General features: G+C 67.3%; 62 protein-coding genes, 2 pseudogenes and 1 riboswitch (1 of these 65 cut by a window edge). Of the genes and pseudogenes, 41 read left to right on the top strand and 23 right to left on the bottom strand.

Annotation, left to right across the window (positions count from 1 at the left end; genetic code table 11):
- Positions 1-765: the 3' portion of a 4-hydroxy-3-methylbut-2-enyl diphosphate reductase gene (locus BST15_RS09365; RefSeq protein ID WP_046191394.1), read on the top strand. It extends 252 nt beyond the left edge of the window; the window shows 765 of its 1,017 coding nt (coding positions 253-1,017); its start codon lies off the left edge, out of view; the stop codon is at positions 763-765.
- 30 nt (positions 766-795) lie between these two features.
- On the opposite strand, the gene BST15_RS09360 is transcribed toward BST15_RS09365, so the two are convergent.
- The gene (locus BST15_RS09360) at positions 796-2,526 is read right to left on the bottom strand and encodes a SulP family inorganic anion transporter (RefSeq protein WP_046191391.1); all 1,731 of its coding nucleotides are present in this window, start codon (positions 2,524-2,526) and stop codon (positions 796-798) included.
- A gap of 511 nt (positions 2,527-3,037) precedes the next feature.
- Complete coding sequence (locus tag BST15_RS09355) at positions 3,038-4,183, bottom strand: DUF6542 domain-containing protein (protein ID WP_083070905.1); 1,146 nt, start codon at positions 4,181-4,183, stop codon at positions 3,038-3,040.
- A 118-nt stretch (positions 4,184-4,301) separates the two neighbouring features.
- On the opposite strand from BST15_RS09355, the gene ychF reads away from it, so the two are divergent.
- The 7 genes from ychF (at position 4,302) to BST15_RS09320 (ending at position 8,351) form a co-directional block, all read left to right on the top strand.
- The gene (ychF, locus tag BST15_RS09350) at positions 4,302-5,375 is read left to right on the top strand and encodes a redox-regulated ATPase YchF (protein WP_046190146.1); all 1,074 of its coding nucleotides are present in this window, start codon (positions 4,302-4,304) and stop codon (positions 5,373-5,375) included.
- 33 nt (positions 5,376-5,408) lie between these two features.
- Complete coding sequence (locus tag BST15_RS09345; RefSeq protein ID WP_046190147.1) at positions 5,409-5,690, top strand: type II toxin-antitoxin system RelE/ParE family toxin; 282 nt, start codon at positions 5,409-5,411, stop codon at positions 5,688-5,690.
- Entirely contained in the window at positions 5,677-5,979 is a 303-nt protein-coding gene (locus tag BST15_RS09340) for a HigA family addiction module antitoxin (protein WP_046190148.1), read from the top strand. Before BST15_RS09345 ends, BST15_RS09340 begins: the two co-directional genes overlap by 14 nt.
- 214 nt (positions 5,980-6,193) lie before the next feature.
- Complete coding sequence (locus BST15_RS09335) at positions 6,194-6,478, top strand: type II toxin-antitoxin system Phd/YefM family antitoxin (RefSeq protein WP_046190149.1); 285 nt, start codon at positions 6,194-6,196, stop codon at positions 6,476-6,478.
- On the top strand, positions 6,475-6,738 hold the full coding sequence (locus BST15_RS09330; RefSeq protein ID WP_046190150.1) for a type II toxin-antitoxin system RelE family toxin: 264 nt from the start codon (positions 6,475-6,477) through the stop codon (positions 6,736-6,738). Before BST15_RS09335 ends, BST15_RS09330 begins: the two co-directional genes overlap by 4 nt.
- 204 nt (positions 6,739-6,942) lie before the next feature.
- Complete coding sequence (locus BST15_RS09325) at positions 6,943-7,950, top strand: alpha/beta fold hydrolase (RefSeq protein ID WP_046190151.1); 1,008 nt, start codon at positions 6,943-6,945, stop codon at positions 7,948-7,950.
- An 89-nt stretch (positions 7,951-8,039) separates the two neighbouring features.
- Entirely contained in the window at positions 8,040-8,351 is a 312-nt protein-coding gene (locus BST15_RS09320) for a hypothetical protein (protein ID WP_188108866.1), read from the top strand.
- On the opposite strand, the gene arr is transcribed toward BST15_RS09320, so the two are convergent.
- On the bottom strand, positions 8,288-8,698 hold the full coding sequence (arr, locus tag BST15_RS09315) for an NAD(+)--rifampin ADP-ribosyltransferase (RefSeq protein WP_046190152.1): 411 nt from the start codon (positions 8,696-8,698) through the stop codon (positions 8,288-8,290). The two genes, BST15_RS09320 and arr, sit on opposite strands and share 64 nt — an antisense overlap.
- Before the next feature lie 50 nt (positions 8,699-8,748).
- Between arr and BST15_RS09310 the strand changes: the two genes are divergently transcribed.
- Both BST15_RS09310 and BST15_RS09305 read left to right on the top strand, forming a co-directional pair.
- A complete protein-coding gene (locus BST15_RS09310; protein ID WP_308214602.1) occupies positions 8,749-9,210 on the top strand; it encodes an acetyltransferase in 462 nt (153 codons plus the stop codon).
- 104 nt (positions 9,211-9,314) lie between these two features.
- Complete coding sequence (locus BST15_RS09305; RefSeq protein WP_046190154.1) at positions 9,315-9,590, top strand: hypothetical protein; 276 nt, start codon at positions 9,315-9,317, stop codon at positions 9,588-9,590.
- Between the two features lie 45 nt (positions 9,591-9,635).
- Here the strand turns inward: BST15_RS09305 and BST15_RS09300 are convergent, their stop codons facing one another.
- Positions 9,636-9,989, bottom strand: a complete 354-nt coding sequence (locus tag BST15_RS09300) for a hypothetical protein (RefSeq protein WP_046190155.1) — start codon at positions 9,987-9,989, stop codon at positions 9,636-9,638.
- 103 nt (positions 9,990-10,092) lie between these two features.
- On the opposite strand from BST15_RS09300, the gene BST15_RS09295 reads away from it, so the two are divergent.
- A complete protein-coding gene (locus BST15_RS09295) occupies positions 10,093-10,605 on the top strand; it encodes an OsmC family protein (protein ID WP_046190156.1) in 513 nt (170 codons plus the stop codon).
- A gap of 6 nt (positions 10,606-10,611) precedes the next feature.
- On the opposite strand, the gene BST15_RS09290 is transcribed toward BST15_RS09295, so the two are convergent.
- Complete coding sequence (locus tag BST15_RS09290; RefSeq protein WP_198528269.1) at positions 10,612-10,998, bottom strand: nitroreductase/quinone reductase family protein; 387 nt, start codon at positions 10,996-10,998, stop codon at positions 10,612-10,614.
- A 93-nt stretch (positions 10,999-11,091) separates the two neighbouring features.
- Here BST15_RS09290 and BST15_RS09285 point away from each other — a divergent pair, with 93 nt between their 5' ends.
- Positions 11,092-11,424, top strand: a complete 333-nt coding sequence (locus tag BST15_RS09285) for a putative quinol monooxygenase (RefSeq protein WP_046190158.1) — start codon at positions 11,092-11,094, stop codon at positions 11,422-11,424.
- Here the strand turns inward: BST15_RS09285 and BST15_RS09280 are convergent.
- A complete protein-coding gene (locus BST15_RS09280; RefSeq protein WP_046190175.1) occupies positions 11,421-12,113 on the bottom strand; it encodes a guanylate cyclase in 693 nt (230 codons plus the stop codon). The two genes, BST15_RS09285 and BST15_RS09280, sit on opposite strands and share 4 nt — an antisense overlap.
- 23 nt (positions 12,114-12,136) lie before the next feature.
- Between BST15_RS09280 and BST15_RS21280 the strand changes: the two genes are divergently transcribed.
- Positions 12,137-12,298: a hypothetical protein gene (locus tag BST15_RS21280; protein WP_109370651.1), complete on the top strand. Its 162-nt coding sequence runs from the start codon at positions 12,137-12,139 to the stop codon at positions 12,296-12,298.
- Here the strand turns inward: BST15_RS21280 and BST15_RS09275 are convergent, their stop codons facing one another.
- Together BST15_RS09275 and BST15_RS09270 are read right to left on the bottom strand one after the other, a co-directional pair.
- Positions 12,299-13,123, bottom strand: coding sequence for an adenylate/guanylate cyclase domain-containing protein (locus tag BST15_RS09275; protein ID WP_046190159.1), 825 nt, complete (start codon positions 13,121-13,123; stop codon positions 12,299-12,301).
- A complete protein-coding gene (locus BST15_RS09270; protein WP_046190160.1) occupies positions 13,124-13,975 on the bottom strand; it encodes an alpha/beta fold hydrolase in 852 nt (283 codons plus the stop codon).
- A 74-nt stretch (positions 13,976-14,049) separates the two neighbouring features.
- On the opposite strand from BST15_RS09270, the gene BST15_RS09265 reads away from it, so the two are divergent.
- Genes BST15_RS09265 through BST15_RS09255 form a run of 3 tightly spaced genes read left to right on the top strand, consistent with a single transcriptional unit; the run spans position 14,050 to position 16,715 of the window.
- Positions 14,050-14,940: an alpha/beta fold hydrolase gene (locus tag BST15_RS09265; RefSeq protein ID WP_046190161.1), complete on the top strand. Its 891-nt coding sequence runs from the start codon at positions 14,050-14,052 to the stop codon at positions 14,938-14,940.
- A 26-nt stretch (positions 14,941-14,966) separates the two neighbouring features.
- Positions 14,967-16,190 (top strand): WS/DGAT/MGAT family O-acyltransferase, encoded by a 1,224-nt coding sequence (locus BST15_RS09260; RefSeq protein ID WP_046190162.1) that lies wholly within the window; start codon positions 14,967-14,969, stop codon positions 16,188-16,190.
- A gap of 9 nt (positions 16,191-16,199) precedes the next feature.
- Positions 16,200-16,715: a DoxX family protein gene (locus BST15_RS09255; protein ID WP_046190176.1), complete on the top strand. Its 516-nt coding sequence runs from the start codon at positions 16,200-16,202 to the stop codon at positions 16,713-16,715.
- Here the strand turns inward: BST15_RS09255 and BST15_RS09250 are convergent.
- Complete coding sequence (locus BST15_RS09250) at positions 16,682-18,121, bottom strand: short-chain fatty acyl-CoA regulator family protein (protein ID WP_046190163.1); 1,440 nt, start codon at positions 18,119-18,121, stop codon at positions 16,682-16,684. The genes BST15_RS09255 and BST15_RS09250 overlap by 34 nt on opposite strands.
- Before the next feature lie 120 nt (positions 18,122-18,241).
- On the opposite strand from BST15_RS09250, the gene prpD reads away from it, so the two are divergent.
- Genes prpD through BST15_RS09235 form a run of 3 tightly spaced genes read left to right on the top strand, consistent with a single transcriptional unit; the run spans position 18,242 to position 21,779 of the window.
- Complete coding sequence (gene prpD / locus BST15_RS09245; RefSeq protein WP_046190164.1) at positions 18,242-19,747, top strand: 2-methylcitrate dehydratase PrpD; 1,506 nt, start codon at positions 18,242-18,244, stop codon at positions 19,745-19,747.
- Positions 19,744-20,661 (top strand): methylisocitrate lyase, encoded by a 918-nt coding sequence (gene prpB, locus BST15_RS09240; protein ID WP_046190165.1) that lies wholly within the window; start codon positions 19,744-19,746, stop codon positions 20,659-20,661. Before prpD ends, prpB begins: the two co-directional genes overlap by 4 nt.
- The gene (locus BST15_RS09235; RefSeq protein WP_046190166.1) at positions 20,658-21,779 is read left to right on the top strand and encodes a bifunctional 2-methylcitrate synthase/citrate synthase; all 1,122 of its coding nucleotides are present in this window, start codon (positions 20,658-20,660) and stop codon (positions 21,777-21,779) included. The genes prpB and BST15_RS09235 overlap by 4 nt, the downstream gene beginning before the upstream one ends.
- A 24-nt stretch (positions 21,780-21,803) precedes the next feature.
- Here BST15_RS09235 and BST15_RS09230 read toward each other — a convergent pair whose 3' ends face one another.
- Positions 21,804-23,021: a cytochrome P450 gene (locus tag BST15_RS09230; RefSeq protein ID WP_046190167.1), complete on the bottom strand. Its 1,218-nt coding sequence runs from the start codon at positions 23,019-23,021 to the stop codon at positions 21,804-21,806.
- A 181-nt stretch (positions 23,022-23,202) separates the two neighbouring features.
- On the opposite strand from BST15_RS09230, the gene BST15_RS09225 reads away from it, so the two are divergent.
- Both BST15_RS09225 and BST15_RS09220 read left to right on the top strand, forming a co-directional pair.
- Entirely contained in the window at positions 23,203-23,781 is a 579-nt protein-coding gene (locus BST15_RS09225; RefSeq protein WP_046190168.1) for a TetR/AcrR family transcriptional regulator, read from the top strand.
- Between the two features lie 22 nt (positions 23,782-23,803).
- Positions 23,804-25,543, top strand: a complete 1,740-nt coding sequence (locus BST15_RS09220; RefSeq protein WP_046190169.1) for a DUF3556 domain-containing protein — start codon at positions 23,804-23,806, stop codon at positions 25,541-25,543.
- Here the strand turns inward: BST15_RS09220 and BST15_RS09215 are convergent.
- The gene (locus tag BST15_RS09215; RefSeq protein ID WP_046190177.1) at positions 25,540-26,007 is read right to left on the bottom strand and encodes a nuclear transport factor 2 family protein; all 468 of its coding nucleotides are present in this window, start codon (positions 26,005-26,007) and stop codon (positions 25,540-25,542) included. The genes BST15_RS09220 and BST15_RS09215 overlap by 4 nt on opposite strands.
- Positions 26,008-26,045: 38 nt before the next feature.
- The gene (locus BST15_RS09210; RefSeq protein ID WP_046190170.1) at positions 26,046-26,582 is read right to left on the bottom strand and encodes a carboxymuconolactone decarboxylase family protein; all 537 of its coding nucleotides are present in this window, start codon (positions 26,580-26,582) and stop codon (positions 26,046-26,048) included.
- A gap of 116 nt (positions 26,583-26,698) precedes the next feature.
- Here BST15_RS09210 and BST15_RS09205 point away from each other — a divergent pair, with 116 nt between their 5' ends.
- From BST15_RS09205 to BST15_RS09195, 3 genes are all read left to right on the top strand, one after another.
- Positions 26,699-27,283, top strand: a complete 585-nt coding sequence (locus BST15_RS09205; RefSeq protein ID WP_046190171.1) for a CGNR zinc finger domain-containing protein — start codon at positions 26,699-26,701, stop codon at positions 27,281-27,283.
- A 103-nt stretch (positions 27,284-27,386) separates the two neighbouring features.
- Positions 27,387-28,103 (top strand): FadR/GntR family transcriptional regulator, encoded by a 717-nt coding sequence (locus BST15_RS09200; RefSeq protein WP_046686335.1) that lies wholly within the window; start codon positions 27,387-27,389, stop codon positions 28,101-28,103.
- 4 nt (positions 28,104-28,107) lie between these two features.
- The gene (locus BST15_RS09195; protein WP_046191352.1) at positions 28,108-28,944 is read left to right on the top strand and encodes a sterol desaturase family protein; all 837 of its coding nucleotides are present in this window, start codon (positions 28,108-28,110) and stop codon (positions 28,942-28,944) included.
- A 122-nt stretch (positions 28,945-29,066) separates the two neighbouring features.
- On the opposite strand, the gene BST15_RS09190 is transcribed toward BST15_RS09195, so the two are convergent.
- From BST15_RS09190 to BST15_RS09170, 5 genes are all read right to left on the bottom strand, one after another.
- On the bottom strand, positions 29,067-29,945 hold the full coding sequence (locus BST15_RS09190) for a crotonase/enoyl-CoA hydratase family protein (RefSeq protein WP_046191353.1): 879 nt from the start codon (positions 29,943-29,945) through the stop codon (positions 29,067-29,069).
- Between the two features lie 10 nt (positions 29,946-29,955).
- Positions 29,956-33,900: a cation-translocating P-type ATPase gene (locus BST15_RS09185; protein WP_083070904.1), complete on the bottom strand. Its 3,945-nt coding sequence runs from the start codon at positions 33,898-33,900 to the stop codon at positions 29,956-29,958.
- 299 nt (positions 33,901-34,199) lie between these two features.
- Positions 34,200-35,090 (bottom strand): mycobacterial-type methylenetetrahydrofolate reductase, encoded by an 891-nt coding sequence (locus BST15_RS09180; RefSeq protein ID WP_046190415.1) that lies wholly within the window; start codon positions 35,088-35,090, stop codon positions 34,200-34,202.
- Positions 35,091-35,165: 75 nt separating this feature from the next.
- Positions 35,166-37,436 (bottom strand): 5-methyltetrahydropteroyltriglutamate--homocysteine S-methyltransferase, encoded by a 2,271-nt coding sequence (gene metE / locus BST15_RS09175; RefSeq protein WP_046190416.1) that lies wholly within the window; start codon positions 37,434-37,436, stop codon positions 35,166-35,168.
- A 134-nt stretch (positions 37,437-37,570) separates the two neighbouring features.
- Positions 37,571-37,775: riboswitch (cobalamin riboswitch) on the bottom strand.
- 46 nt (positions 37,776-37,821) lie between these two features.
- Entirely contained in the window at positions 37,822-38,493 is a 672-nt protein-coding gene (locus tag BST15_RS09170) for an SDR family oxidoreductase (protein ID WP_046190417.1), read from the bottom strand.
- A 103-nt stretch (positions 38,494-38,596) separates the two neighbouring features.
- Between BST15_RS09170 and BST15_RS09165 the strand changes: the two genes are divergently transcribed.
- The 4 genes from BST15_RS09165 (at position 38,597) to BST15_RS09150 (ending at position 41,849) form a co-directional block, all read left to right on the top strand.
- Entirely contained in the window at positions 38,597-39,742 is a 1,146-nt protein-coding gene (locus BST15_RS09165; RefSeq protein WP_046190418.1) for a thiolase family protein, read from the top strand.
- Complete coding sequence (locus BST15_RS09160; protein ID WP_046190419.1) at positions 39,739-40,527, top strand: crotonase/enoyl-CoA hydratase family protein; 789 nt, start codon at positions 39,739-39,741, stop codon at positions 40,525-40,527. Before BST15_RS09165 ends, BST15_RS09160 begins: the two co-directional genes overlap by 4 nt.
- A 5-nt stretch (positions 40,528-40,532) precedes the next feature.
- Entirely contained in the window at positions 40,533-41,051 is a 519-nt protein-coding gene (locus tag BST15_RS09155) for a gamma carbonic anhydrase family protein (protein ID WP_046190432.1), read from the top strand.
- A 78-nt stretch (positions 41,052-41,129) separates the two neighbouring features.
- On the top strand, positions 41,130-41,849 hold the full coding sequence (locus tag BST15_RS09150) for a CPBP family intramembrane glutamic endopeptidase (protein ID WP_046190420.1): 720 nt from the start codon (positions 41,130-41,132) through the stop codon (positions 41,847-41,849).
- Positions 41,850-41,937: 88 nt separating this feature from the next.
- Here the strand turns inward: BST15_RS09150 and BST15_RS09145 are convergent, their stop codons facing one another.
- Positions 41,938-42,735, bottom strand: a complete 798-nt coding sequence (locus BST15_RS09145) for an enoyl-CoA hydratase (RefSeq protein ID WP_046190421.1) — start codon at positions 42,733-42,735, stop codon at positions 41,938-41,940.
- Between the two features lie 51 nt (positions 42,736-42,786).
- Here BST15_RS09145 and BST15_RS09140 point away from each other — a divergent pair, with 51 nt between their 5' ends.
- The 3 genes from BST15_RS09140 to BST15_RS09130 are packed head-to-tail and all read left to right on the top strand — an operon-like array spanning position 42,787 to position 45,706.
- Positions 42,787-43,872, top strand: a complete 1,086-nt coding sequence (locus BST15_RS09140) for a CaiB/BaiF CoA transferase family protein (protein WP_046190433.1) — start codon at positions 42,787-42,789, stop codon at positions 43,870-43,872.
- Between the two features lie 42 nt (positions 43,873-43,914).
- Positions 43,915-44,667, top strand: coding sequence for a 3-hydroxyacyl-CoA dehydrogenase (locus tag BST15_RS09135; protein ID WP_046190422.1), 753 nt, complete (start codon positions 43,915-43,917; stop codon positions 44,665-44,667).
- A 40-nt stretch (positions 44,668-44,707) separates the two neighbouring features.
- Entirely contained in the window at positions 44,708-45,706 is a 999-nt protein-coding gene (locus tag BST15_RS09130; protein WP_046190423.1) for an NAD(P)H-dependent flavin oxidoreductase, read from the top strand.
- A gap of 232 nt (positions 45,707-45,938) precedes the next feature.
- Here BST15_RS09130 and BST15_RS23040 read toward each other — a convergent pair whose 3' ends face one another.
- Positions 45,939-46,064, bottom strand: a complete 126-nt coding sequence (locus BST15_RS23040) for a hypothetical protein (protein WP_109370879.1) — start codon at positions 46,062-46,064, stop codon at positions 45,939-45,941.
- A 143-nt stretch (positions 46,065-46,207) separates the two neighbouring features.
- On the opposite strand from BST15_RS23040, the gene BST15_RS09125 reads away from it, so the two are divergent.
- Positions 46,208-46,846: a class I SAM-dependent methyltransferase gene (locus BST15_RS09125; RefSeq protein WP_046190424.1), complete on the top strand. Its 639-nt coding sequence runs from the start codon at positions 46,208-46,210 to the stop codon at positions 46,844-46,846.
- Between the two features lie 4 nt (positions 46,847-46,850).
- Here BST15_RS09125 and BST15_RS09120 read toward each other — a convergent pair whose 3' ends face one another.
- Positions 46,851-47,567: an SIR2 family NAD-dependent protein deacylase gene (locus BST15_RS09120; protein ID WP_046190425.1), complete on the bottom strand. Its 717-nt coding sequence runs from the start codon at positions 47,565-47,567 to the stop codon at positions 46,851-46,853.
- Between the two features lie 28 nt (positions 47,568-47,595).
- Between BST15_RS09120 and BST15_RS09115 the strand changes: the two genes are divergently transcribed.
- Positions 47,596-47,970, top strand: a complete 375-nt coding sequence (locus BST15_RS09115; protein ID WP_046190426.1) for an Rv1152 family transcriptional regulator — start codon at positions 47,596-47,598, stop codon at positions 47,968-47,970.
- Here the strand turns inward: BST15_RS09115 and BST15_RS09110 are convergent.
- Both BST15_RS09110 and BST15_RS09105 read right to left on the bottom strand, forming a co-directional pair.
- Complete coding sequence (locus BST15_RS09110; RefSeq protein WP_046190427.1) at positions 47,967-48,788, bottom strand: class I SAM-dependent methyltransferase; 822 nt, start codon at positions 48,786-48,788, stop codon at positions 47,967-47,969. The two genes, BST15_RS09115 and BST15_RS09110, sit on opposite strands and share 4 nt — an antisense overlap.
- A 10-nt stretch (positions 48,789-48,798) precedes the next feature.
- Entirely contained in the window at positions 48,799-49,329 is a 531-nt protein-coding gene (locus tag BST15_RS09105) for a DUF1697 domain-containing protein (RefSeq protein ID WP_046190428.1), read from the bottom strand.
- Between the two features lie 63 nt (positions 49,330-49,392).
- Between BST15_RS09105 and BST15_RS09100 the strand changes: the two genes are divergently transcribed.
- Both BST15_RS09100 and BST15_RS21270 read left to right on the top strand, forming a co-directional pair.
- Positions 49,393-49,836 (top strand): PPOX class F420-dependent oxidoreductase, encoded by a 444-nt coding sequence (locus tag BST15_RS09100; protein ID WP_046190429.1) that lies wholly within the window; start codon positions 49,393-49,395, stop codon positions 49,834-49,836.
- A gap of 44 nt (positions 49,837-49,880) precedes the next feature.
- Positions 49,881-50,054 (top strand): DUF5302 domain-containing protein, encoded by a 174-nt coding sequence (locus tag BST15_RS21270; RefSeq protein ID WP_109370878.1) that lies wholly within the window; start codon positions 49,881-49,883, stop codon positions 50,052-50,054.
- Here BST15_RS21270 and BST15_RS09095 read toward each other — a convergent pair whose 3' ends face one another.
- Positions 50,055-50,351, bottom strand: coding sequence for a hypothetical protein (locus tag BST15_RS09095; protein ID WP_046190430.1), 297 nt, complete (start codon positions 50,349-50,351; stop codon positions 50,055-50,057).
- Between the two features lie 299 nt (positions 50,352-50,650).
- On the opposite strand from BST15_RS09095, the pseudogene BST15_RS22625 reads away from it, so the two are divergent.
- The 6 genes and pseudogenes from BST15_RS22625 to BST15_RS09075 form a co-directional block, all read left to right on the top strand.
- Positions 50,651-50,752, top strand: a pseudogene (locus BST15_RS22625) (DUF2510 domain-containing protein); the annotation flags it as partial.
- 249 nt (positions 50,753-51,001) lie between these two features.
- Positions 51,002-51,352, top strand: coding sequence for a DUF4352 domain-containing protein (locus BST15_RS22620; RefSeq protein ID WP_234708341.1), 351 nt, complete (start codon positions 51,002-51,004; stop codon positions 51,350-51,352).
- Positions 51,353-51,662: 310 nt separating this feature from the next.
- Positions 51,663-52,391 (top strand): hypothetical protein, encoded by a 729-nt coding sequence (locus BST15_RS09085; RefSeq protein ID WP_052751512.1) that lies wholly within the window; start codon positions 51,663-51,665, stop codon positions 52,389-52,391.
- Positions 52,392-52,447: 56 nt separating this feature from the next.
- Positions 52,448-52,568, top strand: a pseudogene (locus tag BST15_RS23165) (HhH-GPD-type base excision DNA repair protein); the annotation flags it as partial.
- Between the two features lie 173 nt (positions 52,569-52,741).
- On the top strand, positions 52,742-53,044 hold the full coding sequence (locus BST15_RS23245; RefSeq protein ID WP_052751513.1) for a DUF732 domain-containing protein: 303 nt from the start codon (positions 52,742-52,744) through the stop codon (positions 53,042-53,044).
- A 62-nt stretch (positions 53,045-53,106) separates the two neighbouring features.
- Complete coding sequence (locus tag BST15_RS09075) at positions 53,107-53,343, top strand: DUF732 domain-containing protein (RefSeq protein ID WP_046190431.1); 237 nt, start codon at positions 53,107-53,109, stop codon at positions 53,341-53,343.
- Positions 53,344-53,932 lie beyond the last annotated feature (589 nt).

Genomic DNA, 53,932 nt, shown 5'->3' with positions numbered 1-53,932 from the left:
GAGGTCCCCGAAGGCGCGATGGTGGTGTTCTCCGCACACGGAGTGGCTCCCACGGTGCATGAGACCGCTGCCGAACGTGGTCTGCGGGTGATCGACGCGACCTGCCCGCTGGTGACCAAGGTGCACAACGAGGCCAAACGCTTCGCCCGGGACGGCTACGACATCCTGCTGATCGGCCACGCCGGCCACGAAGAGGTGGTCGGGATCATCGGCGAGGCACCCAACAACGTGCAGTTGGTCGACGGCTTAGATGCGGTAGCCGCGGTGACCGTCCGCGACGAGAACAAGGTGGTGTGGCTGTCGCAGACCACCCTCAGTGTCGACGAGACCATGCAGACGGTGGTCAAGCTGCGCCAGCGGTTCCCGAACCTGCAGGATCCGCCCTCGGACGACATCTGCTACGCCACCCAGAACCGTCAGACCGCGGTTAAGGCGATGGCGCCGGAGTGCGAGCTGGTGATCGTGGTGGGGTCACGCAACTCGTCGAACTCGTGCCGGCTGGTTGAGGTGGCCCTCGGTGCCGGTGCCCGCGCCGCGCACCTGGTCGACTACGCCGAAGACATCGACCCGGCGTGGCTGGCGCCCGAGGACGGCCCCGTGCAGACCATCGGCGTCACCTCGGGTGCGTCGGTACCGGAGATCCTGGTGCGCGGCGTGCTGGAGCGGCTCGGCGAGTACGGCTACGGGACGGTGTTCCCGGTGGCCACGGCCAACGAGACCTTGGTGTTCGCCCTGCCCCGCGAGATCCGCCCGAGCCGGCGCTAGCTGCACGCGGCGCCCGGGGCGCCACAGCGGTCAGTCCGTTCTCTGGGGGAGCCCTAACTCCGCGACGTCGGCCAGGGCGATCCGCGGGCTCGTCTCGTGCCTCGACAGGGGCCGCATGTAGTGCCAACCCTCGATCGTCAGCTTCGGCCGCTGGTCCTGGCCGCTGAACTCCTCCAGGAAATAGCGCAGGGTCTCACTGGTGGTGTGATCGACGAGGGGCACGCGCGAGCTCAGATGCAGCTGCACCGTCCGGGCATCCGGGGGAAGCTGCCCCAATTCCCGAATGACGTGGAACAGGTTGAAACAGACCAGGGAACCATCCAGGTACAGGTGGTAGGCGCCCTCGGTGAATTCCCGCTGTGTCACCGGGTTGCGGAAGAGACTGAGGAATCGACCGGAAAGGCTCGGCTCGGGGGAATCGGAGCCGGTGCGCGACGTGTGCCACAGGCTCTCCAACCACAGATTCAGGACCAATTTCACGGCGGTGCCGGCGAGCAGACCGATGAGCAGGTCCGTCGTGAGCGTCACGAGCAAGGTGATCACGAAGATGACGGCCTGCTCCGTTCCGACTCGTGCGACGTTGAGCCACACCGCCGGCCGACACAGTTTGTAGCCGATGAAGACCAGGACGGCGGCCAACACCGTCAGTGGGACCTTGTTGATCAGGTGGCTGAACAGCAGCACGAACATCAACAGGAAGCAGGCGTTGTAGAAGTTGGCCCACTGCGTGCGGCCCCCGCCCAGAATGTTGGCCGTGCTCTTGACCATGCCGGGGATGATGGTCAGCCCACCGAGCACGCTGGAGGCGACGTTGGAGGCTCCCATGGCCTGCAGCGTCCGATCCGGGTCGGAGCGGCGCCGAAAAGGATCGATTCTGTCGACGGCCGCGATGGTCGCCAGGGACTCGACACCGTCGATCAAGACCAGGGTGAGCACCACGTATCCCAGGGCCAGCCAGAGTCCGGGATGGGCGAACACCGTTCCGAACTGGGGCAGGACGATCCCGTCCATGATCGAACTGGGGACTTCGATCAGGTAGCGCTTGTCCAGTTTGAGGATGAAGACGCTGGCGAGCGTGCCCGCGAAGAAGACCCAGACCGGAGGCGGCAGCACCTTCAGCAGCCGCCCGGGCAGCGCAGTCAGGACGAAAAGTCCCGCCAGACAACCGACCCCCAGGATGAAGACCGGACGATTCATCGACCCGAGGTGGCGGGGAACTTCGGCCAGGATCGTCCAGAATTCGCGGCCCTCGAACTTCTCGCCCATGAACAGCGGGATCTGCTTGGCGATGATCATCAGGCCGATCGCGGCCAGCATGCCCTGAATCGCCGCGGCCGGGAAGATGGCGCTCAGCCGGGCCACCTTCAACTTGGCAAGGATCACCTGAACCACGCCCGCAAGGGCGATGGCGACCAGAACCAGGGGGTATCCGGCCGCGAGCAATTCGGATTCCGGGGCGCCCTTGCCGAGGTGGATCTGTCCCAGCGTGATCATGCTGGCGAACAGGACGGGTGCCAGTCCCGCCGCCGGGCCGCTGATGGTCACGTACGAGCCGCCCAGGAACGGCAGGACAAAACCGGCGATGATCGCCGACACGAGCCCGCAGATCGGCGGGGCGCCGGAGGTGATCGCAATTCCCATCGAGAACGGCAGCGAGATCAGGGCCACCGTGAAGCCCGACCGCAGGTCGTAGCGCCAATGCTTCAGGCCGGCCAGGCCATTGCGGGGCTTTTCGGTCGGAACGGTCGGGGTGTGTTGCATGAATCAGCTTTCTCGGCAGCGGCTAAAAGCATTTTCGGTAAAGAGCTGCCGGAATTCGCGCAGCGTCAATCCGCCTTCATAAGGGGAGGGCGCAAATTCGTGGGGGCCGGAAATAGCGCATTGTCGCCGTTAATGCTGAATGAGCCACGTGAACCCACAGTCTCCGTAATCCGCGCTGCGGGGTTCGCCAATCTGCCGGTCTGGTACGACGATTGACCCCGAACCGGCTGGTGCCGGTATCAGCAAGTACCACTCGTTGGCGCTGCGCCAACATCGGGATCATAGGCCGACGCGGCCCGGAAATTCCAAGCCTGGAGCCGCCATTGGCGCATCCACAGCAAGTTGGCAGCGGAATTTACGCAGAGGCCCAGCTTCGATTTTTTGGGGGCGGAAAAAAGGGGGGGCGTGCGACAGCGGTTTAACTGCACTGGCCGGTTTCGGCTGGTGGCGATGGTTGATTCCAGCTCGGACCGAGACTGTCGGCCCGCGTCTCCTCGGCGGAGGGCCCTGGCTAGATGTCGAATTCCCAGGAGTCGGCTTGCCCACGCTGCGGGCGGGGCCGGGCGCGACGCTGCGCCTCGTCAGCCTCGGCGTCGGTCCCGCGGTAACGCACCTGGGACACCGGGTGGCGGTTGCCGTTGCCGTTTGCGCGGCCGTCGGCGGCCGGTCGCCGGCCGGGGGCCTCGGTGGGGCGGTAGCTGCGCGGATACGGCTCCCGGGTGGACCTGGAGAGCGGGTCGCCGGCGCGGGGCCCTTCTTGGGGTGGACGCGGCCGCCGACGCGGCTCGTCGTGCCGGTCTGCGGCCGGACGCCGGCGGGGCTGCCGCTCGTCGCGGGGGTCGGTCCCTGGGCGTCGCCGCCGCGCGGCTTCCTCGCGCGGATCGCCCGCCGGGCGCCGGCGGGGCCGCGGGTGTTCTGCCGCAGCGGCGTCCATCGGCGGCCGGACGTGCCGGGAGCGGGTGGGTGCCTCGCCGTTGGCACGTCGCTCGGGGGAGCGAGTGCGGGCGCGGGTCCCCGAGGCCTCCCGCGCGGCCCGACGGGATTCCGCACTGGCACGGCGGGGGCGCTGGCCGGAGCGCTGTTCGCGGGGCGCCGGCTGGTCGATGGCGTGCGCGGGGTTGCGGGTCAGGGCCGAGGAGATCATGGCGCCGAGCCGATCGCTGAACGTGAGGCGCTGCGGGGTGCCGTGCTCTTCGGCGGTGCGGCGCTTGGCGGCGGCACCGTCGAGCATCCCGAGATACCAGCGGACCATCCCGATCAGCAGCACGGTCGCGGCCGTGAACAGCATCAGCGGAAAACGCTCGATCAGCGGATATCCGCAGTTGATGACGATGGCTTTGAGGCCGGGGAATCCGCCGCCGCGGAACAGCCAGTAGGCGCCGGGCACGATCACGAACAGGATCAACGGCGGCTGGATCACCGTGGTGAAGACGCCCGACTGCTGCACCATCAGCACCGCCGCAATGCAGCCCATGACGTAGAGCGCTGAGAAGACGAAGGTCAGCTCTTTATCGCCGGAACCGGCGTCAAATGCCACTCCGATAGCGGTCGCCACCACCGCGACCGCCACCGCGCTCCACCATGGCAATCCGGCGATGCTCGGCAAGATCGAACGGTGGTCAGCGGCCACTGCCGACTTCTCCCGCGCTGCTGCCACACACTGACGGTACCGGCTGGCGGTGGCGGGAGCGCACCGCGGCACGCGCGGCGGCGATCGCAGGCGCGGCGACTCCGGCCGACGCGAGCCGCCGCCGTACTCCTAGAATTGGCTTCCCGTGAGCCTGAGCCTGGGAATCGTGGGGTTGCCCAACGTCGGTAAGTCGACCCTGTTCAACGCGCTGACACACAACGATGTGTTGGCCGCCAACTACCCGTTCGCGACCATCGAGCCGAACGAGGGTGTGGTGCCGCTGCCCGACCCACGGCTGGTCAAACTGGCGGAGATCTTCGGTTCCGAGCGGATCCTGCCCGCGCCGGTGACGTTCGTCGACATCGCCGGGATCGTCAAGGGCGCCTCGGAGGGGGCCGGGCTGGGCAACAAGTTCCTGGCCAACATCCGCGAATGCGACGCCATCTGCCAGGTGGTGCGGGTGTTCGCCGACGACGACGTGGTGCACGTGGACGGCAAGGTGGACCCCGAGGCCGACATCGAGGTGATCGCCACCGAACTGATCCTGGCCGACATGCAGACCCTGGAGAAGGCGGTCCCGCGGCTGGAGAAGGAAGCCCGCAACAACAAGGACCGCAAGCCCATGCACGAGGCCGCGGTGGCCGCCGCCGCGATCCTCGACACCGGCAAGACGCTGTTCGCCGCCGGGGTGGACACCGCCCCGTTGCGCGAGCTGAACCTGCTGACCACCAAGCCGTTCCTGTACGTCTTCAACGCCGACGAGTCGGTGCTCACCGACGCCGCGCGGGTGGCCGCGCTGCGCGAGCTGGTGGCCCCGGCCGACGCGGTGTTCCTGGACGCCAAGATCGAAGCCGAGCTGGCCGAGCTGGACGACGAGTCCGCGATGGAGCTGCTGGAGTCCATCGGCCAGAGCGAGCGTGGCCTGGATGCGTTGGCGCGGGCGGGTTTTCACACCCTGAAACTGCAGACCTACCTCACCGCCGGGCCCAAGGAGGCACGGGCCTGGACCATCCACCAGGGCGACACCGCCCCCAAGGCGGCCGGGGTGATTCATACCGACTTCGAGAAGGGCTTCATCAAGGCCGAGGTGGTCTCCTACGACGACTTGGTCGAGGCCGGCTCGATGGCCGCGGCCAAGGCCGCCGGCAAGGTGCGCATGGAGGGCAAGGACTACGTCATGGCCGATGGGGATGTGGTGGAGTTTAGGTTTAACGTCTAGCGTTAATAACGGCAGTCGTTATACACTCCGCATGTGATCAGGTCCTTCGGGAGCAAGGACACTGAGCGGCTCTGGCGTCGTGAACGTGTTCGTTCGTTGGACCCACAGATCCAACGCACAGCGCTACGGAAGCTGCGTCAAGTCGGCTCGGCGGTCACGCTCGACGACCTCCGGCTGCCGCCGGGCAATCGGCTTGAGCGACTCAAAGGCGATCGAGCTGGTCAGCACAGCATCAGAATCAACGACCAGTGGCGGATCTGCTTCACGTGGACCGACGCTGGACCGGAGGAGGTGGAGATCGTTGACGACCACTGACAAGCACCTGCCGATCCACCCCGGAGAGATCCTTCACGAGGACTTCCTGGACGGCTTCGGCATCACCCAGAACAAGCTCGCGGTGTCGATCGGAGTTCCGCCCCGGCGCATCAACGAGATCGTGCACGGTAAGCGCGGCATCACCGCCGACACCGCATTGCGGCTTGCGAAGTACTTCGGTACCTCGGCCCAGTTCTGGCTCAATCTGCAGTCGCACTACGACCTTGACCTGGCCGAGGATCGGGTGGCCGATCAGATCGCCGCGATCACCCCGCTGAAGAGCGCGTGACCCCAGAGGGCTTGAGCGCCGATGGGATGCGGTCCGCGATGTGGTGCGACGCTCCAACGGTCCGCTAGCGATTGCGTCGGTCGATGCGGACTGCGCGCCGACGATCGTGGCGTTCACCCGCTGGCAGTTGAGCTGAGATCCGAGGGTCGCCCAACCTGGATCGTCACTCCGATCGCAACCGCCCGAATCCTGCCATCACGCTAGAATTCTGTACATGACGACGCTGCCGTTGGCCGAAGTTCGGGCGAATCTGTCCAAGCTCGTCGATGAAGCTGTCCGTACGCACGCGCGTGTCGAGGTCACACGTCAGGGCCGTCGTGCGGCGGTGATCCTCAGCGCCGAGGACTACGACTCGATCATGGAGACGCTGGCGATCCTCAGCGACCAGGAGTTGATGCGCGAAGTTCGGGCAGCCGAAGTGGAGGCTGAGCGTGGCGAGATCTTCACGATCGACGAGGTGACCGAGGAGATGCGCGCCGCCGGGCGGCTGCCGCGGTGACCTATCGCGTCGAGCTCACCGGTGCCGCGAAGAGGGCGCTGACCGACGAACTTCCGGAGGCCGTCGCGGTCGCGTGTTGGGAGTTCATCCGGGGTCCATTGGCGGACAATCCGTGCCTGGTAGGCAAGCCGCTGCGCGGCCAACTGGAAGGCCGCTACTCCGCGCGACGCGGTGAATTTCGGGTCATCTACCAGGTTTTCGACGATCGGGTGGTCGTGCGCGTCATCCATATCGGCCACCGTCGCGATGTGTATCGGTGACGCAATCGGAGGGAGTTCCCATTCGCGCGTAGGGCCTGCGGCGAAGTCGCTGTCACCAAGTGGGTGATGCTGGCTACTTCGATTGGGGCGGTGATCAGGCCCAACGGTGTGAACAGGTCGCGCGTTAAATCCTCGAAACATAGGGTGCGCAACGGGCCGGTAGGCGGTTAGCTGTGGGGTAACTGCGGATAGAGGGAGCGCCGGATGGCTGCGGATAAGCCGCGATTGCGGACGGTCTCGGATGATCCGTTCCGAGTCGAATACCGAACCGTGCACGGCTATCGCCGGGCGTATCGGGTGGCCGGTGACGGGCCGCCGCTGCTGTTGATTCACGGGATCGGTGACAATTCCTCGACCTGGGAGCCGTTGATCCCGCTGCTGGCGCAGAAATACACGGTGATCGCCCCGGATTTGCTCGGTCACGGGCTCTCGGATCAGCCGCGTGCCGACTATTCCGTCGCCGCGTTTGCCAACGGCATGCGAGATCTGCTGTCGGTCTTGAGTTTTGACCGGGTAACGGTGATCGGGCACTCCTTGGGTGGCGGGGTGGCGATGCAGTTCTGCTACCAGTACCCGCAGATGGTCGAGCGGCTGGTGCTGGTGGCCGCGGGCGGTGTGACGCGCGAGGTGAACCCCGCGCTGCGGCTGGCGTCGCTGCCGGCGGCACCGCAGGCGCTGGCCGCACTGTCGGTGCCCGGATTCGAGACAGCGCTTCGGATGGTTCGGGGGCGCATCGACAAGGTGAGCCTGCCGCCGATGCTGGTCGATCTGCCCGAGATGCTGCGGGTGCTCGGTGATTTGAGGTCGCCGAACAAGCGGGCCGCGTTCGTGCGGACGCTGCGCGCCGTGGTGGATTGGCGCGGGCAGGTGGTCACCATGCTCGACCGCAGCTATCTCACCGAACGTCTGCCCATCATGATCGTCTGGGGCACCCACGATCTCGTGCTGCCGTACTCGCACGCCAAGCTCGCACACGCCGCCATGCCGCATTCGCGGCTGGAAACCTTTGTCGATTCCGGCCATTTCCCGTTCCGCGACGACCCGCTACGGTTCGCCGACCTCGTCGACGACTTCGTCACCACCACGGTGCCGCTGGATTTCGACCTGGAGAGGTGGCGCCGGCTGCTCACCGACGGAGCGGTCGAACCCGCGGCGGCGGAACAGGATGAGGAGCTGCTGCGCGCGTTGACCGACGGCCGCAGCGCCACCTGACCCGCGGATTCTGGCCTGCGGCCGCAAAGTCGCCGACGTGTGTCTCAGCGGTGACCTCACCGCGATGGCGATAGTGCAGGCTCATCCTCATGTCGGTGGTTGAGGCGATCTATCTGGTCGCGGCTGTGCTGTGGATCCTGGTGGTGGTGGCCGCAGCATGCGTCGGAGGCCACTACCTGGTCAAGCTTCGTGCCAGGCGGCGCCAGGTGACCGGGCTTCTCGACACGGTGCGGCTGTTGATCGAGCGTGCCATCGACCCATACCGCGCGGTGGCCGCCGGTGGTGCCGCCGTTTTTCAGCGGGTGCTCGCCGGCAGCAACGTTGTGGCGAGCGTCGCTCAGTTGATGATCTCGTCGAGCCCGTCAGCGCGCAGCGCGGCCAGCCGATCACGCCACTCCTGAAGGGCCTCGGGCGTTAGGCGCGGCCAATCGAGGATCTCCTCGACGACGCGCAGCGCCTCGCTGCTGCGGTAGGAGCGGGTCGGGTTGCCGGGAAACTTCTTATCGGTGACGTTCGGGTCGTTCTCGAAGTCCCCGGTCGGCTCCACGCGATACACCCGCGGCTGCCCGTCGCCGGCGGCGAGCTCGGCCGCCAGTCCGGCACCGCTGAGCAGCGCGGTGAAGTAGATGTGGTTCATCACGATCTCGGGCCGGTAGTTGGACCGGAAGCCCGCGGTCAGCAGGTCACCCACCGCCAGGGGAGCCTTGGTGCCGTGAAAGAAGGGGCCCGCTTCGTCGATCGCGTCCATCGGTTCAAGGGTATCGACCTGTCGCGGCCCCGATCGGTAATCTGACCGCGGTGCGGATTCGTGATTGCGCCGGCCCAGCCGAATACCCGCAGCTGGTGGCGATCTGGCGCAGCGCGGTCGAGGCGACACATCACTTTCTGGCCGAAACCGACCGCGCGGACATCGAGGGTCGACTGGCGGATGCTTATTTTCCGAACGTTCGCCTCGCCGTCGCCGAGATCGATGGTGAGCCGGTGGGTTTCGCGGGCACAGCGGGGGAGCACCTGGAGATGCTGTTCGTCCACGCCGACGCGCACGGCCACGGCATCGGAAGTGCGCTTCTCGAACACGCCGTGACGAGGCAACGCGTTCGTGAGGTGGACGTCAACGAGCAGAACGAACAGGCCCTCGGCTTCTACCGCCGGCGCGGCTTCGTGGTCACGGGGCGCCGCGAGCTCGACGAGGTTGGGCGCCCCTATCCCATCCTCGGCTTGATTCGTCAGTCCGAAGACGACACCGGCGACCGCTGTTAGGCTCCGACAAGGTGGGCCGCGGAAGTGGCCCAAACCGAATTGGGGGGAACAAAATGCGAGGTCAAAGAATTGCAGTCGCGGCAGCGGTGTTAGCTGGATCGGCGATGGTGCTGGCCGTTCCGGCCTGTGCCGACCCTGCCAGCGGCAGATACCACGTCACCGGCCAAGGACTGCAGGACGATTTCTACTGGGAGCTCAGCTCGTGCGGTCCGGATTGTCTGACGATTGCGCCGTCGGGTCAGCTGCACAGAGCCGGCAACGGCTGGGCGGGCACCACGGTCGGTGGCTGTAAGACCACGCTGGCCGAGCCATCACTTACCGGCACCTATCAGTGCCCGATGCTGCCGCCGATCGACATCGCATTGGTCAGCGCGGGCTGAAACCGGCGGACCCGATCACGCTGATCGAAATCGGTCCGCACCCGGCTACCAGATGACGGCGAGCCCCGCGGCGGTCAGCGCCAGGGCGCCCGCGGCATAGAACAGCGGGCGAGGAGCTTCCCCGCCGGAGCGGCGTTGGCGAGCCCGGCCGATGCCCAGCACGGCGCCCAGCGCCAGCAGGATCACCAGCTTGATGCTGATCTTGGGGTAGTTGAGCACGATGCCGGCGGGCCAGGGTGCGGCCAGCGCAAGCCCGGTCAGCAGCGACAGCAGCACGCCGTAATCCATCACCTTGGTGAGCTGGAAGCGCCGTGCCGCGGCTTCGGTGACCAACGCCCCGAACGTCACCGCGAATCCGACGATGTGCAGCAGAACTATTACGTGCCGTAGTACCTCCACGTCGCTCAGGCTAGCCCCTGGCGGCGGCAAATGGTATTCGATCCGATCACCGGAGGGTCGCGTCGTTGACCGACCCTGGCGCGGGATCTCTACCCTTACCGCCATGACCACCTCGACATCTCGCCTGGCCGCCGTCGTCGCCGCCACCAGTGACCCCGCCGCCGCCGACCCCGCCGGATCCCAGGTCGTCTTCCGCGCCTCGGCCGTCGCCCACGATGCGGTGGCCAGCACCATCACCCTGGGCAAGTACCAGGTCGAGGTCGACGAGCCGCCCGCCCTCGGCGGCGAGAACACCGCCCCCAACCCGGTCGAGTACTACCTGGGCGCACTGCTGTCCTGCCAGGTGGTCACCTGGCGCTACTGGGCCGAGAAACTGGGCATCACGGTCGATGAGATCACCGGCCGCGCCGAAGGCGACCTGGACGTCCGCGGCTTCTTCGGTCTGGACGACGACGTGCGCCCCGGGTTCAAGGAGGTGCGGGTGGTGGTCACCGTCACCGGCCCCGAAACCGAGGAGCGTTACCGGGAACTGCACGAGGTGGTCGAAAAGCACTGCCCCGTACTGGACCTGACCACCAACGTCACCCCGGTGCGCAGCACCCTGGAAATCGGCTAGCCGAAGTCAGCTCAGGTCGATCCGCACGGTCAACAAGTCGGTGCCGAACGCCCGGACCAGGGCGCTGTTGGCGCGCGGCAGTGTCTCCAGTCGCGCCCGCGCATCGTCCTCGGGCATCAGGTGGGCGGTTCCACTGTGCCAGCGGCCACCGATACGAACCCGAACGGCATTGTTGGCCTTGATGTTACGGATATAGTTCGCCGTCTCGCCGTGCTCGGCGACCAGCCAGAACTGGCCGCCGTCACGCCGGCCGCCGATCGGGGTGGTGCGGGGTTGCCCGCTGATGCGGCCGGTGGTCTCCAACAGCACCTGCGTCGGCAGGCGCCGGGTGATCGGGTTGGCGATATGCCGCTGGAAGAAATCGATCACGTTGCGCTTGTGCACCGGTGCCATGGACATGTAGACCGATTCTGGTCGGCTTCGGCCACCATGTCATCCGATCCCGACGTAGTCACAGCATCAACGCATAACCAACGAGGAGCAGCGGTGATCTTCATCGTCGTCAAGTTTGCGGTCAAGCCCGAATGGTCCGATCGCTGGCCGCAGCTGGTGGCCGGTTTCACCGAGGCCACCCGCGCCGAACCGGGCAACCTCTGGTTCGACTGGTCACGCAGCCTGGACGATCCGAACGAATACGTGCTCGTCGAAGCCTTCCGTGACGGCGAGGCGGGCGGCGCGCACGTCAACAGTGACCACTTCAAGCAGGCCATGGCCGACATGCCGCAGGCGCTGGTGTCCACCCCGAAGATCATCAGCCAGCAGATCGACGCCACCGGCTGGTCGCAGATGGGTGAGCTGAGCGTCGAGGAGCAGGCCTAGCGGATGACGGAGATCTCCCGGCCCAGCTGATATCCGGGAGCCAGCGGCAAGATGTCGCCACTCCAAAACGACCCGGGGTCAAACCAATTGGAGTTCTTGTCCGTCGAGAGCAGGCCCATCTCCTCATAGGTGATGGCCACCGTCTCGGCGCAGTACGCGGTCTGCAGGGCGACCCGATTGTGGCGGGCCTTGCGGCGCTGGGTGATCTCATGGGCCTTGCGGTCCAGAAACGGGATGCCGCGGGTCCAGTCGGCCAGGGTGGGCATCCGGCCCCGTAACCATCGGCCCGTCAGCCGTGCCGTGGTGGGAAACGCGGTGCCGTCCATCCGGGCGATCGCCTGCAGCAGGTGGTTCTCCTGTTTGCGGGTCACGGTGCCGCTGAGCTGACGAAACCAGCAGCGCTGCTCGTAGCGGCCCATCCACTGTTCGACGGCGGCTCGGGCGTCGTTGAGCTGCACACCACGGTGGTTGGTGCCGGTCCAGAAATCATGCAACTTGTCACCGAGCTCGGCATGCCAGATCAGCGGCGGCAGATCATCGAGCGCCACCGTCATCCCGACGTGGTTCACCGGTGAGTTCGACAGTGTCTGGATGGCGCGGTCCGGGCCGGAGCGGCCCCGGAAGAGCCAGATGTCGCCGGTGCGGGTCTCGGCCAGCGCGCGCTCCAAAGTCACTGTGTGTTCATCCACGCTCAGCACCCTAAAGTGTGAGCGTGCGCAGCATCTGGAAATGGATCGGCCTGGCGGGTGTGGTCGGCGTGGCCGCCGGCGGCGTGCTGGTGGCGCGAGACCAGCGGCGGCGGCGGGCCTACACGCCCGAGGAGATCCGCGCCCGGCTGCATGAGCGGCTGGCCGAGGTCGGCGGCGAGGACTGATCAGTCGCTGAGCTCGACGGCATAAAGACGGTGCGTGCCGGCGAAACCCTTCAGCTCGGCGTCGCGCCCCGGGCCTACCGAGATGTCTTCGCATTCCTTCACCGCGTCGCGCACCGGTCCGCTGATCAGGATCTGGCCGCCCTCGGCGGCCGCGGCCACCCGGGCGGCCATCGCCACGTTGCGGCCGAACAGGTCCTCGCCGCGGCGCACCGAACGACCCATGTGCACCCCGATGCGGACCCGGATGGGGTGCTGCGGTTTACGGCCGCGCCGTGATGCCAGCGCGCGCTGAATATCGACGGCACAGCGCACCGCCTGCTCGGGCTCTGCGAACGCGATCATGAAACCGTCGCCCTGACTTTTGACCACGTGACCGCGGTGCTGCTCCACCAGGCGCTGCACCATGGCGTCGTGCTGGGCGATCAGCTTCACCCAGGCGCGGTCCCCGATCCGCTCGTTGAGCGCGGTGGAACCCTCGATGTCGGTGAACAGCACCACCACGTGGCCGTCGGGGGCCAGCCGGGCCAGATCGGGTCGCTCCACGGCCGCCCAGTCGGCCAGGTCTTCGATGGAGCTGCGCACCGCAGCGCCGAATCCCTTCGTGCGCACCAGATTCGCCGTCTGCCACACGGTCTTGACGGCCTCACGCCCACCGCTGAGCAGCAGGTTGCGGGTGTCGACCTGGCTGCGCAGTAGCTCGACTTCGGCCTGCGTCTGCCGCAGTTGTCGGGTCAACACCGCCAGCACGACGGCTTCGGCGACCGCTACCGCGCCCAGCACACCGGCCGCCAGCAGCGTCGGGGTCAGCCATCCGATCCCGAACATCTAGCCGGACACGAACTCGACGACGGCCGCGCTGAAGGCGTCGTTGTCGTCGCCGGCCGCGGTGTGACCGGCCTCGGACAACTCGACCAGGTGCGCACCCGGAACCTTGGACAGGAAATCTGCCACGCCCTCGGCGCTGACCACATCCGACAGCTTGCCGCGGATCAACAGGATCGGGATCTGCAGGGCGATGGCGGCCGCCTCGATCTTCTCCGTGCGCAGCGCGGGGTCGTCTCCGGGTTTGGTCATCAATGCCGGATCCCAGTGCCAATACCACCGGCCGTCACGGGATCGAAGATTCTTCTTCAGCCCCTCCGGGCTGCGCGGCTTGGTCCGGTGCGGCAGGTAGGCGGCCACCGCATCGGCGGCCTGCTCCAGGGAATCGAAACCGTCGATGTGGCTGGCCATGAAGTCGCGGATTCGGGCGCTGCCGTCCTTCTCATAGCGCGGCACCACATCGACCAGAACCAGTTTGGTCACCCGCTGCGGCCCGGCCTCATCGGCCACCAAGATGCCGGTCAGGCCACCCATGCTGGCCCCGATCAATGCCACCGGCCGGCCGATCGCCTCGATGACGGCCAGCGCGTCGGCGGTCAGGGTCTCGATGGCGTAGTCGGCGTTCGGCGCGCGGTCGCTGTCGCCGTGACCACGGGTGTCGATCGCGATGACGTGATAGCCGCGCTCCGCCAGGATCTGGCCGGTCTTGTGCCAGGAGTGCCGATTCTGCCCGCCGCCGTGCAGCATCAGGATCGTCGGATGTGCGGCCGCGTCGACGGCGTCCCGGTTCCACTCGTCGGCGACCAGCGTGACTCCGTCGACACCGCCGTATTCGACGGTCTGGGCTGTGCGCATTTCAAGATGGTAGATAGGTTGGACGACAGGGTGGACAGAAACGCCTGCCAGGCCGGGGTCTGAGGGGTTATGTGATGACTGAACCGCGGTGGATCGACGTGCCGACGCCCGGTATCGCGCTCAAGGCACTGAGTTGGGGGACACCGGGTGACCCGGTGGCGTTGTGCCTGCACGGCTTTCCCGACACCGCCTACGGGTGGCGCCGGTTGGCGCCGCGACTGGCCGCCGCCGGCTGGTATGTGGTGGCGCCGTTCATGCGGGGCTACGCGCCGTCTTCGATACCCGAGGACGGCAGCTACCACATCGGCGCCCTGATGGATGACGCGCTGCGGGTGCTGGCCGCCGTCGGCGGGACCGGCCGCGACGTGGTGATCGGTCATGACTGGGGGGCGATGACGGCCACCGGCCTGGCTGCCCTGCCCGACAGTCCGTTCACCCGGGCCGTGATCATGTCGGTGCCGCCACCGGCGGCCCTGCGCGCGGTCCGCGGGGCAGGACGGCTCAGCCTGGCCGCCCAGCTGCCGGCGCAAATGCTGCGCAGCTGGTACATCAGCTACTTCCAGCTGCCGTGGCTGCCGGAACGCTCGGCGTCCTGGGTGCTGCCGCTGCTGTGGCGGCGATGGTCACCGGGCTATCCCGCCGAGGAAGATCTGCGGCACGTCGACGCGGCCATCGGCACCCCGGAGGGCTGGCGGGCCGCGCTGGGCCCCTACCGAGCACTGCGCAGCGTGCGGGTGCCCGATCGCTACGCCGAGTTGCACCGGCACTGGCTGCAACTACCGCTGCTGCCAAGCCTGTACCTGCACGGGCGCACCGACGGTTGCATGTCGGCAGAGTTCACCCGGTGGGTGCAGCCGGCGTTGCCGACGGGCAGCGCTGTGGCAGTGATCGAGAACGCCGGCCACTTCCTGCAACTCGAGCAACCCGATGAGATCGCCGCGCGGGTGCTGCAATTCCTGAGTTGACCCCGGCGCCGCCCCGCGATCGGCCGATGGCCGCGATCGACGCACAGTTCTACTGGATGTCGGCGAAGATCCCCAGCGACCAGTTCCTGCTGTACGCCTTCGCCGGAGTCCCGGCCGACGTCGACTCCGCGATCGCGCAGGTGCTCGACCGGGCGCGGGAGTGCCCGGATCTGACCATCCGGGTGGCCGACGCCGGTGCGCTGCGCTACCCGCGGTGGGTCGCCTCCCACGAACACCCGAGCGCGATCCGGCACCAGGCACCGGCCGACACCTGGAACGGCTGCTTGGATGCTGTTGTGGCACTGGCCGATGACCAGCTTGATGTCCGGGTGGCGCCGTGGCGGCTGCACGTGTTCGCGCCGGTCCACGACATTCCCGGTCACGCGGGCGCCGGCACCGTGGCGGTGCTGCAGGTGGCCCACGCACTGGCCGACGGGGGACGCGCCTCGGCGCTGGCCGCGTGGCTGTTCGGCCGCGACGCTCCGGTAGCTCAGGTGCCGACACCGGGGCGTGGCTTCCTGCCGTGGCGGGCCGCGCTCGCGGCGCGAACCCACCGCAAGCGGGTGCAGGACACCGAGGCCGGGCTGCTGCCGCCCCCCGTCGGCGACCGTCCACTGGCGGCCACCAATAATCGGCCCGCCGGGGGCCGGGCGGTGCGCACGCTGGTGCGGCGCCGGGCGGAATTGGGTGGGCCGACGGTGACCGTGGCCGTACTGGCGGCGGTGTCTGCGGCGCTGCCGGAACACCTCGGCGCGCCCTGTGATGATTTGGGTGCAGAGGTGCCGATGGCTAAAACCGATGTCCGCCAAGCGCATAATCACTTCGGCAATGTTGCGGTGGGGCTTTACCCGCACCTGGGGCATGATGAGCGCTGCATGCGGATCGCCGCCGACCTTGAGCGTGGGCGGGCTCGTGGCAGCCACCCCGCCTCGGCCGCCGCCGACCGGGCCTTCGCCGCGACGCCCGCGGCGCTGCTGCGCTGGGGCATCGACCATTTCGATCCCGACGCCCGCCCCCAGCGGGTGACCGGCAACACCGTGGTCTCCAGCGTTCACCGCGGCGCCGCGGATCTGCGATTCGGGGCGGCGCCGGTGCTGCTGACCGCCGGGTTTCCGGCGCTGTCACCGGCGATGGGGCTCACCCACGGGGTGCACGGGATCGGCGACACCGTCGTGATCAGCGTGCACGCCGCCGAGTCGGCGATCGGTGATATCGACCGATACTTACGCTTGCTGGACGCCGCGTTGTAGTTTGTGCAGATGGTCACTGCTGCTGATGTCGCGCTCCTGTTCTTGCGCCTGGTTCTGGGTCTGACCATGGCGGCGCACGGATTCAACAAGTTCTTCGGAGGCGGCGGAATCGCCGGCACCGCGGGCTGGTTTGAGAGCATCGGGATGAAGTACGGAAAGTTCCAGGCCGTGACGGCGGCAACGGCCGAGATCGCGGCCGGGCTGGGGCTGGCGGTGGGCCTGCTCACGCCGATCGCCGCCGCTGGTTTCGTGGCCCTGATGGCGGTGGCGGTGGTGACCGCACACGCATCGAACGGCTTCTTCGTGATGAACAACGGGTGGGAATACAACCTGGTGCTGGCTTCCGGTGCCGTCACGATCGCGATGCTGGGTCCGGGTTACCTCAGTGCCGACCACCAGATCTTCTGCCACTGCTGGAAGAACGGCTGGCCGGGCCTGTGGATCTCGCTGGGCCTGGGGCTGGCCGGCGCGATCGGGCAGCTGGCACTGTTCTACCGACCCGGATCCACGACCACCGGCGAGTAGGGCAAACCGCTTCCGGCGTTCTCGTCGACCACCACCCGGCGCCCCAAAAAGGGGAACGCACGCTGCGGGCACGCCTCACGTTCGCAGATCTTGCAGCCCGCCCCGATCGGCACCACGGTGGCAGCATCGTTGAGCGCGACACCGGTGGAGTACACCAACTTGTCGGCGTGCGCCAAGTCGCAACCCAAGCCGACCGCGAAAATCTTGTGCTGGCCCAGATACCCGCGCCCCTCGGGCGGGGTGGTGGTGGCGATCCAGAAATACTTGCGCCCGTCGGGCATCTGCGCCACCTGGGTGACGATCCGGCCCGGCTGGCTGAACGCATCATGTACCACCCACAGCGGGCAACTGCCGCCCACGCGGCTGAAGTGAAACGCGGTGGCGGACTGCCGCTTGGAGATGTTTCCGGCCTTGTCGGTGCGCACGAAGATGAACGGCACCCCGCGGCGTCCGGGCTGCTGCAGTGTCGAGAGGCGATGGCACACCGTCTCGAATCCGACCTCGAAACGGCGGCCCAACAGGTCGATGTCGTAGCGCAGGTCCATGGCTGAGCGCTGGAACTGGCGGTAGGGCAAGAGGAATGCCCCGGCGAAGTAGTTGGCCAAACCGACTTTGGCCACGCCGCGCGACTCCGGGCTCAGCGACTGATCCTGGGCCACGATGTCCGACATCAGCTCCTGCTGAGTCAGCAGGGCCAGTTGGGTGGCGATCTGGAAGGCACGCTGGCCTGCCAGCAGCCAATGCGCGATCCGCAGCACTCGGGTGGCCGGGTCGAAGACGCGCTTGATGCCCGCCGGCAAGTCATCGACGATAGCCACGGTGATGCCGAATCGCTCGGTCAACAGCGTTGCCAGCTGAATGTCCAAGCCGCCGAAGCGCATTCCGGTGTCGATGAACAGCCGCTCGGCGGCGTTGTCGAGCTCGCCGATGTAGTTGTTACGGTCGTAGAAGAAGTCGCGGACCTCCTCGAACGGCATGGGGCGGGCCACCGACTGCGCCGAGTCGACCGAGATCTGTGACCGGTAGGACTCCAATTCCTCGGTGGCGCCGCGGAGCTGGCGGTGCATGGTCAGCAGACTGTTGCCGATGTCGGGCATCCGCGCGACCAGCTCCTCGATCTGACTGTCGCTGGCCGCGTGTTCGCCTGCGGTTGCGGTGAACATGTCGCGCAGCTCTGCCACCAGCCGGGCATCGGTGTCCCCGGAGAAGTACTGCGCGGGCAGGCTGAACCGATCGGTGAGCGCCAGCAGCACCGGCACGGTGATGGGCCGCTGATCGTTCTCCAGCTGGTTGACGTAGCTGGTCGACAGGTTCAACGCGCGTGCCAGCGCCACCTGGGTCAGGCCGCGCTCCTCACGAAGCCGTCGCAGCCGGGGCCCGGCGAAGGTCCGGTTGGTAGGTGCCATGCCACGGAGCGTAACCCGCGAATGCATTCGCAACGTTTGCAAAATTGGGGAAAGTAGGACGCAGTAATACGCATTTCCCGTGCGTATCGGGGGTGATCTGGCGTGCGTAGGGTGTGGAATATGCAGCTACATGACGTGAAGACCCGCCGCAGTGCCGATGAATTCCCCCGGGAAGAACACCTCGCTTGGAAGATCGCTCAGGTGGCCGCCGACCCGGTGGCCGTGCCGGAGGACACCGCGGCCATGGTGATCAACCGGATCATCGACAACGCGTCGGTCAGTGCCGCGTCGGTGCTGCGCCGGCCGGTGACGGTGGCCCGCCGCCAGGCGCAGGCACACCCCTCCACGCCGGGCGCCCAGGTCTTCGGCATCGAAGGCAGCTACTCGGCCGAGTGGGCCGCCTGGGCCAACGGCACCGCGGTACGCGAGCTGGACTTCCACGACACCTTCCTGGCTGCGGAGTACTCGCACCCCGGCGACAACATCCCGCCGCTGGTGGCCGTCGCCCAGCAGCTCGGACTCTCCGGTGACGACCTGATCCGCGGCCTGGCCACCGCCTACGAGGTCCAGGTGGACCTGGTCAAGGGAATCTGCCTGCACGAGCACAAGATCGACCACGTCGCCCACCTTGGGCCGTCGGTGGCCGCCGGCATCGGCACCATGCTCAAGCTCGACCCCGAGGTGATCTACCAGGCCGTCGGTCAGGCGTTGCACCTGACCACCGCCACCCGCCAGTCCCGCAAGGGCTCGATCTCCAGCTGGAAGGCCTACGCACCGGCGTGGGCCGGCAAGGTCGGTATCGAGGCCGTCGACCGGGCGATGCGCGGTGAGGGTGCACCGGCTCCCATCTGGGAGGGCGAAGACGGTGTCATCGCCTGGATGCTCTCGGGCAAGGACCACACCTACCAGGTGCCGCTGCCCGGCCCCGGTGAGGCCAAGCGCGCCATCCTGGACACCTACACCAAGGAGTACTCCGCGGAGTACCAGAGCCAGGCCCTGATCGACCTGGCGAAGCGCCTGCGTGAGCGGATCGGCGACCTGAGCCAGGTGGCCACCATCGTGCTGCACACCAGCCACCACACCCACTACGTGATCGGCACCGGGTCCAACGACCCGCAGAAGTTCGACCCGGACGCCTCGCGCGAGACCCTCGACCACTCGCTGATGTACATCTTCGCCGTAGCTCTGGAGGACGGCAGCTGGCACCACGTGCGGTCCTACAGCCCCGAGCGTGCGCACCGGCCCGAGACCATCGCGTTGTGGCGCAAGATCTCCACCGTCGAGGACCCGGAGTGGACCCGGCGCTACCACTCGATCGACCCGAACGAGAAGGCCTTCGGTGCGCGCGCCGAAGTGACCCTGGCCAGCGGCGAAGTGATCACCGACGAGCTGGCGATCGCCGACGCCCACCCGCTGGGAGCACGGCCGTTCGAGCGCAAGCAGTACATCGGCAAGTTCGTCGAGCTCGCCGAGGGCGTGGTGAGCACCGCGGAGCAGGAGCGCTTCCTGGCTGCCGCCGAGGGTCTGGCGGGGCTCAGCGGCGCTGAGCTGAACGGCCTGAACATCGTCGTCGCGCAGTCGGTGCTGGACCAGGCGCCCGCGACCCCGGAAGGGATCTTCCGGTGAGTAGCGGTCTGATCGGGGCCACCGCGGCCCCGTCAGAAAAGCGGGCGGCGCTTCGGGCCGGCCTGGAGTCCGGTCAGTTACAACGGATTCCCGGCGCGTTCTCGCCGCTGGTCGCCAAGCTGATCGCCGAGATCGGCTTCGAGGGGGTCTACGTCTCCGGTGCGGTGCTCTCGGCCGACCTGGGGCTGCCCGACATCGGGCTGACCACGCTGACTGAGGTGGCTGGTCGCGGCGCGCAGATTGCCGCCGCAATCAACCTGCCGACGTTCATCGATGCCGACACCGGCTTTGGTGAGCCGATGAGCGCCGCGCGCACCATCACGGTGCTCGAAGACGCCGGGCTGGCCGGATGCCACCTCGAAGACCAGGTCAACCCCAAACGCTGCGGTCACCTCGACGGCAAAGCCGTCGTGCCGACCAGCGAGATGATCAAGCGCCTGCGCGCCGCCGTAGCCGCGCGCCGCGACCCGAACTTCATCATCTGCGCCCGCACCGATGCGGCCGGCATCGAAGGATTGGACTCTGCGATCGATCGAGCCAAGGCCTACGCCGACGCCGGGGCGGACCTGATCTTCACCGAGGCGCTGTACACCCCGGCCGACTTCGAAAAGTTCCGTGCCGCAGTCACTACCCCGCTGCTGGCCAACATGACCGAGTTCGGCAAGTCCGAACTGTTGACTGCCGCGCAACTGGGCGACCTGGGCTACAACGCGGTCATCTATCCCGTCACCACCTTGCGGCTGGCGATGCGCGCCGTCGAGGTCGGTCTGCGGGAAATCGACAGCGCGGGAACGCAATCCGGACTTCTGGACCAGATGCAGCACCGCAGTCGGCTCTACGAGCTGCTGCGTTACGCCGAATACAACCAGTTCGACGACGACATCTTCAACTTCACGTTAGGAGCGTCCCAATGACCGTCGCCCCCGCAGAACCGGAGATCCGCAAGGGCCTGGCCGGTGTCGTCGTGGACACCACCTCGATCTCCAAGGTGGTTCCCGAGACCAACTCCCTGACCTACCGCGGATACCCGGTGCAGGACCTGGCCGCGCACTGCAGCTTCGAGCAGGTCGCCTACCTGCTCTGGCACGGTGAGCTGCCCACCGACGCCGAGCTGGCGTTGTTCTGTCAGCGCGAGCGTGCCGCTCGGCGCGCCGACCGGTCGCTGCTGTCGCTGGTGGACAAGCTCCCCGAGAACTGCCACCCGATGGACGTGGTGCGCACCGCGATCAGCTACCTGGGTGCCGAAGACGCAGAGGAGGACGACCCCTCCGAGTCGGCGAACTTCGCCAAGGCGCTGCGGATGTTCGCGGTGCTGCCCACCATCGTGGCCGCCGACATGCGTCGCCGCCGTGGCCTGGCCCCGATCGCCCCGCACAGCCACCTGGGCTATGCGGAGAACTTCCTGCGGATGTGCTTCGGCGAGGTGCCCGACCCGGTGATCGTGTCGGCCTTCGAGCAGTCCATGACGCTGTATGCCGAGCACAGCTTCAACGCCTCCACCTTCGCGGCGCGGGTGGTCACCTCCACCCAGTCCGACATCTACAGTGCCGTCACGGCGGCCATCGGTGCGCTCAAGGGCTCGTTGCACGGCGGGGCCAACGAGGCGGTCATGCACGACATGATCGAGATCGGTGAGCCCGGCAAGGCCGCGGAGTGGTTGCACGGCAAGCTGTCCCGCAAGGACAAGGTGATGGGCTTCGGTCACCGGGTGTACAAGCACGGTGACTCGCGGGTGCCCACCATGAAGGCGGCCCTGGAGCGGATCGCGGCGGCCAAGGACGGTCAGCGCTGGTTGGATATCTATCGGATCCTGGAGACCGAGATGTTCGCCGCCACCGGGATCAAGCCCAACCTGGACTTCCCGACCGGGCCGGCCTATTACCTGATGGGCTTTGACATCCCGATGTTCACGCCGCTGTTCGTGATGAGCCGCATCACCGGATGGACCGCGCACATCATCGAGCAGACCGCGTCCAACGCGCTGATCCGCCCGTTGAGCGCCTACTCGGGAAGCCCGCAGCGCGCACTCTGAGGGGCGCAGTGGGCGAGGGGCCCATCAGTCGACGGTGAGCCCCAGGCGCTCGAGTCGCCGAACCAGCAGGCTGGGCAACCACCGGCCGGCCTCGGAGAGCCCGAGGTGCGAGGTGCGTTCCAGCAGTTGGCCGATCACGATTCGGGCCTCCATCCGGGCCAGGGTTGCGCCGACGCAGAAGTGCGCGCCCCGGCCGAAGGCCAGATGGCCCACGCCGCCGCGGTCCAGCCGAAACTCGTTGGGTTGGGCGAAGCGGGCGGGGTCCCGGTTGGCGGCGCCCCACAGCAGCAGGAGCCGCTCCCCGGCGCGTAGCTGCACCCCGGAGAGAACGGTGTCGTGCCGAACGTGCCGGTAGTGACCCCGAAACGGCGGTTCGTAGCGCAATACCTCCTCCAGGAACGTTCCCAGCAGCTCGGGGGAGTCGCGGACCCGGCGCTGGATCTCCGGTCTGGTCGCCAGAATCCAGGCCGCCGAACCGATCAGCGACGCGGTCGACTCGCCGCCGGCGCTGAACAAGGTGATCATCATGACCTGCGCGGCGACGGTGTCGAGGGCACCGGTGGCGCAGGCGGTGGCCACGTCGCCGAGCAGGTTGTCGCCCGGATCACGGGCGGCCCGCCCGAAGTGGTCGCCGATGTAACCCGAGAGCTCCATCACCGCGACACCGGCGGCCGCCAAGTCTTCGGTGGTGCCCAGACCCTCCAACAGCTGGGTGCCCGCGTAGGCCCAGCGCATCAGCTGGTCGACGTCCTCCTCGGGCACACCGATCAGGCGCGCGACGATCAGCATCGGCAGCCGGTTGGCGACGGAACTCATCCACTCGATGCCCCCGTCGTGCAGGCCCTCGTGCCACAACCGATCCATGGTGTCGGCGACCACCGTCTCCAGGGTGCGGATGCGCTTGGCCGCCAGCCGCCCCACCAGCATCTTGCGGTGCGCCGCGTGCGCCGGATCATCGGCGGTGGCCAGCACCTGGGTGGGCCCGCCCAGCCCGTCCATTGCGAACGTGCCCACCGTGCCGTCGGGCTGATACAGCATGGTCCCGGTCAGATTCGACGAGAAGTCGTCGGGACGTGCGACGGCGTCGGCCACCGTGTCCCAGCCGCACACCGCGGAGAAACCGGATTCCCCGATCCGATGCACCGGGCCTGCGGCCAGCATGCGGTCATACAGCGGGTACGGCTGCTGCAGGTAAGCGTCATCGAACAGGCTCACGCCCAGCTGCTGTGTTCCCACCGTCATCGCACCAGGTTGTGCGGGGTGAGCCGGCGGCGTCAATGGGGCTGGGCAAAGTTGACAGCCCCGTGCGTGGCCGCTGGTGGGCGGTTGTCTCACGGGGGAGGTGGTACCTGCCCACTTGGTGAGAATTGGTGCGAGTTCTGTCTCAGGCTGAGATAGTCGTTTCAAGGGAAGGGGGCGTCACGTGGTGGGCCATGACTGGCTGGTGGGGGCCGATCGTCGCACCGCGGGAGCGGAGCGCATCTATGCCGCCGCGACCGATCTGGTGATGCGCGACGGACTCGAGGCACTCGACATCGATGTCCTGGGCGACCGGGTGCACTGCTCGCGCGCCACCATCTACCGGCATGCCGGCGGCAAGGCCGAGATTCGCGACGCCGTATTGGCGCGGGCCGCCGCCCGCATCGTGGACACCGTGCGTGAAGCGGTGGCCGGGCGCAGCGGAGCCGACCGGGTGGTGGCCGCGATCGCGGTGGCGCTGCAGCGCATCCGCGCGGATCCGCTCGGGCAACTGATGGTCGGTTCGGTGCGCGGCACGCAGGAGCTGACCCGGCTGGCCGGCTCACCGCTGCTCGCTGATTTCGCCCGCGATCTCAGTGGCCTGGGTGACGACGACCACGATGCCGCCCAGTGGGTGGTTCGGGTGGTGCTATCGCTGCTGTGCTGGCCGATCGGCGATGCCCGGACCGAGCAACAGATTCTGGAACGCTTCGTGGCTCCGGCGTTTTCGAACGAGGGAGATGGTTTCCGCGCAGAGATCTAGAACACGTTCTAGTCTATCGGCCATGGGATTTCTCAAGCCTGAACTGCCCGTTGTCGACTTCGCGGAATGGAGCAAGGGCACCCGTAGCGAGAAGATCCGGCCGATGGCTCGGCACTGGGCCGAGGTGGGCTTCGGCACGCCGGTGGTGCTGCATCTGTTCTACGTGTTCAAGATCGGCCTCTACATTCTGGGCGCCTGGCTGTTCGCACTGGCCACCGCGGGCATCGACGGTTTCACCGAGGTGCGGCAGTGGTGGAGCGAACCGATCGTGTTCGAGAAGGTCGTGCTCTACACGATGTTGTTCGAGGTGATCGGTCTGGGCTGTGGCTTCGGCCCGCTCAACAACCGGTTCTTCCCGCCCATGGGGTCGATCCTGTACTGGCTGCGGCCCGGCACCATTCGGCTTCCACCGTGGCCGCGGCGTATCCCGCTGACCTCCGGCACCGCCCGCACCCCGCTGGACGCCGCACTGTATGCGGCGCTGCTGGTGGCGCTGCTGGTGGCGCTGGTCTCCGATGGGACCGGTCCCATCGCGGCGCTGCACACCGACGTCGGGGTGTTGCCGCACTGGCAGATCCTGACGATTCTGGGGATCCTGGCGGTGATCGGCCTGCGGGACAAGGTGATCTTCTTGGCTGCCCGCGGTGAGGTGTACGCGCCGCTGGCCACCGCGTTCCTGTTCAGCGGCGTCGACATGATCATCGCGGCCAAGGCCATCTTCATGGTGATCTGGATGGGCGCGGCGACCTCGAAGCTCAACCGGCACTTCCCGTTCGTGATCTCGACGATGATGAGTAACAATCCGCTGATCCGCCCGAAGGCGCTCAAGCGCCGGTTCTTCAAGGACTTCCCCGAAGACCTGCGACCCGGCTGGCCGTCCAAGACGCTGGCGCACGTGAGCACGGCGATCGAGATGCTGGTTCCCCTGGCCCTGTTCTTCAGCCATGGCGGTCTGCCCACCGCGATCGCGGCGTTCGTGATGGTCTGCTTCCACCTGGGCATCCTGGCGGCCATTCCGATGGGGGTGCCGTTGGAGTGGAACGTCTTCATGATCTTCGGCGTGCTGTCCCTGTTCGTCGGACACGCCGAACTGGGGCTGTCCGACGTGAACAATCCGCTGGCGGTGGCACTGCTGTTCGCGGTCAGCGCGGGCACGGTGGTGCTGGGCAATCTCTTCCCGAACAAGGTGTCGTTCCTGCCCGGGATGCGCTACTACGCCGGCAACTGGGACACCACGCTGTGGTGCGTCAAGCCCTCGGCCGAAGAGAAGATCGCCCGGGGAATCGTCGCGATCGCCAGCATGCCCGCCGCACAGCTGGAGCGCTTCTACGGCAGCGCCGAGGCCGCCCAGATCCCGATCTATATGGGTTATGCGTTCCGCGGCTTCAACACTCACGGCAAGGCGTTGTTCAGCCTGGCGCACCGGGCCATGGCCGACGGCGACGAGAGCGACTACACCCTGACCGACGGGGAACGGATCTGTTCCACCGCGATCGGCTGGAACTTCGGCGACGGCCATATGACCAACGAGCAGCTGATCGAGGCGTTGCAGCAGCGTTGCGGATTCGAGCCGGGGGAGGTGCGGGTGGTGATCCTCGACGCGCAGCCGATCCACCGTCAGACCCAGGCCTACCGGCTGGTGGACGCCGCCACCGGAGAGTTCGAACGCGGGCACGTCAAGGTGGCCGACATGGTGGCACGCCAGCCTTGGCAGGACGACCTGCCGGCCTATGTCGACACGGCCGGCAGGCCGTCCCCCTAGGCGACCGGGATGTCGTGCCCCGGGCCGCGTTCGCCCTCGGGCCGCGGACCGAAGTAGCGGCGTGCAGATTCGGCGATCGCGACGTCGTTGATGCTGGCCTCGCGGCGGCGCATCAGGCCGTTCTCGTCGAACTCCCACAGCTCATTTCCATAGCTACGGAACCACTGGCCGGACGCGTCGTGCCATTCGTACTGAAACCGCACCGCGATCCGGTTGTCGTGGAAATCCCACAGGCTCTTGCGCAGGACGTAGTCCAGTTCGCGTTCCCACTTGGCGGTGAGGAAGGCGACGATCTCGGTGCGGCCGGTGAGGAAATGGTCGCGGTTGCGCCACACCGAGTCTGGGCTGTAGGCCAGGCTGACGTGGTGGGGATCGCGGGTGTTCCAGGCATCCTCGGCGGCTTGCACTTTGGCCAGCGCACTGGCGGTGTCGAACGGTGGCACGGGCGGGCGTTGTTCGGACATGGTGTCCCTTTCTTTGGGGCTCACAGCTTCTTTGGGGCTCACAGCGCGACCGCGGGCCAATCATTGTCGACTCGCGCCAGCACATTGAAGTAGTTGGTCAAGGTGTTCAGTGCCAGGTGGGCGACCAGTTCGCCGATCTCCTCATCGGTGACTCCCGCCGCACGCGCGGCATCGAGTTCGGCGACGTCGACGTCCCCGGCGTTGGCCGCGATCGTGGCCGACAGGGCCAGCAGTGCGGCGATATGACTGTCAGCGGACTCGGCCCGGCGTGCCGCGTCGAGTTCGCCTGCGTCGATCTTGGCCACACTGCCGCCGACGAAGGTGTGCGCCGACAGGCAGTATTCGCAGCCGTTGAGCTGGGCGGTGGAGATCGCCAGACGCTCGCGCACCTCGGGCCGCAGCGTGCCACCGGCCACCGCTCCGGACAGGGCCAGATAACTGCGCAGCAGGGTGGGGCTGTTGGCCATCGCCTTGGTCATGTTGGGGGCCCGGCCCATGGACTTGGTGACCTGGGTCAGCAATGTGGCCGCCTCCCCGGTGGCGGTGTCGGGTTCGACGGGGGTGAAGTGCGTCATGACGGGATCCTTTCGGGAAACGATTCTCTAATGGGTAAAGCTGATTGCATCCGTTAGAAGATTTAGCACGAAGTTCTAACGGATGCAAGGCCATCTATCCGTGATAACGTGGTGAAGTGACGACCGCAACACCTGCGTGGCTGCTGCCCGATGAGCCGGCGCCGGTTCGCCTGATGAACACCATCTGGGCTGACTCCGGCGCGATTCACGACGCGTTGACCGGTCCGGACGCATTGCGCGAGTGGATCGCCGCGGTCACCGGCCGCGACGACGGCGAGCTGGGCGATCCCGATGCCGGGGAGTTCAACGATGCGCGGCTGCTGCGCGACGCCCTGCGTTGCCTTGCAGCGCTGGTCACTGCGGGCGCTCCGGACGCCGGGACTGAGGTGGCCGAGGCGATCGCCGTGGTGAACCGGCTGCTCGCCGACCGGCCCCGGGGCGAACTCGCCCTCGTCGACGGAGGGCTTCGCGCCGTCGACGTGCGACATGCGTCGCCCATCCGAAGCGTGCTTGCCGAGCTGGCGCAGCAGGCGGTGGAGCTGTTCACCGGGCCTATGGCGGCCAACTTGCGGTCCTGCAATGCCCCTGGCTGTGTGCTGTTTTTCGTCAAGTCGCACCCGAGGCGGGAGTGGTGCTCGCCGGGGTGCGGCAATCGTGTCCGTGCGGCGTGCCACTACCGGCGAATCCGGGAGAATCGCTGACTCGCCGGACCTGACCCGGGCGGCCAGGGGCCCGGCGAATCGTGACTCAGATCACTGGTCCAACCAGTTGACCAGTGTGGCGGGATGGCCCAGCATGGAGCGCATGGACTTGGCGCCCATCTCCCGCACCGCGATCTCCGACACGATCTTCGTGCGGCTGGTCGAAGAGATCCTGACCGGACGCCTGCCCGCCGGCGAGGCGTTGCCCTCGGAGCGCGAACTCGCCCTGACTCTGCAGGTCAACCGGCACGCCGTCCGGGAAGCGCTCAAGCGCCTGCAGCAAGCCGGCCTGATCCGGATCAGCCACGGCGGCAAGACCCGGGTGTTGGACTGGCGGGAAAGCGCCGGCCTGGATGCCCTGACCGGCCTGGCCGTCGCCGGGGCGATCCCGACTCGCCAGATCATCGGCGACGTCGCGGTCATGCGGCGCTCGATCGCCGCGGATGCCGCGCGGTTGTGCGCGCGGCACGCCACCCCCGAGCAGCGGGCGGCGATCACCGCCGCGGCCGCGGCCTACCCGGTGGCCGGTGACCTCGCGGCGGTCAGCGATGCCGATCTGACGTTCTGGACCGCCATAATTGACGGCTCCGTAAATATTGCTTACCGGCTAGCGCTCAACACCCTGGTGGCCGCCTACGACGAGATGGGTCGCGAGGCCATCTACGCCCTGGGGGCCGCCGAATTCGCCGACCGCGACGCCCACATCGCCCTCGCCGCCGCGATCGCCGCCGCCGACGAGGACGCCGCCTATCGGCTGGCCGATGATTTGCTGACCCGGTTCGTCACGGCCTGCCAGGCCGGCGCCGAGGGAGAGGACTAGTCCCGTGTTCGACCTGATCGCCCACGCCATTCCCGTCTTCGTGCTCTGCCTGCTCCTGGAAGCCGTGTCGTTCGCGGTGCGTCCCGACGATCAGGAGCGCGGCTACGAGATGCGCGACACCAGCACCAGCCTCACGATGGGAATCGGCAACGTCGTCATCAACATCGGCTGGAAGCTCGTGGTGCTGGCGGCCTATAGCGCCGTCTACCTGGTGGCGCCGGTACACCTGTCGGCCACCAACCCGCTGACCTGGATCGCGCTGTTCCTCGCCGACGACTTCGCCTACTACTGGTATCACCGCACGCACCACACCATCCGGGTGTTCTGGGCCAGCCACGTGGTGCACCACTCCAGTCAGCACTACAACCTGTCCACGGCCCTGCGTCAGACCTGGACGCCGTTCACCGCGGTGCCGTTCTGGATCCTGTTGGCGTTCGCCGGATTCGCCCCGTGGATGATCCTGCTGCAGCAGTCCATCAGCCTGCTCTACCAGTTCTTCATCCACACCGAACGGGTGGGCAAGCTGTGGCGGCCAATCGAATTCGTCTTCAACACCCCGTCGCACCACCGCGTGCACCACGGCTCCAACGCCGAGTACCTCGACAAGAACTACGGCGGCATCCTCATCGTGTGGGACCGCCTGTTCGGCACCTTCGAACCCGAGGATGAGCGTGTGATCTACGGGCTGACCAAGAACATCGACACGTTCAACCCGGTGCGGGTGGCCACCCACGAGTACGTGGCCATCTGGCGCGACATCCGCGCGGCGCGCAGTTGGCGTGCGGTGTGGGGCCACCTGTTCCGCGGCCCCGGCTGGCAGCCCGCCCCTGGCCGACCGTGAAGCCCGCCCCTGGCCCAGCGTGAAGTTAGCTGCACACTCGACTACTCAGAGTGAAGCTAACTTCACGCTCGGCGGTGGGGTGAGCCGGCGGTGGGGTGAGCCGGCGGTGGGGTGAGCCGGGGTTAGACGGGCGTGACCCACTCGTTGTAGAACGGCGGCATCTGCGAGGCCCGGCCGGTGAACTGGGCGTCGCGCTTCTCCAAAAACGCCCGCACCCCGTCGGCCCCGTCGCCGATGCTGGTGTAGAACATCGCCAGTGAATCGACCCGGTGCGCCTCCACCGGGTCCGGTTGCGCGGAGTTGCGGTAGAGCATCTGACGGATCAGCGCGAACGACACCGGCGAGCGGCCCTTGGTCCAGGCATCGGCCAGCGCCCGCGCGTCAGCCAACAGTGCTTCGGGCTCGTGCAGCGACCCCGCGATCCCGCAGCCGAGTGCCCCCTCGGCATCGAGGATGTCGGCGCGGTAGAGCAGATCCAGGGCGGTCGGCATGCCGACGATCCGGGGCAGAAACCACGTCGAGCACGCCTCGGGAGTGATGCCCAGCTTGCCGAAGACCAGACCGAAACGCGCCTTGGTGGAGAACAGCCGGGCGTCCATGGCCAGCATCATGGTGGCCCCGATCCCGACCGCGGGCCCGTTGACCGCGGCGATCACCGGTTTACGGCAGTTGTAGATCGCCAAGGTCACCCGCCCGCCGGTGTCGCGCACCCGGGCAAGCTCGGGGTCATCGAGGTCGGCCATGTCGGCCAGCGACGGCGACTTGGACTCATCCAGGCCGAACACATTGCCGGAACTGGACAGGTCCATGCCCGCGCAGAAGGCGCGCCCCGAGCCGGTGACGATCACCGCGCGGACAGCGTCGTCGTTATTGACGTCGACGAAAGTTCGCTCCAGCTCTTCGGCCATCTCGACGGTGAAGGCGTTGAGATTGTCCGGCCGGTCCAGGTGCACGGTCAGGATGCCGTCGACGACCTCATGGCGCAGCGTGGTGAACTCCATCGCCCCGAGGCTAGTGGGCCTCGGCGGGGGACAAGAAGCGGGGCACGATGGCCGCCCCGGCGATGGCGGCCGCAGTCGACGCCAGCGCCTGGCCCCAGCCGATCGGGCCCAGCGGCGTGCAGCCCATGAACTGGCTGATTCCCGGGATGCTGATCAGCAGGGCCAGCGCCGCGAACGACCCGCCGGCGGTGGCCAGCACCATCGGCGAGCGTGACTCCAGCAGGGTCTGCGCCAACTGGGTGCTCACCAAGGCGACCAGTGCCACCGTGGAGGCGCGCCGGGGAAATCCGGTCAGGCGGCCCATGAACCACGCCGCGAGGGTTGCGCTGGCCGTCGTGGTGCCCCGTAGTGTCACCGCGCGCAACAGCGCCTTCTCATCGGGCCCGCGTCCCCCGAAAGGCATGGGACGCCGAGGCTGGCTGATCGCCAGCGCGGTGGCCGGGAACGCGTCGGTCACGATGTTGACCAGCAGCAGCTGCCGGGTGGTCAACGGCGCCTGACCGGTCAGCGCGCTGCCGATGATCGCGAACAACGCGCCGCTGGCGTTGCCGCCCAGCAGCACCGCCACCGCGGCCTGAACCCGCTGCCACAATTGGCTGCCCTCGTTGAGGGCGTCCAGCAGGGTCTCGATCTTGCCGTCGAGCAGCACCACGTCGGCGGCCGTGTGGGCGGCGTCGCTGCCCTGCGCGACGATCCCGATCCCGACCGTGGCGGCCCGGATGGCGGCGGCGTCATTGGCGCCGTCACCGACCATGGCCGAGACCTTGCCGCTGCGTTCCAGCGCCTGCACCACCTGCACCTTGTTCGCCGGCGACATGCGGGCGAACACCACCCGCTCGGCCACCGCGCGTTCCTGCTCCGTGCCCGACAGCGCCTCCCACTCCGTGCCGGTGATCACCTGATCGGCGGACAGCCGCACGCCCATCTTGCGGGCGATCGCGCGGCCGGTGGTCGGGTGATCGCCGGTGATCATCCGAATGGGCACCTGCCGGCGCTCCAGCTCGGCCAGCAGCCCCGCTGACCCGGCGCGCGGCGTGTCGGCGATACCGACGAACCCGACCAGCGTCAAACCGTCGGCGCACTGCTGCGCCAGCGTCGCGAGCTGGGCCTCGGGATCGTCGGGATCGGCCGAAAGTGACTGCACCTGAGCGGGACTGAGCTCACGACGTGCCACCGCGAGCACCCGCAGACCCTCGTCGGCCAGTTGCTCCACCACATCGTGGATGTCGGCCGCGACGTGGTCGCAGGCGGCCAACACCACCTCGGGTGCGCCCTTGATAGTCAACTCGGCTCCGAACACCGACGCCGCGAACGGCCGCCCGGAGCGGAACGGCAGATGGGCATCGGCTGTCCCCGAAGCGACGGCTCCGGGCACTTGGGCCGCCGCCGCCACGATCGCCGCGTCGGTCGCGTCGATATGGCTCTGCCCCTTGGCCGACGCCGTCGCGCGTTCCGCGCACCGCAGCACCTCGTCACGGGAATGATCGGCCGCCGTGCGCACCTCGGTGACCCGCAAGCGGTTCTCGCTCAGGGTGCCGGTCTTGTCGAAGCACACCACGTCGACGCGGCCCAGGGCCTCCACGGAGCGGGGGACCCGCACCAGCACACCGGATTTGGTGAGACGTTGAGCCGAGGCGTGCTGAGCCAGTGTGGCAACCACCGGCATGCCCTCGGGGACAGCGGCCACAGCCACCGACACTCCGTTGGCCACCGCCTGCTGCAGCCGGGTGGCCCGCAACACCCCCAGCACGCTGACCAGGCCGCCGGCCATCAGGCTCAGCGGCCAGGTCCGGGTGGTGATCTGTCCGAGTTGATGGGTCAGCCCGATATCCCCGTGCCGGCTGGTGACCAGGTCAGCGGCGCGCCGCACCTCGGTGTCGGGCCCCACGGCGGTCACCAGCGCCAGACCGTTCCCGGAGGCCACGGTGGTGCCCGCGAACAGCATGCAGCGACGCTCAGCCAGCTCGGCGCCCGGGGTGGCGTCGAGCTGCTTGGTCACCGGCAACGACTCACCGGTGAGCGAGGATTCGTCGACCTCCAGTTTCTCCAGCTCGACCAATCGGGCGTCGGCGGGCACCACATCGTCGGGACCCACCTCGATCAGGTCGCCACGCTCCAGCTGCTCGGGAAGTACTTGGACGCGGTCGCGAGTGCCATCGGGCCGGATCGTCACCTTCCAGGCCGGCGGGATCTGCTCGGCCAGGAGCCGATCCAGCCGCAGTTCGGCGCTCAACCGTTGACCGGCCGCCAGGACCGCATTGCTGACCAGGACAGAGCCGACCATGAGCGCGTCGAGGGGTGCGCCCAGCAGCGCGGTGGCAGCGGCGCCCAGTCCCAGGACGGGTGTCAGTGGATCGGACAGTTCGTCACGCACCGCGTCCAGGAACTGCCAGACCACGTGCCGCCCGGCGGTGCCGGTGTCCGGCGCGACGTCGGGCCGCGACAGCGAGCTCAGGGCGGCGCGCGCCTGCTCGACCGACATGGCATGCCACTCCTCGACGGGGACCGGCCGGGGCAGCGGCGCCGTGATCACCCGGCGGGCCGTCCAGTAGCCCGACACCAGACCCACGGCCGCGCCCAGCGCCACCGGCTCGGGACCGCGACCGCGCACCGTGGGAATGAGCAGCATCGAACCCAATGCCGAAGCGCCGGTGGACAAGGCGATACCCAGACGGGTGGCCTCCTGGGCCGCGGGCAGGGCATGCAATACCCGCCAGACCCCGGACAGGTCATCGACGATCAGGTCCGCCACCGGCGGCTCGCCGTCGTCGGGCAGGATGCCGATCCCCAGGTCGGCCGCCGACAGCGCCTGGGCGGCCGCAGAGGAGACCACCGCCACGGTGTGGCCGTCCTGCTGGTAGTCGCGCACCGCATGAAGCAGCGTGACGTCGATCGAATCGCCCGTCAGGGGAGCGATTTCGTCGAATGCGGGCCGCAGCACTCCCAGGCCGGCGGAGTCATCCACGGTCACCGTGCGCACCTGGGCGCGCTGTGTCTCGGCGAGGGTCGCGGCCGCCAGGGGATGCGGCGCCGGAGCAACCAGCGCCTCGGTGCCGGGGCGGCCGGGGACGGGATGCCACCCTGGCCGCAGGTCACCCGTCGCGAGCATCTCCCGGGCGCTTTCCCAGGCGGTCAGATCCTTCTCGTCGGTGCCGCGCAGTCCCGCCAGGCGCAACGCTGCGGTCCGCAGCACGCGCGGATCGAGGATCACCACGTCGATGCGGTCCAGTCGACGCAGGCTGTCCGGGTCGACCTGCAGTGCCTCGTCCCGGTTGGCCAGCCCGCGGCCCAACGTGGCGGCGAACGATTCGTGCGTGGCCCGGGTGGCTTTGGGCACCGCGACCAACGCGGCATTGCCGGCCAGTTCCGGGTCGCGGCTGGTCGCGGCGACGACGGCGGCGCCGATCGCCTGAATCCAGGTCCCGCGCTGGAGGTTGTGGTCGACCGGGCTCTCCGGGGATTCCGTCGTGCGCTGGGCCGACGGGGCAGCCGGGCGGGCCAGCTCCGGCTCGCGCCGCGCCCAGGCCCGGGTGTCCGCGCGCGCTTCGGCGGCTCTGATCGTGTTGATCGCCAGGTCCACCGCCAGCATCGACGGCGCCGCGGCCAGGGCGTTGACGGCGGTGGTCGCCATCCCCAACGCGGTGGCGGTGGCGCGCTTGCCGATTCGTTCCTCCAGCAGGCGACGCAGCTGTGGCTGGTGGTCCAGGGTGATCACCGCGCCCTGGAGACTGGAGGGCAACCGGCGAAACCGCAGCACGCGACTGGCAACTGCCAGACCCAGGCCGACGGCATTGATGCCGGCCATCGCGGCGCTGCTGACCGCGATCAGACCATCGCCGGGTTCGGGGGCCGGGCGAAGATGCCGCCGTGGGCGGTCGACCTCCGCCGGTGGGTCGGCAACCACGTCATAGTCCGGCTCGACATCGTCGGCCAAGGCAGCTATCGAGGGGGGCATCGGTCTCCTTCGCTCGGCGACCGAAGCCGTGGAGACAGCCCGCGGAACCTTCGGTCGACATGATCGATCGTCCGAAGGTCTCGCTCGCGAAAGTCCAGGTCCGCTGAATGACCGGGCGGGTGCAACCGCCGTATTGACGACCATTCACATCCACCACCGGTGTGGCGGGTAGGAACTACTCCCCTTCGCGTCCGAGGCTAGGGCCGGTAAGCAGCTGTCGGCTGAACGCCGCCGAGACTCGACCTGAAGTGTCGGTGAATTACTGCCCCTTCCAATCGATCTGGGCCGCCTCCTCGGGTTTATGCCGGCGGCGACCAGTAGGCGAGCATCTCGGCGAAGGTGTCGAAGGCCGGCTTCGAAATACCGTAGGGAGCCTCGAAGTGCAGGCTCAACGGGAACCCCAATTCGGCCACGCCATCGATCACCCGCTTGTAGAGATCGAGCAACTGGCGGCGTTTGGCGTCGGGTTCGCCCGCGGCCAGGGTCCGCACGAAGTCCTGTTCGGCGGCGACGGCCTCATTGCCCGGGTCCTGGATCAGCCAGTCGATCAGCCCGACCTTGGACTCCATCTTGGGCACGAAGCCGAACGACAACAGGACCTCGGGCCGGTGGTCGCTGACCTGGGTGAAGTTGCGCAGGAATCCCACGATGGCATCCGAGTAGAGCAGCTGCGTCATCCCGAACGTGGCGCCCCGCTCGCATTTGAAGGCGAAGCGATCCTGCTCGGCGTCTCGGGTCGGGATGAGGATGACTCCCCGGTTGTCCACGAGATCGTCGAACTTGGACAGGGCGTCGGTGGGTGCGACGCCGCCGCCCTCTCCGTCGTTGAGCGTGCGGGGGACACCGACGAAGATGATTCCGTCGAATCCGGCCTGGCGCAGCCCCGAAAGGCGTGTCCGCAGCGCGGACTCGTCGAGGAATGCGGTGACCTGTGTGCACAGTCCGCGCACTCCGGGCAGTTCGGGACCGATGACCGACCAGAAGTCGCTCACGTCGAGTTTGGGGTGCATCTCGACCGGCCGATCGTCGTCTTCGGGGATCAACCCGGGGATCATGACGTGACCGATCCGGCCCGCGATGCCCGCTTGGGCGGATAACTGCAGGACCTTGTGGGCCTCTTCGCGGGCCTGCTTGGCCCCGCGGTCGGTGTTGGGCGGCACCAATTCCAGTGCAATGGTGTTCAGCGGCATCAGGGAACTCCGTATCTGATGGGGAACGGACATGTTGCGCCCCAGAAAAGCTCTGGGGCGCAACATGTCAGACGGTCACAGGCCGGCGCGGGCTTCCTTCGCGGCAGCGACCAGGTTGGCCAGGGATGCGGTGACCTCGTCGGTCTTGCGGGTCTTCAGGCCGCAATCCGGGTTGACCCAGAGGCGTTGCGCGGGAACGGCACTCAGTGCCTCGCGTAGCGACGACGCCATCTCGTCAGTGCTGGGAACACGCGGCGAGTGGATGTCGTAGACGCCCGGCCCGACACCGTTGGAGAACCCGATCGCGTTGAGGTCGTCGAGCACCTCCATGTGCGAGCGGGCCGCCTCGATCGAGGTGACGTCGGCGTCCAGGTCCGCGATCGCACCGATCACCTCACCGAACTCCGAGTAGCACAGGTGCGTGTGGATCTGCGTCGCGTTGGACACGCCCGAGGTGGACAGCCGGAACGAGCCGACCGCCCACTCCAGGTAGGCCGCCTTGTCGGCGTCGCGCACCGGCAACAGCTCACGCAGGGCCGGCTCGTCGACCTGGATCACCGCGATGCCGGCAGACTCCAGGTCCACCGTCTCCTCACGGATCGCCAGCGCCACCTGATAGGCGGTGTCGGCCAGCGGCTGGTCGTCACGGACGAACGACCAGGCCAAGATGGTGACCGGCCCGGTGAGCATGCCCTTGACCGGCTTGTCGGTCAGCGACTGGGCGTAGGTGGCCCACTCGACCGTCATCGGCGTGGGGCGTGTGACGTCACCGAACAGCACCGGCGGACGTACGCAGCGGCTGCCGTAGGACTGCACCCAACCGTTGCTGGTGGCAAAGAAGCCCTCCAGCTGCTCGGCGAAGTACTGCACCATGTCGTTGCGTTCGGGCTCGCCGTGCACCAGCACGTCCAGGCCGAGCTCCTCCTGCAGCTTGATGACGGCGGCCACTTCGGCCTTCATCCGGTTGGTGTACTCGGCGTCGTCGATCTCCCCGGCGACCAGGGCGGCGCGCGCCTTGCGGATCTCCACGGTCTGCGGGAACGAACCGATGGTGGTGGTCGGCAGCGGCGGCAGGTGCAGCCGCTCGTCCTGGGCGGCGCGACGCTCCTGAGCCGAGCCGCGCTGGACACCGGCCGAGGTGATCTCGGCGATCTGCGCGCGCAGTGCCGCGTTGTTCAGTCGCGGGTCGGTCGTGCGGGAGGCGACCGCGGCGTTGGATGCGGCGATCTGTTCGGCGACGGCTTCGCGGCCGTCGCGCAGGGCACGGGCCAGCGTGGCGACTTCGGTCACCTTCTCGGCGCCGAACGCCAGCCAGCTGCGCAGCGCGTCGTCCAGGCCGGTCTCGGGCTCCAGCGAGTAGGGCACGTGCAACGTCGAGCACGACGTCGAGACGGCAACGCTCTCCGCCGAGCCCAGCAGGCTCGCCAGCTTGGCCAGCGCGGCCTGCAAGTCGGTGCGCCAGATGTTGCGGCCGTCGACCACACCGGCGACCAGGGTCTTGGACGCCAACTGCGGAACGGCGGCGATCGCGGTGTCGGCGCCGTAGACCAGGTCGACACCGATCGCCTCGACCGGGGTACGGGCCAGCGCAGGCAAACCGGCGCCGGGGTCACCGAAGTAGGTGGCCACGAAGATCGACGGACGGTTGGTCAGTGCACCCAAGCGGTTGTAGACCCGCTCGGCCAGCGCCGGGGCGTCGGCGGAGATGTCGATCACCAGCACCGGCTCGTCGATCTGCACCCATTGGGCACCGGCCTGTGCCAACTGGCCCAGCAGATCGGCGTAGATCTCGGTTAGCTCATCCAGGCGCGAAATCGGCGCTGCCGCACCGTCAACCGCCTTGCTCAGCAACAGGAAGGTGACCGGTCCGATGATCACCGGCCGGGCATTGACGCCCTGCTCGGTGGCCTCGGCGAGCTCGGAAAGCACCTTGGCGGGGTTCAAGGCGAAGGTGGTGTCGGGACCGATCTCGGGAACGATGTAGTGGTAGTTCGTGTCGAACCACTTCGTCATCTCCAGCGGGGCGATGTCGGCATTGCCCCGCGCCGCGGCGAAGTAGCGGTCCAGCTCATCGGCGACGCCGGCCACCCGGGCCGGGAGCGCCCCCAGCAGTACCGCGGTGTCGAGCATCTGGTCGTAGTAAGAGAACGTGTTCACCGGTACCGAGTCCAGTCCGGCAGCAGCCAGTTGGGCCCAGGTGTCGCGGCGCAGGCCGGCGGCCACCTTCTTCAGTTCGTCTTGGCCGATCCGGCCGGCCCAGTAGCTCTCGGTGGCTCGCTTGAGTTCGCGGCGGGGTCCGATGCGCGGTGTGCCGAGAACGGTGGCGGTGAAAGGTTGAACGGTCACGATGTGGTCCTTCGATTGACGAGGGTGGGTCAACGCCAGCAGTCGCCCAGCTGATCCGGTCCCGTGCCTATATAAAGCACCACAACCCTCAAAACCAGACGCCTATTCCGCGAGGCGTTGATCCGCCGGGCGCGGCGCGCCCAGCACAACAGGCAGGTATTCGGACTCGCAGGCGCGCACCGAGGTGCTCCTAATGGCCGTCGCTTCCCAGTCGGTGGGCGAACCCTGTGACCAGTGCTTATGACGGCGGTCGTTCCTGCATACCGCTGCGGGACAGTCCCGGATTCTCACCGGGTTCCCTCTCGCGCTCCACAAAAACCGTGGTGCGCTCGATGCCGAGACCGCGACTACGTGCGGCAACGGCAGACCAGTTGCGTGATCGAGATTACTCGGCCGGACCCTCGGCAAGGGCCTCCGGGATCGGGTTGGGGCCGTCGTTGAAGTCGATGGTGCGGCCGATGGTCGCGTCGTCGGCCAGGCAGGCCGCGATCACCAACGCGACGTTGCCGCGGGAGACCTCGCCTTTGACGGTGCCTTTTCCGCTGCCCGGGCCGACGGCGATCCGGCCGGTCGCAGGCTCGAGGGTGAGCCGGCTCGGACCCAGCACCGTCCACTCCAGGTCGCTGGAGCGTAGATGGGCGTCGGCGGCGGCTTTGGCCTGCGCGTACGGATAGAAGGAATCACCCTCGGGAACGCCGTGATCAGGTCCGGCGCCGAAGTAGGAGACCATCACAAACCGCCGGACACCGGCCTGTGCCGCGGCGTCGATGGTGCGGATGGCGGCGTCGCGGTCCACGGCGTAGGTCCGGGCGGGGTCACCGCCGCCGGCACCGGCGGAGAACACCACCGCATCGTGGGCGGCCAGCAGGCGGCTCAGCCCGTCGGTGTCGAGCCGCTCGATGTCGGCCACCACCGGGACCGCACCGGTGGCCGCGACCTCCTGGGCGTGCTCGGGATTGCGGAACACCGAAGCGACCTGGTGATGGGCTTGAGTCAGGAGCGGGGCGAGCAGCAGGGCGACCTTGCCGTGGCCGCCGATGATCACGATGCGTGCCATGGATCCGACGGTACGCGAGCCCCGGAGTGACCCCCGCTGACGAGCGTCGAGCGGCCCGGTTGACAATCGAGGCAACAAACCGCGAACAAACTAAGGAGCACCCATGGCTGAAGCCGTCATCGTCGAAGCGGTGCGCGCGCCTGTCGGCAAGCGCAACGGCGGACTGTCCGGGGTGCACCCGGCCGAGCTGTCCGCCCAGGTGCTCAACGGCCTGGTAACCCGGGCCGGCGTGGACCCGGCGCTGGTCGACGACGTGATCTGGGGCTGTGTGATGCAGGCCGGTGAGCAGGCCCTCGACATCGGCCGCACCGCCGTGCTGAGCGCCGGCTGGCCGGAGACGGTGCCCGCGGTGACGGTGGACCGCCAGTGTGGTTCCAGCCAGCAGTCGGTGCACTTTGCCGCCGCCGGCGTGATCGCCGGACACTACGACGTCGTGGTCGCCGGTGGGGTCGAGTCGATGTCGCGGACCCCGATGGGCTCCTCGCTGGCCAACGGTGGCCGGCCCTACGGTGACTCCTTCAAGGCGCGCTACACCCAGACCCCCAACCAGGGCATCGGTGCGGAGATGATGGCCACCAAGTGGGGCCTGACCCGCACCGCGCTGGACGAGTTCGCGCTGGCGTCCCACGACAAGGCCGGCGCGGCCCAGGACGCGGGTGCTTTCAAGGACGAGATCGTCTCGATCACCGACCCCGAGGGCAACGTCGTCAGCGAGGACGAGGGCATCCGCCGCGGCACCACGCTGGAGAAGATGGCCCAGCTCAAGCCCGCCTTCAAGGAGGACGGCGTGATCCACGCCGGTAACTCCAGCCAGATCTCGGACGGCTCGGCCGCGTTGCTGTTCATGTCGGCGGAGAAGGCCAAGGAACTGGGGCTGACCCCGCTGGCGCGGGTGCACACCGCGACCCTGGCTGGTGCCGACCCGGTGATGATGCTGTCCGCGCCGATCCCGGCCACCCAGAAGGCGCTGCAGCGCTCGGGGCTCAGTGTCGACGACATCGGGGTGTTCGAGGTCAACGAGGCGTTCGCCCCGGTGCCCATGGCCTGGCTCGCCGAGATCGGTGCCGACCCCAAGAAGCTCAACCCCAACGGTGGGGCCATCGCACTGGGCCACCCGCTCGGCGGCTCCGGCGCCCGGATCATGACCACCATGCTGTACCACATGCGCGCCAACGGGATTCGCTACGGCCTGCAGACCATGTGTGAGGGCGGCGGCCAGGCCAACGCCACCATTTTGGAGCTGCTGTGAGTGACGCCGCCGTTCTGGTAGAGCGGCGCGGCAATGTCCTGCTGATCACGATCAACCGGCCCGACGCCCGCAACGCCATCAACGGCGCTGTGAGCGCCGGGATCGGCGATGCCCTGGCACAGGCGCAAGCCGACGACGAGGTGCGCGCGGTGGTGCTCACCGGCGCCGGCGACAAGTCGTTCAGCGCCGGAGCCGACCTCAAGGCGATCGCCAACCGGGAGAACATCTTTCACCCCGAACACCCGGAGTGGGGCTTCGCCGGCTACGTGCAGCACTTCATCGACAAGCCCACCATCGCCGCGGTCAACGGCACCGCGCTCGGTGGCGGCACCGAACTGGCGCTGGCCAGCGACCTGGTGATCGCCGAGCAGCGGGCCCAGTTCGGGCTGCCCGAGGTCAAGCGGGGTCTGGTTGCCGGGGCGGGCGGCGTGTTCCGCATCGTCGACCAGCTGCCCCGCAAGGTCGCCCTCGAACTGCTCTACACCGGGGACCCGATCTCCGCGGCAGACGCGGCCCAGTGGGGATTGGTCAACCGGGTGGTCGAGGACGGCAAGGCCCTGGAAGCAGCGCTGGAGCTGGCCGAACGCATCACCGGCAACGCGCCGCTGTCGGTGCAGGCCAGCAAGCGGATCGCCTACGGGGTCGATGACGGCGTCATCACCGACGAGGTGTCGGGCTGGGCCAGGACCGGGCGCGAGTTCTCCACCCTGCTTCGGTCCGAGGACGCCAAGGAGGGCCCGCGGGCGTTCGCCGAGAAGCGCGCCCCGGTGTGGAAGGCCCGTTGACCGGCGTGCCGGAGCCGTTGATCATCCCGATTGGAGGCCACGCCCCGCAGCTGGACGCGGAGGCGTGGGTGGCACCCAACGCGACCCTGATCGGCCAGGTCAGCCTGGCCGCCGGGGCCAGCGTGTGGTACTCGGCGACGCTGCGCGCCGAGGTCGAACCGATCGAGATCGGTGCCGAGTCCAACATCCAAGACGGGGTCACCATCCACGTCGACAAGGACTTTCCCTGCCGAGTCGGGCAGCACGTCAGCGTCGGGCACAACGCGGTGCTGCATGGCTGCACCATCGGTGATGGCTGTCTGATCGGCATGGGGGCGATCGTGCTCAACGGTGCCGTGGTGGGCGAGGGGTCGCTCGTGGCCGCCGGCGCGGTGATCCCGCAGGGCATGGTGGTTCCGCCCCGATCCCTGGTGGCGGGGGTGCCGGGCAAGGTGCGCCGTGAACTCAGCGATGCCGAGGTCGACAACAATCGGTACAACGCGGTGGGCTACGGGCTCTTGAGGGAAGTCCATCGGGCGAACTAGCGCATTCGGGCCAACGGCCGCCGATTCGCCGCTACGTTAGGGACGTTGCTCAACCCGCCGCTGAGGGGACGCCGCCCGATGACCCAGATCAGTCCAACCCGCCCCGGCCTGCTGCGCGAGATCACCGACATCATCACCCGAGTCGCCCTGCCCTATCACGAGCCGCGGGCAGTGGTGCAGCGACGCCGCGTCGTGGTCGGGATCGTGGTGGTGATCGGTGCCGCCGTGCTCAGTCTGATGCACAGCAAGCTGCCCGGCGATCCGGCGTTCTACTGGTTGTCGCTGGTGTTGGCCGCGGTCTGGACGGTGGGGGCGGTCGCGGCCGGGCCGTTGCACCTGGGCGTGCTGCGGTTCCGGGGGCGTAACGAGCGGCCGGTGTTCACCGGAACCGGTGTGGGCCTGGTTCTCGGTTGCCTGTTCATACTGGGCGGGCTTGCGGTTCAGGACATTCCGCTGCTGGCCAATCAGGTGGTGGCGATCCTGGCCTACACCACCGAGGTGTCCTGGCGGCTGGTGGTGCTGATCGCCCTGCTCAACGCGATCGCCGAGGAGTTGTTCTTCCGCGGCGCCCTGTTCAGTGCCTTCGGCCGCCACTCACCGCTGGTGTTCTCCACTGTGCTCTATGTCGCGGCGATGATGACCGCCGGCAACATCATGGTGGGGCTGGCCGCGCTGGTGCTCGGCAGCGTCTGCGCCATGGAGCGCCGCGCCACCGGTGGCATCCTGGCGCCGGTGCTGACCCACCTGGTGTGGGGCCTGATGATGGTGCTGGCGTTGCCGCCCCTGTTCGGGCTGTAAGCCCGCGCCCCATTTCTTTGGGCGAGCGTGCGTGTCTGCGCAGCGACACACCGTCGAGCGTGGCATTCTGCGCACGCTCGGCACCGGGTTAGGAGTCGGTGAAGGTGGGGGAGCGTCGCTCCTGAAACGCCCGGGTGCCCTCGCGGAAGTCGTGGGAGTTCAACAGGATTGACTGCCCGACGTATTCGCGGTCCAGCGTCGCATCGAGCTCGGTCAGGGTCGCGGTGTTGATGGCGTGCTTGGTCTTGGCCAACGCTGCGGCGGGCCCAGCCAGCAGGCCGGCCAGCAGCTTGTCCACCTCGGCGTCGAACTCCTCGGCGGGGTGCACCGCGCTGATCAGACCCCACTCCAATGCGTCCGCGGCAGAGAGCCGTTCGGCCAGCAGGGCCAGCCGCATGGCGCGCGTCCGGCCGATCGCCGCGGCGACCAGTGCCGAAGCCCCGCCGTCGGGCATCAGCCCGATCTTGGTGAACGCCAACAGGAAAAACGCCTTGTCCGACGCGACGATCAGGTCGCAGGCCAACGCCAGCGACACCCCGATGCCGGCAGCGGGACCCTGCACCACGGCCACAATCGGCCGGGGCAACGTGACCATCGCCCGGATCGCCCGATTGGCGGCGACGATGATCTCGGTCGCCAGGTCATCGGTCGCATCCTCGGCACTGATCCCCGCGCCCGAGCAGAAGCCGCGCCCCGCACCGCCGAACCGCACCACCCGCACCCGCGGGTCGCGGGCGGCAGCCTCCATGGCGTCGGCGATACCGGCCAGCACCCCGGTGGTCACCGAGTTGAGGCTGTCGGGACGGTCGATGGTCACCGCGAGAACTCCGTCGGACAACGTGACGGTCAGTCCCGCGACCGGCGCAAGGGAGTCGATTGCAGTCATGGGTGTCACCTTAGGATGCAGAACACACAGGCATTCGACGAGGAGGCAGATATGGCGGGACCACTGGCGGGGCTGCGGGTCATCGAACTGGCCGGGATCGGACCGGGGCCGCACGCGGCGATGATCCTGGGCGACCTGGGCGCCGAGGTGGTCCGCGTGGATCGGCAGCCCAAGTTCGGTGGCGGGCCCAGCAAGGACGCCATGCTGCGCAACCGGCGCTCGGTGACCGCCGACCTGAAGTCGCCGGAAGGTCGCGACCTGGTGCTGCAGCTGGTGGCCAAGGCCGATGTGCTGATCGAGGGCTTCCGCCCGGGTGTCACCGAGCGCTTGGGCCTGGGCCCCGAGGACTGCGCCAAGGTCAACGAGCGGTTGATCTACGGCCGGATGACGGGCTGGGGCCAGTCCGGTCCCCGTGCGCAGCAGGCCGGCCATGACATCAACTACATCTCGATCACCGGCGTTCTGCACGCGATCGGGCGCAACGGCGAGAAGCCGGTCCCGCCGCTGAACCTGGCCGGCGACTTCGGCGGTGGCTCGATGTTCCTGCTGGTCGGCATCCTGGCCGCACTGTGGGAGCGGCAGCGGTCCGGCAAGGGCCAGGTGATCGACGCGGCCATGGTCGACGGGGCCAGCGTGCTCTCGGCGATGATGTGGAGCTTCCGTGCCCAGGGCATGTGGAGTGACGAGCGTGGTGTCAACATGCTCGACACCGGAGCGCCCTACTACGACACCTACGAATGTGCCGACGGCAAGTACGTGTCGGTCGGTGCTATCGAGCCGCAGTTCTACGCCGAACTGCTGGCCAAGCTGGAGCTGGATCCCGCGGCGTTGCCGGCGCAGAACGACGTCAGCGGCTGGCCGCAGCTTCGGGCCACCCTCACCGAGGCGTTCGCCGCTCACGATCGCGACCACTGGGCCACAGTCTTTGCCGGTTCGGACGCCTGCGTGGCACCGGTGCTGTCCTTCGCCGAGGTGCAGACCGACTCGCACATCGCCGAACGCGACACCTTCTACGACGTCAACGGTTATCTGCAGCCGATGCCCGCGCCGCGGTTCTCCCGCAGCGCCCCCGACGTCCCGACCCCGCCCGCGGTTCTGGGAGCCGACAACGACTCCATCCTGGGGGACTGGGTATAGTCCCGACCAACCAGACGGTTGGGACTGAGAGGGGCCACGAGAGTGCAGATCAAAGACGCGGTAGCCGTTGTCACCGGCGGTGCTTCCGGATTGGGCTTGGCGACCGCCAAGCGCCTGCTGGACGCCGGTGGACAGGTCGTGGTGATCGACCTCCGCGGTGAGGACACCGTCAAGGAGCTCGGCGACCGGGCCCGCTTCGTCGAGGCCAACGTGGCCGACCCCGAGGCCGTCACGGCGGCCCTGGATGTCGCGGAGTCCATGGGACCGGTGCGCATCAACGTCAACTGCGCCGGAATCGGCAACGCGATCAAGACGCTGAGCAAAGACGGTGCGTTCCCGCTGGACGCGTTCACCAAGATCATCCAGGTGAACCTGATCGGCACCTTCAACGTCCTGCGGCTCTCGGCCGAGCGGATCGCCAAGACCGAGCCCATCGACGGTGAGCGTGGCGTCATCATCAACACCGCCTCGGTGGCGGCGTTCGAGGGCCAGATCGGGCAGGCCGCCTACTCGGCGTCCAAGGGCGGCGTGGTCGGCATGACCCTGCCGATCGCGCGGGACCTGTCGCGTGACCTGATCCGGGTCTGCACCATCGCGCCGGGCCTGTTCAAGACGCCGCTGCTGGGCTCGCTGCCCGAGGAGGCGCAGAAGTCGCTGGGCGCGCAGGTGCCGCACCCGTCGCGTCTGGGTGACCCCGACGAGTACGGCGCACTGGCCGAGCACATCATCAACAACCCGATGCTCAACGGCGAGGTCATCCGCCTCGACGGTGCCATCCGCATGGCCCCGCGCTGAGCGCTTGCGCGAAGAAAACTAGGCAGACCAAGGAGTTCGTATGGCATTGAGGACGAAGTTCACCGAGGTATTCGGGGTCGAGCACCCCATCGCCCAGGGCGGCATGCAGTGGGTGGGTCGGGCGGAACTGGTGGCGGCAGTCGCCAACGCCGGGGGATTGGGTTTCCTGACCGCACTCACCCAGCCGACGCCGGCCGACCTGGCCAACGAGATCGCCAAGACCCGGGATCTGACCGACAAGCCGTTCGGGGTGAACCTGACCATCTTGCCGGCGATCAACCCGCCGCCCTATGACGAGTACCGCCAGGTGATCGTCGACGCCGGCATCAAGATCGTCGAGACCGCCGGATCCAACCCGGCGCCGCACCTGCCGATGTTCCACGACAACGGCATCAAGGTCCTGCACAAGTGCACCTCGGTGCGGCACGCCGTCAAGGCGCAGAGCCTGGGCGTGGACGGCATCAGCATCGACGGTTTCGAATGCGCCGGACACCCCGGTGAAGACGACGTTCCCGGCCTGGTGCTGATCCCGGCCGCGGCCGCGCAGATCGAGATCCCGATGATCGCCTCCGGCGGCTTCGCCGACTCCCGCGGACTGGTCGCGGCGCTGGCGCTGGGTGCCGACGGCATCAACATGGGTTCACGGTTCATGTGCACCGTGGAGTCCTGCATCCACCAGAACGTCAAGGAAGCGATCGTCGCCGGCGACGAGCGGGGCACCGAGCTGATCTTCCGCTCGCTGCACAACACCGCCCGGGTGGCCAGCAACGCCGTGTCGCGTGAAGTGGTGGAGATCCTCAACAAGGGCGGCCAGTTCCCCGACGTCCAAGAGCTGGTGGCCGGCGTGCGCGGCCGCCGCGTCTTCGACGAGGGTGACGTGGACGCCGGGATCTGGACCGTCGGTACCGCGATGGGCCTGATCAACGACATTCCCACCGTCGACGAGCTGGTTTCGCGGATCGTGTCCGAGGCCGAGGAGATCATTCTCGGACGCCTGGGCAACATGGTCGAGGTCGACGACGAGGAGAACGTCGCCTGACCAGGACGGCTTAGGCCGTACCTGCCCCGAACGTGCAATCAGGCCGGAGAATCTACGGATTCCCCGGCCTGATTGCACGTTCGGCGTTGTCGGTTTTGCGGCACGGCCGAACCGATTCTGAATGTCACAAGAAATGGGATGACTCAATGAAGGCGGGCCCGTGTCAGACGGGGCTGCCGTCGCCACGCAACAGCGTGACCGTGAACGGCGCCGCTTGCGCGGCACCGATCAATCAGCTTGCCAGCGAGTGCAGGCTTTCGAACTGCTCCGAGGTGTCGCCCTCGACGAGAAAATCGCCGTGGTAGAGGGCCTCGAAATCAACTTTGATTACGTCGGCACTGGAGTCGTCGATCCACATGAGACTGAGCTTATGGGTCACTATTAAGGAATCTTTGAGTCACGGTTGGGGAAATGGTGGCAATGCTACTGGCGGGTAGCGTTTGCCGTCGCCCCCGTGAACGGCTCGCGCACGGGCCGCCGGCCGGGGCTAGGGTGGCACCCATGACTGCACCGGAGACCCTGGACAACCCGCTGTTCGCCCGGATCTGGACCTTCATGTCGAGTCACGAGACCGACTGGCTGCGCGATCGGCGCCGCGAGAACCTCGCGGGATTGAGCGGGCGGGTCCTGGAGGTGGGCGCGGGCACCGGCAGCAACTTCGCCTTCTACCCCGAGACTGTGACCGAGGTGGTGGCAGCCGAACCTGAATCTCAGCTCCGCGATGCCGCACTGACCGCCGCGGCAGCGGCGCCGGTACCGGTCACCGTGGTGGCCAGCACGGTCGAGGCCCTCGACGCCGGCGAGCCCTTCGACGCGATCGTGTGCTCCTTGGTGCTGTGCTCGGTCGACCATCCCGAGGCCGTGCTGCGCCAGCTCTACACGCTGCTCAAGCCCGGGGGAGAACTGCGTTACTTCGAACATGTCGCCAGCCCCGGCATGCGCGGCGGGTTGCAGCGGCTGGCCGACGCCACGTTCTGGCCCAGACTGTTCGGTAACTGCCACACCCACCGCGACACCGAGCAGGCGATCACCGCCGCCGGATTCTCCGTCACCACGTCCCGGCGCGGGCATCAGTTCCCGGCGTGGGCCCCGCTGCCGGTGTCGGAATTCGCGTTGGGCTCGGCGAGCCGCCCGGCCTGACCGGTCAGGGCAGCAGGAAACGCAACCGCTGGGCCATGCCCGGCAGTGCCGCCGATGCGGTGGTCTGCAGGAATACCGTGGCCCGCTCGGACAACGGCGTCGGCTCCGGATTGACCTGGATGACGGTCTTACCCAGCTCCAGCGCGCGTTCGGGCAGGCTGGCCGCCGGATAGACCACCCCCGAGGTGCCCACCACGACCAGGGCGTCCGCGGCGTCGATGGCCTCGACCGCGGCATTCCACGGCTCGTCGGGAAGCTGCTCGCCGAACCACACCACATCCGGGCGGATCAGGCCGCCGCAGTCGCACGACGGCGGCATGATCTCCAAGACGGGCTCGGGCAGTTCCGGCAGTTGGGTGTCGTGGGGCTGTTCGCAGTCCGAGCACCGGAAGCTGAACATTCGGCCGTGCAGATGGTGCACCGTGGAACTGCCGCCGCGCTCATGCAGATTGTCGACGTTCTGGGTGATGACCGTGACGTCGTCGACGTGCTGTTCCCAGTCCGCGATCGCACGATGACCCAGGTTCGGCTCGTAGCGGCGGGCCAGCTGACAGCGCCAGGTGTACCAGCCCCAGACCAGCTCCGGCTGCCGGTTCCAGCCGTCGATGCTGGACACCTCATAGGGGTCGTACTGAGACCACAGCCCCTTCTCGTCGTCGCGGAAGGTCGGTATCCCGCTCTCTGCTGAGATCCCTGCACCACTGAACACCGCCACCCGCACGCCACCAACATAGCGGGATACTGGCCGGATGGACTTCGCGCACCTGCTGAAACCCGACGCGCCGTCAGATGCGCCGCTGTTCGAGCAGATCCGGTCTGCGCTGATCGAGGCGGTCCGCACCGGATCGCTGCCGGCAGGGACCCGCCTGCCCACCGTCCGCGACTTGGCCGGCCAGCTTGGCCTGGCGGTCAACACCGTCGCGCGCGCCTATCGGGAACTGGAGGCCGGCGGTGTGGTCGAAACACGGGGCCGATTCGGCACTTTCGTGGCCAGCGCTGATCCGGCCGAGGCCACCATGACCCAGGCCGCAAGCGCCTTCGTCGCGGCCGCACGCAGCGTCGGACTGAGCAAGCCCGAAGCGCTGCGCTATCTCGACGCCGCCTTCGACAGCCCCGGCGCCTAGCCGAATTCGAGCAGCGTCAGTGACGGGCGCACGGGATTGAGGAAACTCAGCCGATAGCTGCCGGAGAGCAGGGTGTTGAACAGCCACCCCCGCCCGGCCGGCAAGCGCAGATCATGAACGGCCCGGACGCCGGGCATGGTGTTCACCAGATCGGCGGCCTGGCTCACCGACAGGCTGAACGGCATGGGCGGAACCTTGTAGCGCAGCGAGGTCCGAATACCGCGGCGCATCAGCATCGCCAGCAGGGGAGGCGGTACGTCGAAGAGCATCCGGCCGCCCGGGAAGCGGCGCGCGCACTCGGCGATCAGTCCGAGCGACTGCTCGGGTTGCAGGTACATCAGCAGGCCCTCGGCGCTGATGAACACACCTTTGTCCGGATCGACCTGGTCCATCCAGCTGTAGTCCAAGGCCGACTGGGCGCAGACCGCGATCTGCGGTGAGGCCGGCAGTAGGCGGGTTCGGATGTCGACGATCGGGGGGAGATCGACGGTGAGCCAACCGAATCCGGCGTCGGCGACGCTCGCGCTCACTCGCCAGAAACTGGTCTGCAGGCCCTCGGCCAAAGCGACCACGGTGCCCGACGGATGCTCGTGCAGAAACTGCCGGGTCTGCTCGTCGAAGGCCAGCGCGCGCAGCGCGATGTCCTGGCGGGTCGGCCCGAACTTCGCGAAGTCGAAGGCAATCGAATCGACCAGGCTGATCGCCATCGGGTCATCGATGATCCGGTCGGGTCGGCGGGCTTCGGTGGCCCGCGCGTTCAACGTCAGCAACGCGGTCTCGGAGACACCGGTCAGGGTGACTTTCTGTGCCTGGCTCACCCGCGCGACTTTACCGGGGCGCGGCGGCGTGCAGCACTTTGCTCAGCGTGCGCAGGTTACGGGTGGTGGTGCTCGATTTGTACCGCTGCTTGCCCATCGTCTTGCCGACGACGCTGGTCAGCGTGTCGCCTTTGGGGATCTGCCAATAGATCACGCCGTTGCCCGCGGTGATCTTCTCGTCGGTATCGGCGGCCAGGGCGGACAGTTCGCCCAACGCCGCGTCGTCGGCGACGAAGGTGACATAGGAGTGCAGTCCCGGGGCCTCAGCCTCATAGGGATAGGCGGCGACGATCTCGCCGACCGTCTCGACGTCATAGACCAGTACCCAGGCCTGGTAACCGAAGCGTTCCCGCAGTGCCGCCTCGGCGGTGGAGCGCACTGCGGCGGCCGTGGCGGGCGAGTCCACCAGCACGTTGCCACTGGCCAGCAGGGTGCGCACCGCGCCGAAGCCGGCCTCGGTCAGCGCGGCGGCCACCTCGGCCATCTTGAGATTGACCCCGCCGACGTTCACGCCGCGCAGAAACAGCGCATACCGGGTCATGAGGTGGGCTCCAATCGGTGAAACACCGATGGTAATGACCGGATGCGTCGGTAGGCTTCGATCATGGGACGCCAGGTATTCGACGACAAGTTGCTGGCCGTGATCAGCGGGAACTCACTCGGGGTGCTCGCCACCATCAAACGTGACGGACGCCCCCAGCTGTCCAACGTCTCCTACCACTTCGATCCGCGATCACTCCAGGTGCAGATCTCGGTCACCGAGCCGCGGGCCAAGACCCGCAATCTGCGCCGTGACCCCAGGGCCTCCCTCCTGGTCAGTGCGGATGATGGCTGGTCCTATGCCGTGGCCGAGGGCGACGCCCAGCTGACGCCGCCGGCCGCCGCGCCCGACGATGCCACCGTCGAGGCGCTGATTGCCTTGTACCGCAATATCGCCGGCGAACACCCGGACTGGGATGAGTACCGCGAGGCGATGGTGACCGACCGTCGGGTGCTGTTGACGTTGCCGATCCATCACCTCTACGGCATGCCGCCGGGTGTGCGCTGACGCATCTCCCGTCGGTACGCGACGCGCTGAGCTAGGCTTCCGGCATGCCCGAATCAGATTCCGCCGCAGACGAGAACAAGCGCAAGTTCCGGGAGGCGCTGGAACGTAAGAAGGCGCAGTCGGCGGGTGGCTCCGACCACAAGGATGGCGGCGCCAAGCAGTCCCGCTCGCACGGTCCGGTGGAAAACCGCCGGGAGTTCCGCCGCAAGAGCGGCTAGTTACTGCACCGGGCAGGCGTACTTGCGGGCCACATCCATCGCCCGTTGGTTCGCGCCCGGGCCGACGACACCCTGGGCGGCGAGTTCCAGCCCGATGTAACCCGGCAGGCCACCCTCGCATGACTGGTGGGCCAGGCGCCATGCGGTGTCGGGGTTCAGGTGGAACCCGTTGCGCTCCAAGCCTTCCATGTAGGTGTCGAACTCCGGAGTGCCCTGCTCCGGTATGGCGCCGGCGGTGGTGGCCAGGCATACGGCCGTAGCCATCGCTGCGAACAGCGCTGCCACTACACGTCTCATGGTTCATCTCCTGGAAGTGCGCTCACTGGGTCGGCCTCTACCGTCGCACACTCCACCGACACAGACCACCGGAACGTTTTGGTCGGCTGGGGTTGACCGAAATTCAAGCGGCCATCGGTGCTGGAATCAGTGGAGTGTGTCCGGGCAGGGCGGAGATGGGACTGCCCCCAACGCCCTGCCCGCGTGCACATCCCCGCCGCCCTCGACGGGCGCGGCAATTAGGCGCGTTCTAGTGGAAAGTTGTAGATAGGCTGTCGCCTGTCGCAAAGGTGTGCCGGCAAGGTAAACGAGGGAGATGCATGACGCAGCCGCCAGCGGGTTGGTTCCCAGACCCATCTGACCCGAGTCGCCAGCGTTACTTCGACGGCAGGCAATGGACGGACAACTTCGCCCCCTCGGCAGTCCCGCCCCCGCCAAGGTCGGCACAACCTGCGACGCGGGGCCTGTCTAAAGGCGCGAAGATTGTCCTGGGTATCGGGGCGACTATCGCGGCCTTCGCCGTCCTCGGGTCTATCGGCGACAGCGGTAAGAAGAGCGAGAACGCCACGACGACCGCAGTGACGCAGTCGAACTCGTTGTATGAGACGACCGCCCCGAGCTCCACGCCACCTAGGCCGTCTGGCCCTGTAGTAGCCCCTGCTGGCAGTGCAGTGAGAGATGGCAAGTTTGAATTCCAGGTGCTCGGCGTCGAACGGTCGGCTACGAAGCCGGGCATCTTCAGCCCGGATCAGGCCAAGGGGGAGTTCTTCATCGTCAAGCTCAGGGTTACGAACATCGGTGACGAAGCGCGGACATTTTTTGCCAGCAACCAGAAGTTGATGATCGACGGCAACAAGTACGAGGCTTCCAACTCGCTCGGCGACGATAGCTTTATGGAGGAAATCAACCCTGGCCTAGGCATCGAAGCGGAAGCGGTGTTTGACATCCCGCCGGGTGCGGTGCCCGACGAACTCGTGTGCCATGATTCGGCGTTCTCCGGTGGTGCTCATCTAGCCCTCTGAGGGCAGCGCTTTAACCGAGGTTTTCGCATTACAGCTGTGGACTGGCGCATGGTGCTGTGGAGAGCCCCAACTGAGTTGCTGGGGGCGCTTTCGTTAGCCGATTTATCGGCAGTTGATGGTTCCGGCGTTGCCGAGTCCATTCAGGGCCGCGCGTAGAACGCCAGCGCCGTTAGGGGCCAACGGTGTCCCGTGCTCTGGCGACTTGATGGCGCAGTAGGCTACCGCCGCAGCGGGCTGCGGGGCGCTTTACACCCAACAGCTCGCCTGGCGTTGCCACGTGTTTGTCGGCTGTCGTGGTTATCGTGTCCGAGTGGCGATTAAGGCTTGGCTGATAGGGGATGCCGTCAACTTGGAGACCCTGGCGCATCTATTGCCAGAGGGTGATACGCGCGTGGTTCATGACGCCGAGCGGGACGCCTACTACTTGACCTCGCCGGAGATTGACAACCCGCCCGAGGGGCAGGCCTACTACCACGTTGCAAAAGAACTCCTAGTCCGCTTAAACGGTTTCGCTCGGGTGGCGGACTCGGGATATACTCCAGTGAATCTGAAAGGTGCTTTCTCCGAAGGTAATTCGGAGCATCAAGTTATCTTTGCCGAGTCCGCTAGAGTGATTTCTCCGCGGGTTGGCATGGTAGCCGTTAATGTCAGGCAAGCGGACGGCATGATCATTCCTGGTTCGCCATCGCCTTGGCCGGTCAGATTCGCTGCAGTAGGCGATCATCCCGACGCGATTGAAGCCCTACAAATCATGAGCCAACCTGATCAGCTTGGCTGGCCTGAGCTCTACAAGATCCATGAGATCATCCGCGACTCGATCAAGCCCGGCAAAATCTACGATCTCGGTTGGGCGGACAAGGTCACCGACTCGGCTTTTACTGGATCGGCGAACCTTCCTAGCGTCAGCGGGTCAGGCGCGCGACACGCTCGGATGTCGGGCAATCCAAAGAACACGATGTCCATCGTGGAGGGGCGCGACTACATCAGCGCGCTTGTTGCGAAGTGGCTGGACTGGCTGCGGCAGATTTCTTCGCGATAATGGACTAGGCGCCGGCTAGCTTCGTCGGGCCTAGGTTGTTGGGGAGAGGTGGCTCGATGACTCTGAAGCTTTGCCTCGTTCAAGACCCCGAGGCCGACGAACTGCTCTCGACGGACCCGTTTGCTCTGCTCACGGGCATTGCTTGATCAAGACATGACCATGGAGGGCGGAATCGCGTGGGTAGGTCGATACCTACCCGCAGCGGTCCGCCGTGACGAAGGCCTATAGCCGGGTTTGCAGGCGTCGATGACCGCGTCAGTAGAGAAGCGGTGACCGGGATGTCGGTAAACCACGGGGCGTGAATCGCTCCGGCGGGCGATACTGGTCAGTCGAATGGCGGAAGGGACGCAATGACGCGTACGGCACATACTGTCGGTATTGGTATCGCGGCGCTGGGACTGCTGCTCGGATCAGCGGGGACGGCGCACGCTGACGACGCATCGTTCGTTGCCACCGTTCGCAGTAACGGAATCTGGACCGACATCATGAGCGAATCCACCCTTATCGGGCTCGGGCACATCATGTGCTCATCCCTACGAGATGGGTCCAGCCTCGAAACCGTCGCCGGGTACCCACGTGGCGCTGACGGTTACGGAATCGCCGTTACAGCCCAACACGAACTGTGCCCCGACACCCTCGGCGGCCCGAAGTGAAGATCACGCATATAGCAGGAATCGTTGCTGCGGCGGTGGGACTACTACTCGGATCAACAGGGGTGGCGACGGCGGATGAATCTAGTTATCTGCGCTATCTCGACGAGAACGGGATCACCTACTACGACAACGCGCCGTCGTCTCGACTCGCCGTCGGTCGTGTCATCTGCGACAACTTGAGGTTCAGCGGAAACCCTCGTGCTGGATTCAACTTCGTCTCCGACGCGATGGTCTCTCAAGCTCTGATCGACGCTGCTCAACACGAGCTGTGCCCCGACACCCTCGGCGGGACGCAGTGAGGATCTCGATGTGGCTCAAAGCCCTACTTGCGGTAGCGCCCGCTGCACTGTTCGTCGCAGCGCCTGCGCCTGTCGTGCACGCGGACGGTGCGTGCACTTCGTTGGGGTCGGACTACGAGGCGTATAACGCGTGCATCCAGAAGATGAATGTGCAATGCGTGGGTGCTCCCAGAGGATTCATTCCGGGAGTCAACTTGACTTGCACCTACTCCGACGGCGGTAGGGATGAATGCGTCGTGCACTTCGCATTTTTGGGCGGCGGACGGGCTGCCGACTCCTCTTGCACGTACACCCCGCCTGGCTCCGAGCCGACTCCAGCACCGTCGGCCAGCGCGGAACCGAGCTAACGACGAGCCGCCTACGGTTTGTCAGCTTGCGGGCGGCGTGCCGAACTCGGCCAGGACTACGCTCTCCCATGGCGGTATACGGCGGACGGTGAACGGTCTGCTCTCCAGTTGAGAGGCGGTGGCGCAGTGACTCGAAAACTTTGCCTCGTTCAAGACCCCGAGGCTGACGAACTGCTCAGTGAGGACCTGGCAGGTCCCCGATAGTCGGACCACTTTGTTCTAGAGCCGTATGTGATTGATTG

This window comes from Mycolicibacter arupensis, from assembly GCF_002086515.1.
GTDB classification, from domain to species: domain Bacteria; phylum Actinomycetota; class Actinomycetes; order Mycobacteriales; family Mycobacteriaceae; genus Mycobacterium; species Mycobacterium arupense.
This window is presented reverse-complemented; position numbering and strand designations above follow the sequence as displayed.

What these genes read in the sequence shown, in the direction of transcription:
- BST15_RS09210 (WP_046190170.1), bottom strand. Translation starts at nt 26,582, where the DNA reads ATGACGCACTTCACCCCCGTCGAACCCGACACCGCCACCGGGGAGGCG.
- BST15_RS09265 (WP_046190161.1), top strand. Translation starts at nt 14,050, where the DNA reads ATGACTGAACCGCGGTGGATCGACGTGCCGACGCCCGGTATCGCGCTC.
- BST15_RS09305 (WP_046190154.1), top strand. Translation starts at nt 9,315, where the DNA reads ATGGTGCTGGCCGTTCCGGCCTGTGCCGACCCTGCCAGCGGCAGATAC.
- BST15_RS09270 (WP_046190160.1), bottom strand. Translation starts at nt 13,975, where the DNA reads ATGCGCACAGCCCAGACCGTCGAATACGGCGGTGTCGACGGAGTCACG.
- BST15_RS21270 (WP_109370878.1), top strand. Translation starts at nt 49,881, where the DNA reads ATGCCCGAATCAGATTCCGCCGCAGACGAGAACAAGCGCAAGTTCCGG.
- BST15_RS09190 (WP_046191353.1), bottom strand. Translation starts at nt 29,945, where the DNA reads ATGGAGTTCACCACGCTGCGCCATGAGGTCGTCGACGGCATCCTGACC.
- arr (WP_046190152.1), bottom strand. Translation starts at nt 8,698, where the DNA reads ATGGACGCGATCGACGAAGCGGGCCCCTTCTTTCACGGCACCAAGGCT.
- BST15_RS09180 (WP_046190415.1), bottom strand. Translation starts at nt 35,090, where the DNA reads ATGCCGCTGAACACCATTGCACTGGAATTGGTGCCGCCCAACACCGAC.
- BST15_RS09145 (WP_046190421.1), bottom strand. Translation starts at nt 42,735, where the DNA reads ATGACTGCAATCGACTCCCTTGCGCCGGTCGCGGGACTGACCGTCACG.
- BST15_RS09290 (WP_198528269.1), bottom strand. Translation starts at nt 10,998, where the DNA reads ATGGCACCGGTGCACAAGCGCAACGTGATCGATTTCTTCCAGCGGCAT.
- BST15_RS09105 (WP_046190428.1), bottom strand. Translation starts at nt 49,329, where the DNA reads ATGACCCGGTATGCGCTGTTTCTGCGCGGCGTGAACGTCGGCGGGGTC.
- BST15_RS09140 (WP_046190433.1), top strand. Translation starts at nt 42,787, where the DNA reads ATGGCGGGACCACTGGCGGGGCTGCGGGTCATCGAACTGGCCGGGATC.
- BST15_RS09230 (WP_046190167.1), bottom strand. Translation starts at nt 23,021, where the DNA reads ATGACGGTGGGAACACAGCAGCTGGGCGTGAGCCTGTTCGATGACGCT.
- BST15_RS09170 (WP_046190417.1), bottom strand. Translation starts at nt 38,493, where the DNA reads ATGGCACGCATCGTGATCATCGGCGGCCACGGCAAGGTCGCCCTGCTG.
- BST15_RS09275 (WP_046190159.1), bottom strand. Translation starts at nt 13,123, where the DNA reads ATGTTCGGGATCGGATGGCTGACCCCGACGCTGCTGGCGGCCGGTGTG.
- BST15_RS09250 (WP_046190163.1), bottom strand. Translation starts at nt 18,121, where the DNA reads ATGGCACCTACCAACCGGACCTTCGCCGGGCCCCGGCTGCGACGGCTT.
- BST15_RS09255 (WP_046190176.1), top strand. Translation starts at nt 16,200, where the DNA reads ATGGTCACTGCTGCTGATGTCGCGCTCCTGTTCTTGCGCCTGGTTCTG.
- BST15_RS09220 (WP_046190169.1), top strand. Translation starts at nt 23,804, where the DNA reads ATGGGATTTCTCAAGCCTGAACTGCCCGTTGTCGACTTCGCGGAATGG.
- BST15_RS09260 (WP_046190162.1), top strand. Translation starts at nt 14,967, where the DNA reads ATGGCCGCGATCGACGCACAGTTCTACTGGATGTCGGCGAAGATCCCC.
- BST15_RS09100 (WP_046190429.1), top strand. Translation starts at nt 49,393, where the DNA reads ATGGGACGCCAGGTATTCGACGACAAGTTGCTGGCCGTGATCAGCGGG.
- BST15_RS09335 (WP_046190149.1), top strand. Translation starts at nt 6,194, where the DNA reads ATGACGACGCTGCCGTTGGCCGAAGTTCGGGCGAATCTGTCCAAGCTC.
- BST15_RS23245 (WP_052751513.1), top strand. Translation starts at nt 52,742, where the DNA reads ATGACGCGTACGGCACATACTGTCGGTATTGGTATCGCGGCGCTGGGA.
- BST15_RS09200 (WP_046686335.1), top strand. Translation starts at nt 27,387, where the DNA reads ATGGACTTGGCGCCCATCTCCCGCACCGCGATCTCCGACACGATCTTC.
- BST15_RS09115 (WP_046190426.1), top strand. Translation starts at nt 47,596, where the DNA reads ATGGACTTCGCGCACCTGCTGAAACCCGACGCGCCGTCAGATGCGCCG.
- BST15_RS09150 (WP_046190420.1), top strand. Translation starts at nt 41,130, where the DNA reads ATGACCCAGATCAGTCCAACCCGCCCCGGCCTGCTGCGCGAGATCACC.
- prpD (WP_046190164.1), top strand. Translation starts at nt 18,242, where the DNA reads ATGCAGCTACATGACGTGAAGACCCGCCGCAGTGCCGATGAATTCCCC.
- BST15_RS09325 (WP_046190151.1), top strand. Translation starts at nt 6,943, where the DNA reads ATGGCTGCGGATAAGCCGCGATTGCGGACGGTCTCGGATGATCCGTTC.
- BST15_RS09095 (WP_046190430.1), bottom strand. Translation starts at nt 50,351, where the DNA reads ATGAGACGTGTAGTGGCAGCGCTGTTCGCAGCGATGGCTACGGCCGTA.
- BST15_RS09165 (WP_046190418.1), top strand. Translation starts at nt 38,597, where the DNA reads ATGGCTGAAGCCGTCATCGTCGAAGCGGTGCGCGCGCCTGTCGGCAAG.
- BST15_RS09235 (WP_046190166.1), top strand. Translation starts at nt 20,658, where the DNA reads ATGACCGTCGCCCCCGCAGAACCGGAGATCCGCAAGGGCCTGGCCGGT.
- BST15_RS09320 (WP_188108866.1), top strand. Translation starts at nt 8,040, where the DNA reads ATGTCGGTGGTTGAGGCGATCTATCTGGTCGCGGCTGTGCTGTGGATC.
- BST15_RS09295 (WP_046190156.1), top strand. Translation starts at nt 10,093, where the DNA reads ATGACCACCTCGACATCTCGCCTGGCCGCCGTCGTCGCCGCCACCAGT.
- BST15_RS09360 (WP_046191391.1), bottom strand. Translation starts at nt 2,526, where the DNA reads ATGCAACACACCCCGACCGTTCCGACCGAAAAGCCCCGCAATGGCCTG.
- BST15_RS23040 (WP_109370879.1), bottom strand. Translation starts at nt 46,064, where the DNA reads ATGTGGATCGACGACTCCAGTGCCGACGTAATCAAAGTTGATTTCGAG.
- BST15_RS09215 (WP_046190177.1), bottom strand. Translation starts at nt 26,007, where the DNA reads ATGTCCGAACAACGCCCGCCCGTGCCACCGTTCGACACCGCCAGTGCG.
- BST15_RS09130 (WP_046190423.1), top strand. Translation starts at nt 44,708, where the DNA reads ATGGCATTGAGGACGAAGTTCACCGAGGTATTCGGGGTCGAGCACCCC.
- BST15_RS09185 (WP_083070904.1), bottom strand. Translation starts at nt 33,900, where the DNA reads ATGCCCCCCTCGATAGCTGCCTTGGCCGACGATGTCGAGCCGGACTAT.
- BST15_RS09125 (WP_046190424.1), top strand. Translation starts at nt 46,208, where the DNA reads ATGACTGCACCGGAGACCCTGGACAACCCGCTGTTCGCCCGGATCTGG.